The following is a 57,671-nucleotide window of genomic DNA, read 5'->3' as shown; positions in this document are numbered from 1 at the left end:
CACGTCCTTTACCCGTAAGATCGCTGAGGTCATAGGCTTTGATGAAAACAAAGCCAACACCCTTTTGGAAGCCGACGGCAAACTCTCTGGAGAAGTGGCTGAGCCAATTCTCGGCAAGCAGGCCAAGCTGGATCGCCTGAACGAGCTGACAGAAGAAAAGAACATCGCTCTGGAAGATGCAATCGCAGTCGGTGATGGCGCGAATGATCTTGCTATGATCTGCGCTGCGGGCCTCGGTGTTGCCTTCCACGCGAAGCCAAAGGTCGCGGCTGAGGCACGCGCCATGATCAACCACGGCGATCTGACCGCCCTGCTCTATCTGCAGGGTTACAGCTATGATGAGTTCGTGAAGAACTAAACTTCACCAACCAACAAAAAAGCCGCTCCCAATACGGAAGCGGCTTTTTCCATGTCTTATAAGGGCGTCTTATTCTTCGATACGAACCGCAACGAAGCGAAGCTCACCAGCACCATTGGAAAGCAACAGCAACGCAGAGCGGCGCTTGTCGGCTTTCAGAGCTTCAACCATATCAACAACGTCTTTCGGTGAAGCCACTGGTTCTTGAGCGACCTCAACGATCACGTCACCAGCACGCACCCGCTTGTCTTCGGCAGAGCTGCCCTCAGCCACGCGAGTGATCACCACGCCTTCAATTTCATCGGAAAGAGCGAAGCGTTCACGAAGAGGCTCATCAATCTTGGCAAGAGACAGACCCAGCACAACGGTCTCGTCAGCTTTATCCTTCGGGCTTTCCTGCTCTTCTTCAACCTGTTCAACTTCAGCTACTTCATCAAGACGGCCAAGCGTGACTTCGATCTCAACCTCTTCACCACGGCGAAGAACAGTCAGCGGCACGGTGCTGCCAATTGTGGTGGTCGCAACCATACGCGGCAGATCACGCATCTCAGGCACTTCACGACCATCAAAGGTAAGCACCACATCACCCGGCATGATGCCTGCTTCCTTTGCAGGACCATCTTCAGAAACGCCGGCAATCAACGCACCCTGCGCGTTATCCATGCCAAGGCTCTCGGCAATCTCGTCAGTCACATGCTGAATACGAACGCCCAACCAACCGCGTCGGGTTTCACCAAACTCACGCAGCTGCGCAATCACACGAGTTGCGGTTTCAGCAGGAATAGCAAAGCCAATGCCGATAGACCCACCAGACGGTGAGAAGATCACCGTGTTGATGCCCACAACCTCACCGTCCATGTTGAACAACGGACCACCAGAGTTACCGCGGTTGATCGCAGCATCGGTTTGAATGAAGTTGTCATATGGACCGGAGTTGATATCACGGTTACGCGCTGAAACGATACCAGCCGTCACAGTGCCACCAAGGCCAAACGGGTTACCAATCGCCATCACCCAGTCACCAACACGCAGCACTTCTGAGCTGCCAAATTTGACTGAGTCCAGTGTAGATTGGGGCTCAACCTTCAAGACAGCAAGGTCAGTCTTTTCATCTGAGCCAAGAAGCTCAGCGGAAAGCTTTGTGCCATCATTGAAGTTGACGGTAATCTCATCAGCACCTTCAATCACATGGTTGTTCGTAACAATGATGCCCTCATCACCATCGATCACAAACCCGGAACCAAGCGACTGAACCCGCTGAGGACTTTCACCTTCAGGTTCTTGCCCATTGAAAAACTCTTCAAAAAATTCCTGGAATGGAGATCCTTCCGGAACATCAGGCAACTGAAGAGAACGCTTGGCTTTCACACGCTGCGCAGTGGAAATATTCACCACAGCATCGCCAAGTTCTTCTGCAAGATCCGCCAGAGATTCAGGGCCACGTGCCTGAGCGTTGTTAAAGCTGCCGGTCACTGCCGCAACTCCAAGCACGCTCGCAAAAACAATTGCCTTGATTGATCGTCCAAGCTCAAGGCGAGGGAAAACACCGGCCATAAGCCATCTCCTCAGATTATCAGGTGAGCATACACGCGCCACCAGAACGCATTCTGAAAACAAATATGCCCGCGCTTGGTTAATAAAGCGCGGGCAAAACTAACATTTATTTTTTTACAGCGTCAGGCTGAATTCTCGCAGTTGTATCATTGGCAAATCTGCGTCTAGCCACTCAGCGAACGCACCAACCATACAATCAGAACACCCAACGCCATTGCTGCGACACCACCAAGACGGAGAGACTGATCAGGAATTTCCTGAGCCTTCCGCATGAACTCCTTCAAATGACCCGGGGCAAGAGCGTAGACCACTCCCTCAACAACGAGGACAAGCCCCAGAGCCACAATAAAATCATTCATTACTGGGCAGCACCAGCCGCCGGAGCACTTACATTTCCGCGTGGATCGTTGAAGTAGCGGAAGAAGTCAGAGTCCGGAGACAGGACCAGAGAGGTATCACCCTTCTCCATTGCGGTCCGGTACGCCTGCATAGAGCGATAGAACTCGAAGAAGCCTGGGTCTTTGCCATAAGCTTCAGCGAAGATCTGGTTGGCAGCCGCATCACCATCACCGCGGATCACCTGCGCATCACGCTCAGCTTCCGCAACAATAACGGTCGCATCACGGTCCGCACGGGACTTAATGCGGCGGGACTGCTCTTCACCCTGTGCGCGGATTTCAGTCGCTTCACGCTGACGCTCGGTCTGCATGCGGCGGAAAATCGCCTGGGAGTTCGCTTCCGGAAGGTCCGCACGGCGGATCTTCACGTCAATCACGTCCATACCAATCGCAGCAGCACGCTTATCAACGTCCTGACGGATCTGCTCCATCAGGTTGGAACGATCATCACGAACCACCTGCTCCAGAGTTGCGTTACCCAAAACGCCACGCAGACTGGAATCCAGGAACGTAGCCAGACGGGAAGCACCCGCAGGAATGTTGTTCACGGACTGATAGAAGCGGACTGGATCGGAAATCCGGTAACGCGCAAACGCATCAACCAGAAGACGCTTTTTGTCAGCAAGGATTGGCTCGATTGGAGGCATGTTCAGATCAAGGATACGCTTGTCGATGATCAGAACGTTCTGCCAAGGAGCTTTGAACTTGAGGCCCGGAGTTGTCTGAACGCCGCGTACTTCACCAAACTGCAGAACCAATGCCTGCTGTGCTGGGTTCAGGCTAAATGTGGACCAGTAAAGAACCAGCGCAACGATAGCAATTGCAATGCCAAGAAGACCACTTTTCATCAGTTGTTTCCTCCAGCACGCTTGTTCAGCTGGTCAAGCGGCAGGTATGGCACCACGCCATTCTGCTGACCGTTTCCGTCAATGATAATTTTTGGATTTTTACTCAAGACCTCTTCCATTGTCTCAAGATAGAGGCGCTGACGAATAACGTCCGGAGACTTCGCGTATTCCTCATAGATTTTGGTAAAGCGATCAGCCTGACCTTTTGCTTCCGCAACTGTTTTATCACGGTAACCTTGTGCTGCTTCAGAGACGCGAGCAGCAGAACCGCGCGCTTCTGGAACAATCCGGTTTGCATAAGCCTGCGCTTCGTTCTGTACACGTTCCTGGTCAGCACGCGCTGCCTGAACATCACGGAACGCTTCAATAACCTGCGCTGGCGGGTCAACCTTCTGCATCTGAACGTTGGTGATCTGGATACCAGACTTGTAGTTATCCAGCGTCTCCTGCATCAGCTTCTGAACAGCCTGCTGGATCGGTGTACGACTTTCAGTCAGAATCGCATCAATCTGAGAGCTACCTACGACTTCACGCATCGCGCTTTCAGCAACAGCTTTAACGGTGCCTTCCGGGTTTTGAATGTTAAACAGGAATTCCTGAACACCAGTAGGAGTGTTCTGAATGACCCACTGAACCTTGAAGTCAACATCAACGATGTTTTCGTCACCGGTCAGCATCAGGCTTTCTTCTGGCACATCGCGTGTAGAAACCGCGCTGCGACCGGAGAACTGCTGCAGACCAATTGTGGTCTCGCGAACACCTTGTACGTTTGGTGTTTCGACAGAACCGATCGGATACGGCCAGTTGTAGTTCAGACCTGGACCGGTCTGGCCCACGACCTTACCGAACACCATAGGAACGCCCACATAACCTTCGTCAACGCGATAAAGGCCAGTAGCCATCCAAATCAAAACAGCAACGAGGATCGCGAACAGAACACCTTTAAAGCCAAGGCCACCGCCATCACCTGGAAGAACAGTCTTCAGATGATCCTGGCCACGCTTTAAAATTTCCTCGAAATCAGGTGGGTTACCGCCGTTGTTACCGCCGCCACGCTGTGGGCCGCCGCCACCGCCCCAAGGGCCACCACCGCCCTTGTTGCCGCCGGAGTTCCCCCAAGGGCCGCCGTTATTGCCGCCACCTCCGCTTTGATTGCTCCAAGGCATAGAGAGATCCCTTTACTAGGTATGCTGCCGGACAAACCGACAAATAAATGAGAGTTGGACTAAGCCAACTATTACTTGATTAGGGTTATAGGCAAGTTACCAGCGCCTTTCAACGAATGCAGATAAGCCAAAAGGCTGCACTTTATGGAAAAACACCCAAACCCCACAGAAACCGGACATTATTGAAGAAGATAAGCCTTCTTTCGCGCGTTTCAACCGACGCTCAAAAGCTCACCTACAAATTTCAGCTGTAAGAATTAAAGGCATATTCTGGCAAATTCTTGCTGTTTTGCTCAACAAAACGTAAACCACGCCAAGACACAGCAGAAACGTGCAGGTTCACACATCCTCAGCTTTCAGGCGGCTGCCTTAAACGCATGTCCACATGCGGAATGCCATCTTCCGGATAAATCTCGGAAATCGCAAAGAAACCGCACTGGCCATAAAAATCCTGAAGGTAGGCTTGAGCCTGCAGCTCAACGCGGGCGTCATCATTGGTGGCGGCGCAATAAGAAAGCGCTGCATCCATCAGTTTCCGAGCAATGCCCTGCCTCGTGCTTCCTTGGCAACAATCACACGGCCAATCTTGAACACATCGCCATCTTCGTATTTCAGGAGGATACGCAACGCTCCGATGATCTCGCCTGCATCATTCAGCACCAACACATGCTTAGCGACCGGATCCAGCCCATCAACGTCGGGATAAGCACATTCCTGTTCAACAATGAACACATCACACCGAAGCTTCAGCAGCGAGTACAGCTGTTCAAGACTGAACTCGTTGAAGTCTTTAAGCTCAAGAAACTGGGACATTCCACCTCAAAATTCCGCAGCTTACTCCCACGGAGCAAGCCTCAAACCCTCTGTTATGTTGGTCTTCAGCGTTCATTTTGCAAGGGAATTGCTGCCAAAAACTAATCTTTAGGCAGATTTCACACGCAGAAACAGAAGGAAAGACCGCACGTACTGATCCCCTTAACCTCTCGTTAATGAATAGCGGCGGGGATGCGTATGCGGGCAATGAAGCCAAAATACCTGATGAACAGCTTGCAGCGCAGATTTCTGCCGTCCTCCGCCTACCAGTCAGAATGGGATGAGGAAACAGTACCAAGCTGGTTCCACCATGAGCTCTCAGACCTGCATCACCAAAAACGCGAAAAACAAGCCAAGCTCCACATGACCCTGCCAGCTTCCTGCGCGCAAGCTCTGCAAACTCATGGCATCTGGATCAAGCACAACGCGTTACCCAGAGAGTTCTTTCGCAGATTGAAGTTCGAGGCGTTCGATTACTTCGTAGGGCAAAGAGATCGCAACAAGCGTCTCCTATCCAACTGGCACAACGCGCAAAGCTTCACACTTCCACTCAACTACACCCATCTGCTGAGGCAACCATTCCTGCAATCAGCGATCACCGACGAGTTAATCCCTCCACCCCTGCAATATGCGGCAGGGCGAAAAGGCAAACCCATGTATCAGCTGGAGGCGATGGCTCAGTGCGCACCAGCCTTCCGTTTTGAAACGGATGGCAACAGCACGCCACCATTTGAGATTGAGCATGATGCACGTGCACCGGGCGCAACAGCGCTACTGTTTCTGGAAACCATCACACCGGAAGATGGCGCGCTATTCTATATCCCCGGCTCTCACCGTATGACGGAGCAGCGCATCTTCTGGGAATACCAGCGGCACATATATCTTGCGGAGATCGATGAGGAAGAAGAGTCGCCCATCACAGGGCTCAGTGACTTGCAGGAGCTGGACCTGCCACCACTCCTACCGCTCAATGTTCAGGCAAACACATTGCTGATCTGGGATAGAACAGGTTTCCATGGGCGTTTGCCAAGCACCAACAACTCTCAAAACGCCCACACTGCACACCGGTTAGCTTTACGTGCTGATCTCTCGACCAAATCCTCAGCCCGCGGCAACTAATCAGAGGCGACGGCGGTAGATTTCCAGGGAGGAATCCGCAGAGTCTTTTTCTCCACGATCAAACGGCGTCCGCTCCGCAAGTTCCCACTCATCCTCATGGATCTCAGGAAACTTGGTGTCACCATCCGGTTGAGCATGGATACGCGTGATGTAGAGCGTCGAGGCCTTCGGCATGGCTTCTTTATAGATCTGCCCACCACCAACAATCATGATTTCATCGACATCATCATTCTCGCAATATCATTGGCCAGAGTAAGCGCATCCCCAAGGCTACTCACCACTTCAACACCGTCATAGGCGTAATTCGGATCACGCGTAATCACGATGTTTTTGCGGTTTGGCAGAGGTTTGCCAAGCGTCGTGCAAATGCTCTCAAACGTACGCCGCCCCATAATGACTGGCTTGCCTGTCGTCGTCTTGCGAAAGAATTTCAGATCGGTAGAAACAGACCATGGCATGTCGTTGTTTGCGCCAATCACACCATTTTCAGCAACAGCTGAAATCATCGAAATTTGCTTCATCCTATCCTCAATCGGCAAGAGACATGGGGCAGTCGAGAGACGAGAGCATGGCTGCTCTCATCCAAACCAGTTCAAGACAGCAGAACGAGCCTACGGCCTCACATTCCAACTAAGCATTAACGGCTTGCCATCGTCTGTAACATCGAACACACCATAGGCAGCTGTCTTCAGTTTCAGGTCAGCACCAGCGCCACCATCAGCCAAAGCTTTCAGCGCAAAACGCGCGATGCCATTGCTGGTGGTCACCAAAAGGGTTTTGCCCGGATACTTCTTTGGTGCATTAGAGAAGAACTCCTGCCAACGGCCAATCACCGCTGGTGGATCAATATGCCAACCATTCGGCGGCACACCTTCTTCTTCCCACGCACGAAGAGCTTCCTCACCAATGCGGGCGCATACCTCTTCCTCAGGCTTGTTTTCATCAAGCCCGTAGTCGATCTCCACCAAAAACGGCAGAACCTTGAGGTCAACTTCTTCAGCCTGTGTTTTAAGTGCAATCTGAGCGGTTTGCTTGGTGCGCTGAAGCGGCGAGCAAAAGGCCATATCAAAGGAAACACCAAGCTCAGCAAAGTGCTCTGACAGCTTTTCAGCCTGCTCCAGACCAGAAACACTCAGAGGCAGATCCGTACGGCCACCAACACGCGTGACAACATCACCTTTGTCAAAGGTGTTGCCGTGTCTGAGAATGTAAATACGCGTCACAGGCCAGTCTCCAAATGATCAAACGGGTCACCAAACTTCGCAATCAATTGCGCTGCAAGCTCAGCATCACTTGGCGTATCCACACCAGACATGGAAAGCTTCGGCGGCTGAACTTCTTCCGCATGAACAACCATACCGTTTTCTAGGAAGCGAAGCTGTTCCAGCCCTTCCATCTGCTCGTAATAGCCAAGGCCCAACTTGTTGAAACGCTCAAGCGCATCCACGCGGTAGCCATAAAGCCCGATGTGACGGAACACCGGTGAAAGCTTACCCGTTTCACGCAGTTTCTCTTCCTTGCGGATGGCAGGCAGGATGTTTTTGGAGAACCACAGAGCAGTGCCGTCATCCTTACGCACACAAGTCGTGCCGGAAAAAGGATGAGCCTTCTTGTGCTCACGCAGCACATCAAGCCCTTCCCAATCAAGCCGAATAACCGGTGTAAACACATCCGCATCAGGCCGCGCTTCCGCTGCTTGATGAGCGCTGCCACATGTGCCGGCGGCGTAAATGGCGCATCCCCCTGCAGGTTCAGCACAAACCCAGGATGCGTGCCAAACGCTTTGGACGCAGCCAGCGCACGGTCAGTCCCGGACGGATGCTCAGGATCGGTCATCACAAACGGCGCACCAATATGGCGGCAATGTTCAGCAACCTCTTCATGGTCAACAGCAACTACGTAATCAGAGTTGGTTTGCTTGGCGGCCACCCGGGCAACCTGCACAACACGCTCCAGCAAGCTACGCCCACTGATAGGATGCAGTGGCTTGCGAGGAAAACGAGTTGAGCCAATGCGCGCTGGAACGCAAATAAGGGTTCGCATGGGAACTCCTTTTGAAAGTCAAAGACAACTAAACCGCAACAACACCCTTGATGTGTGGATGCGGGTCATAACCTTCCAGAGCAAAGTCTTCATAGCGGAACGCGAAGATATCCTTAACTGCTGGATTGAGACGCATGACAGGCAAAGCCCGCGGCTCCCGTGAGAGCTGCAGTTCAGCCTGTTCCATGTGATTGAGATAAAGATGAGCATCCCCCAGCGTGTGCACGAAATCGCCCGGCTCCAGATCACAGACCTGAGCAATCATCATGGTCAACAGCGCATAAGACGCGATGTTGAACGGAACACCAAGGAACACATCGGCTGAACGCTGATAAAGCTGGCAGGAGAGCTTGCCGTTTGCCACATAGAACTGGAACAGCGAATGACAGGGCGGCAGCGCCATCTCGTCAACAAGAGCTGGGTTCCAGGCTGATACGATCAGGCGGCGACTGTCGGGATTGGTTTTGATCTGCTGCACCACATTCGCGATCTGGTCAATCGAGCCACCATCCGGTTTAGGCCAGGAGCGCCACTGATAGCCGTAAACCGGCCCCAGGTCGCCATTCTCATCCGCCCATTCATCCCAGATGCGTACCTTGTTGTCTTTAAGGTACTTGATGTTGGTATCACCCGCCAAAAACCACAGCAGTTCATGAATGATGGATCTCAGATGCAGCTTCTTGGTCGTAACAACCGGAAAGCCTTCGGACAGATCAAACCGCATCTGATGACCAAAGACTGATTTTGTGCCTGTACCCGTGCGATCTTCCTTGACCACACCTTCATCCATGATGCGGCGCATCAGCTCTAGATATTGCTGCACGAAGGGTCATCTCCTGTTCTACGATTCGGCTCGCGCACAGTATAGCCAATCTCCTGAAAAACGCCTCTGTGCCATCTTGCAGGAGCGGTCTTACCCCAAGCTTCCGTCGATAAAAAGACCATGAAAACGCCAAGAGATCATCTGCTTCCGACAAATCCCTGCAAATGCGTCATTTACAAATCTTCAGTGACGCTACTTGTTCAAATTGCCCTGTGAATATGCCGCTTTGTCAACAGCTTCTCTTAGTCTTGCGCCAACAACCATGAGCTTTTGCACTTCCATTTGGCAGTGCGTGCACCTATATTCCCCCTGCCAGTTCGCTGGCTACGGCAATAAATTGCGAGCGCAATAAACCATTCGGACCCGGGGGCGGTACCCGGCGCCTCCACCAAAGCCCGTTGTACTCCAGCGGTCTTCGGGGGGGCGAAATAGGATCGACGAGGGCGTAAAGGCTTTGCTTTTGCTCGGCATGGTACCACCGTTATCGGACCAAAATGATAGTTGCAAATGACAACTACGCTATGGACAACGCTGTAGCTGCGTAATGCGGTTCCGGTAGTCCACTAAGTCCTGTTGGTTAGCACCTTCAGGCGGGGTTCGGGGGCACCTGGCAACAGAAGCCTCCACTTTAGTGTTAAAAGGCTCTTTCCTTATTCTACGCCGATTCAGGGTATAGAAATAAAAGACAGGCCTTTTTGTCGCCTCTACGCTATAGTTAGGCCGAATAAGAACGCAAAGGATGAGCGGTGCCGAGCATGGCTGAAGATTTAATCCGCTATGACATCATCATTCAGGACGCGCTGAGAAGCGCAGTTCGAAAGATATTGGTTGAGGTCAACCGGGCAGGACTTCCCGGAGAGCACCATTTTTACATTGCCTTTGAAACCACGGCCCCTGGCGTCAAGATTTCAAACCGCTTGAAGGAACGCTACCCGAAAGAAATGACGATCGTGCTGCAGCACCAGTTCTGGGATCTGCAGATCACTGAGCACGCTTTCGAGGTTGGCCTGTCCTTTGGTGGTGTTCCGGAGCATCTTTATGTTCCGTTCTCTGCAATCAAAGGTTTCTTCGACCCATCCGTCCAGTTCGCTCTTGAGTTTGAGCCGGGCAAAACCGGGGAAGAACTGCCTGCAGAATTCCGCATCGCAGAACGTGATCTGACTCCGTTGAAGAGTTCCACGCACGTCTTGAAACTGCTGTTGAGCAGGCTGAAGAGGAAGAAGCCAAAACCGCTTCCGCAGCCGAAGACACAGCTGGCGATGCTGAAGAAGACAAAGAAAAATCTGAAGCTGACGAAACTTCTACAGAAGAAAGCGGCAGTGCTCAGGTTGTTTCCTTGGATGCATTCCGCAAAAAGAGCTAATCGCTCCGATCAAGAAAAGGGCGGTCGGCTCATCAACCCAACGTATGGATGATTGAATGAGCGCGACCGTTATTAATCTGCGTCAGGCCCGTAAGCAAAAGGCCAGAGACACAAAAGCCCAGTCCGCAGCTGAAAATCGCCGGAAGTTCGGGCGCACCAAAGCCGAAAAATCTCAGGAAGAAGCTGAAGCCACCTTGGAGACCAAGCGCTTTGAGGGCCACAAGCTCACGTCCATCTCCTCCCGCAAAGACGAAGACTGAGGCACCCATGAGCCTCAAGAAACGCTCCATAACCCTGCACGGCCACAGAACCAGCATTACGCTGGAGCCTGAGTTTTGGTCAGGTCTGGAGGATCTTGCGCGCAGTCAGGGAAAGAACATCACGGCGACCATCGCTGGCATCGATGATGAAAGAAATCCTGAGAACAATCTCTCAAGCTGTATCCGCGTTGCCGTGCTCAAACACTTTCAAAACCAACTGATCAGTTAACCTGCAGCAACCGCCCACCCGGCAGCTCAATAAACTTCGGCGTTCCACGCTCATCGGTAGGCAGGTCCGGAAGCGGACCACGCAGCACCTGATTATCATTTCCAGCTTCCAACACACCAAGGTTCTTCGGCGCACCAGACTGAATGATCGGCCCAAGCAAATCAACCTCCCCTGCTGGCACAGTCGCCTCATTCACACCACCAATGGTCACTGGAGCTTCCAGAGCAGGTAAGCTGGACTTGGCACGCGGTTTGGGAGGATCAACGATGGAAACAGAGGGGCTATTGGGCTTTTTTTCAGCAGCGTCTCCATCAAGCACAGACCGGATACGCGCACTAAAATCCTGAACAGAGCTCTTCTTGGCTTCCTCTGCACGCGCTTGCTCAGCTGCTTTTGCTTCTGCCGCAGCCTTGGCCTCAGCAGCACGTTGAGCCTCTTCTGCACGGTTTACAGCAGCCAGAGCTTCCGCTTTGCGGGCTTCTTCCTCTGCAGCCAACTGAGCCGCACGTGCTTCAGCTTCCCGTGCAGCCTGGGCCTGACGTTCACGCTCAGCAGCAGCTTCCGCTTCCGCAGCTTGACGGGCCTTCTCTTCTTCAGCTGCTTTAGCCTTGCGCGCTGCTTCCTCTTCCTGCTTTTTCTTCAGCTCATCAAGCATGCGCTCTTGCTCGGCAATCTTGCGCTGCTCTTCCTCAATGCGTTTCACATTCAGCTCAATCGCACGCAGGTTGAGATATGAAAGCAATGGACCCGTATCCAGCTTGCGCGCAGGATTTTCCAGCGGCCCGGAATAAAGGATCGCCACCTGAGGCTCAGCCCCGGCAACCTTCTGCGCTTCATCACGGGTCTTCATGGAAACATCACCAGTCAGCGCCCATTTCTCAAGATCAATCAGCGCAGAACCAAACAACGTGGTGCCAGCCGTATCAACAGAGATGTTGCGCGCACGGATGCGTCCACTTGCAATACCCAGTGAGCCATCAACGCGGTTGAACTTCACAGAACCCGCATCCAGATGATCAGCAAACGCACTCTGAATAGCAGCCTCATCCAGCTCCATCCCCGCATCCGCTGCCTTGATCACCAGATCAAAGGCTGCCGGATTAACACGGCGGATTTCACCATTGGTCACGCTGAACGTACCGCCACCGGAGAGACCAGAAACAAGACCTGAGATCGTACGGCCACTGCCCTCGAACTCAGCAATGGCTTGCAGCTTGCCAGTCGCCAGCGCACGGCCCTCATCGGTCCAGGCCAGCTCTTCAAAGTCCGCATCATCCAGACGGAACCGGCCAGAAAGCGTTGCTTGCCCCTGATCCCGCTGCAAATCAAACGTGCCGGAAAACTCACCACCAGCAAACCGGCCCTTGCCTTCATTGATGGAAAGCAGATCAGAGCGCAAACGCAGCTGACCGCTAGCAGCATCCAGCCGGAACTCATCACTGAACAGCGCCCGATCACTGGTCACATCAAGTGTCAGATCCACACCATCTGCAAGGCTCTGCCCCAGCGCCTGCGAAGACCAGATGGAATCCTCCTGAAGAACACCTGCCCAAACATTGGAGCCCAGCAGCAGCTCACTCAGGCTGCGCATATCAAGCTCGGAAAGCTCCAGCTTACCAGAGGCCTTCAGCGGACCATTCTTTTCAAGGGTGCCTTCAAGATCACCTTTCAGATCCATATTCGCGAGCTGACCTTTCAGCTCGGAAAGCGTGAAATCACGTCCCCGGCCCTCAACCTGAGCCGTCAGGTTTGCTTTCAGCGGGCCAGAGTAAATCGGATACACCTTGCCAAACGCCAGACCATAATCTGCCAGATCATCAGACTGCAGCGCCACATTGGCAGACCAGACAGCTGCGGAACGGCTCGGCACACGAACAGTGCCATCAGACAGGATCTTCATACCGACAAGATCACTGGAGAACCCAAAGGCCAACTGGTCACGCGGGCTACCGGAAAGGGAAAGACGAACCTCACCCGGCTGAAGCTGAGTAATCGGGATTGCCTCAAAGCCAAGCTGGCGCAGCACTTTCACGCCGTCTTTGCCACCAAGGGTCATCTCTGCATAAAGATCACCCTCAGCAAAATCATCAATACGCCCTTCAAAAGTACCGTTCAGATCCAGATCACTGACGCCAACCTCACCGAACAGGTTCAGCGACATATCCGTGCGCCCCTTCTCTGCATAAGCGGAAAGCTCAGCCTTCAGGTTGGCAGGAGCAAGATCAGGAGCTGCCGTCTTCAGGCGCTCAATCAATGGATGCTCAGGCGCATACTCTTCCAGCACAGCCACTGCACCGCTTAAGGAAGACGCTGTCAGCGTGCCTTTGATGTTCCCCTGAGGCGTGGTGCTCAGGTCATCAATGCGACCCTTCATGTCGATGTAGGCACCCGCAAAGTCGCGGATTTTCAGCTGCTCGATGGAAAGCGCATCCCGGCTCAGGCTTGCACTCACGGCCATGCTCTTGGCTTTCACGCCGCTGGCAACCAGCTCATCTGCGTAAAGCCGTATGGACATATCAACCGCGCTCGGCTTGATCTTTTTGCCCGTAAACGCTTCCACATAGCGCAGGATCTCATCCAGATTGACACGGTCACTGTCCATATCAACGGTGATCAGCGGACTACGGTCGAGTGGATGCTCAAAGGAGATCAAACCAACACTGCGCACATCACCCGCATCAATCCGCAAGTCAGGAAGACGCAGAGCACCGGAGCCAGCTTCAACACGGCCTTTCAATGCAACAGGAGACAGACGCTTGGATGCATCTTTGCGCTCACCCAGCCACCAATGGGCCAGCTGGTGTGGCTGACGAGAGGAGATCTCCCAATCACCCTGATACCCAGCGGAGTTGCGCAGATCCAAATAACCGCTGGTTTTGAACTGGCTACGGCCCGGTAACTCACCGGAAAGCTCATCAATCTTCCAGCCAGTACCGGTGGATTCAAGCAGCGTGCTCAGATTGGAAACAACAGAACCACCTGCCACAACAACCGGAATAGTCAGATCCATCTGGCCTTTCACATCCAGCAGCGGCAAAGAGCTCAAGCCACCAGCCAGACGAGCCATAACAGCCTCAGAAGGCACCAGCGGACGCTGCGGACCACCGCCAATCATGCGGTCCAGATCCACCTGCTTGAACTGCGCAACAGCCTGAAACTCAGGCTCAGGGCCAAAGCTGTAAACACCACCACCTTCAGCGGTAATCGGACGATCTTCAGAACCAAGACGCAGCGTACTTTCAGTCAGCTCCAGTCGCTCACCATCCAGATTGAACTTACTCTTACCGGCCCACTCCAGATCATCAGAGCCTTCGCTGGTAACCGATTGAACCTCAGCATCGCCGTAATAGGACACAACACCATCTTGGTGTCTCAGGAAACCATCAGTCGAGAACTGTGCAGCAACATTGGCAGGAGAAACCTGGGTTTTAACGCGGATCTGACCATTACGTTCCAGACGTCCACTGCCGATCTTCAACGTGTAAGGCACGCCTTCATAAAGCATTGCCCCTTCCGCTTTGAACGGGCCCTGCAAGCCACCGGCATAAAGCTCCAGATTTGCATTGCCTGCACGGCGTACTTCACCGGTGCGCGCATCAGTCAGCACGATAGAGCCGTTACGAACGCTCACATCTTCAAGAATAAGCGAGGTTGGGTCGATTTCGGAGATAACGGAACGGCGGCTAGTGGTTTGCAGCACATCGAGGCGGCCACCCTCATCAAGAGAAAGGTTGAGCTCTGGCTCATTGAGCTTCATCTCAGTCACATGCACTTCGCCACGTAACAGCGAGGGAAGCTCAATGCGGCCTTCAAACCCTTTGATGGTCATCAACGGGTCTTCGACAGCGCCAACACGCACGTCAGAAAGCTTCACATAAGGGGCAGGCAGCAGCTGAACGTCAGTTTCTCCGAGGATCGTAACCTGATGCCCCAGAATTTTCTCACCATAGCTTTCAAACAGGGAACGATAAGCTGACCAATCGATGACCAAAGGGCCAACAAGCGCGATGACCAGCGCCAAGATCAAAGTCCCACCAACGGTGATGTAAACCGAATTCAACGTTAAGCTCCTTTACCCACTTCGAACCGCGCACCTTACCGCGCTGTTCGCCTATGAGCCGCATGCAAACACTTGTTTATCTAAGTGAATTACAGCAGGAACAAGACGACAGCAACGACTTAAGGCAATGTTTATGAATGGAACGAAGCAAGTGCGTATTTATGGCACTTCTTTACTCGGCATCTAAGGCAACGATCTTGCCCGGATTCATGATATTCAGCGGGTCAAGACTACGCTTTACCGCCGCCATCACAGCAACCCCAGCACCATGCTCCTTTGGCAGATACTTCATCTTGCCCTGCCCCACACCATGCTCACCAGTACAGGTTCCGCCCATCTCAATGGCACGATAATTCAGGCGCTCAACAAAGGCTTCTGACTTGGCTATGTCTTCCGGATCATTCAAATCCGTCAGCACAAGCACATGGAAGTTTCCATCACCAACATGGCCAACTATCGGACCAATCAGGCCATTTTCTTCGATGTCATCGTGTGTAGCAGTCACACAGTCAGCCAGACGAGAGATCGGCACGCACACGTCAGTTGAAAGGCCAGTCCGTTCTGGAGCCAGCCCCAGCCCTGCCCAATAGGCATCGTGACGAGCCGCCCAAAGCTTGTTGCGCTCTTCAGGATCAGTTGCCCATTCAAACTTTTTCAGGGAGTTTTCAGCAGCAATCTCACCAAATCGCTCTGCCTGTTCCCGAACCCCGGCATCAGAGCCGTGGAATTCCACAAGCAGCAATGGTGATTCTGGCAGATCAAGCTTCGAATAAGCATTGACTGATTTGACAGTCAGCGTGTCCAAAAGCTCAATACGGGCAATCGGAATGCCGTATTGTACGGCTTCGATCACCGTGTTGCAGCAATCCGCAATGCTGTCGAACGAGGCAATTCCACCTGAAATCGCTTCAGGTATTCCCTTCAGCTTCAGGGTGATCTCAGTGATCACCCCAAGCGTCCCTTCAGAGCCGACCATCAGACGGGTCAGGTCATAACCCGCAGAGGATTTCTTGGCGCGGCTGCCGGTCTTCACAATGGTCCCGTCGGGCATGACAACAGTCAGCGCCAGAACCATATCCTTCATGGTGCCATAAAGAACCGCATTTGTGCCTGAGGCACGCGTTGCTGTCATGCCTCCAATCGTGGCATCTGCTCCCGGATCAATCGGAAAGAACAAGCCGGTATCACGAAGATAAGCGTTGAGCTGCTTGCGCGTCACACCCGGCTGCACCACACAGTCCAGATCCTCAGGATGAACGGCTACAACCTCATTCATCTGGGAAAGGTCCAGCGAGATACCGCCGCCCGGTGCGTTCAGATGCCCCTCCAGAGAAGACCCGCTGCCAAATGGAATGATTGGCACACGTAGCTCTGCACATAGCTTTACAATCTCAGAGACTTCTTCTGTCGAGTGGGCAAAAACAACAGCATCCGGCGGCTGGTTCGGCAGCCAGGACGTCGTATGCCCATGCTGCTCCCGCAAACTCATGGAAGTCTGGCAGCGGTCTCCAAACCGTTCAGTGAGGGTCGCGATCGCTTTGTCGATCCCCTCTGCATTGCGTGTCACCTCAAGCTGCATCCCTGTCAAAGACATGGCAGACCTCCCTCATATTCCAGATGCTTCCCCCAGAAAGCGCTCATGCAAGCGTATAGTCGAAACCCGAAGCCACGACTCGGCATTTATTGGAATTATAGTATTCTGCATGGTCGTCATTATTGAGCTTTTGGCAAGGCAGAACCCGCCCTTACGTAGCGGTCTCTGGAGGCGCCTTAAGTGTTTCTCAGTGCTTATCGAAAATAATGAGCCGAATTTCGAAGATCTGAGCATATCCTGATTGGCGTTTCCCGGGGAATCTCGTTAAAGACAGTGCCAATCGTTCATTGTCTTATCGCTTAATCTAGTATGCATAACCAAGCTAACCCGCTGAAAATCGCAATGCGTATAGCCTATAAATGGGTCGAACCAAATTTACGTTTGTTTTTGTCATCGCGGCTTCCGCTTGTCTGGTTCCTCGCACTCATCATCGGGGCCGCAGTGGGTGGTTCAGCTATCCTGTTCCGTATCGGCATCGGATTGATCCAGTGGACTTGGCTCGGCACAGCTTCAGAGCGCATGATCAGCGCTGCCAACGCACAGCCTTGGTATGTGATTGTTCTGGCCCCGGTCATCGGCGGCGCCATCGTTGGCTTGCTGTTGCAAACCATTCAGAAGAAACAACGCGCAGGCGGTGTGGCAGATGTGATTGAAGCGCGCGCCCACGGCGGTACTGGCCTCCCCTTCTGGCCCGGCATTAGCTCTGCGCTTATCACCGTCATCTCTCTTGGCAGTGGCGCCAGCGCAGGTCGTGAAGGTCCTATGGTGCATTTGGGCGCGACCCTCGGCACCTCCGTCTTTTCCAGACTGAACTTGCCCGATTCAACAATGCGTATTCTGCTGGCAGCAGGTGTCGCCAGCGCAGTCTCAGCCAGCTTTAATGCACCGATTGCAGGCGTTCTGTTCGCGCATGAAGTGATCCTCGGCCACTACGCCATGTCAGCCTTCGTGCCAATCGTGCTGTCTTCTGCCATGGGAACCCTGGTCTCCCGCCTCTATTTTGGCGATGTGGCTGCTTTTATCCTGCCGCATTATCAGATCAACACCTACTGGGAGTTTCCGGCCTTCGTTCTTCTCGGCATCATCTGTGCGATTGTGGCCATCACCTTCCAGTTTGCTCTGATCGGGTCCGACTGGGTCGCCCGAAACGTCAAAATGCCAATCTGGCTGCGTCCTGTTGTTGGCGGTGTGCTTGTCGGCTCGATCGCTGTCTTCTATCCGGAAGTCATCGGTGTCGGCTATGAAGCAACGGATGGCGCGCTTAACTCAGAATTGTCGCTCACTTTGATGCTGTCGCTGCTGGTTGCTAAAACAGCTGCAACGGCCATCACCCTCGCCTCCCGCTTCGGCGGCGGCATCTTCTCACCCTCTCTTTATCTGGGCGCCATGACCGGTGGCGCCTTTGGCTTGATTGCTGCAAACCATCTGCCAGAGATGGCCTCCAGTCACGGTCTTTACGCCATCCTCGGCATGGGTGCAGTGGCCGCCGCAGTGCTGGGAGCACCGATCTCAACCACAATGATCGTGTTCGAGCTGACAGGCGGTTACGAGCTTTCCATCGCGCTGCTGATCTCAGTCTCCATCGCCACCGGCCTCAATCAGGCAATCCATGGACGCTCCTACTTCCACTGGCAGCTAGAGATGCGCGGCGTCATGCTGCAAGACGGGGCCCACAAGTGGCTCGTCCGCATCGTGCACGTGGAAGATTTCGCGGACCCTCCACGCCCGGACACCGACACCACCTTCGATCCAGAGACAGAAGAACCATTCCTCGCACCGCTGGATACGCTGGAGAAAGCCCTCAAGGCCTTCGATGATGCCGGCAAGGCCACGCTGCCTGTCATAGACCCGAAAAACCCGACGCAAGTCATTGGCTATGCAAGCCACGTGAAGGCGCTGCGCTACTTCAACTCCGCCCTCATTCAGGCGAATGTTGAGGAGCACCGCTAGCCAAACCCCAGATAATCTCCATTGACCCATCCGAAAAAAACAGCAATCTCGTTCAAGACATCATTGTCTTCGCTGGGTAATTTGGGTCTATGAAACCGGTCACTCAAAAAGCTGCATTGGAAGCAACTCCGCTCAATACGGGAGAAAACGCTCAGTTCTGGAGCGCTCCCAACTTTGACGGACTGGAATGTCTTGCGGCAAGTTTCAGAACCCACGTCTACGAACCCCACACCCATGACACCTTCGTTGTTGGCGGAATTCTTCAGGGCTGTCAGTGCTATTGGCAGCGCGGCGAGCAGATATTTGCAGGCCCCGGAGATCTGGTGTTCGTGAACCCGTTCGAGCTACACGACGGCATACCAGAAGGTTATGGCTACACCTACCGGATGACCTACCCGAGCATTTCCTTGCTGCAGAAGATCGCCGAAGACCTGACAGACAAGCCCCAAAGCGGAACACCATACTTCCCGGAGGCTTGTGTCCATGACCCTGAGCTCTGTCAGGAGTTCATCACAGCTCACAAGTCCATACAGAACCGCTCTATAGGTCTGGAAGCCGAAGAGCCGCTCTATATGATCTTCGCCAAGATGCTCGCCAAATACGGCAGCTTCCGCGAAAGCGACATGAACTCCAAAGATCCGGTCGCGGTAAGAAGAGCACGTGAGTATCTGGAAGAAAGCTTCATGGGCAACGTGCATCTGGATGATCTGGTGAACATCTCAGGCCGCTCCAAATATCACCTCATCCGCTCCTTCAAGAAAGCCACGGGCCAGACCCCACATGCTTATCTGACAGACGTCCGCGTACGCAATGCAAGACGCCTGCTCGTTCGTGGCACTTCTCCAAGCGAGACAGCCTCACTTTGCGGCTTTGCGGATCAGGCCCACCTGACACGCCAGTTCAAATCCCGCGTCGGCACCACTCCGGCAGCCTTCCAGCGGTCCGTGATTTCCATTTAATATCCGCGACATACCACCAATTGGTAGTAGAAGCGCAATTTCGTTCAAGACGGCTCCGACCGCTCTGCCTTAAAAACACTCCATGCTTTTAGGAGGGTTTTGTGAAAAGCAACCAAAACAAATCAGCGGTCAACGCTGGCCCCAATGAATTTTTGCTCGGTGTCACCACGTTCTTCCCACTGGTGTTCGCCGCAACGCCCATCGGCCTGTTGTTTGGTGCTCTCGCAGCACAAAAAGGAATGTCTCCTTTGGAAGTGCTGCTGATGGGTTCCTTCGTGTTCGCAGGCGGCTCCCAGTTCCTCGCGCTGGATCTGTGGGCAGACCCGCTGCCGTGGCTCACCATTGCCTTCTCAACGTTCCTGATCAACCTACGCCACGTACTCATGAGTGCCTCTCTGGCCCCAAAACTGGGTCACTGGACAACCCTGCAACGATATCTCGGCTTCTTCATACTGGCCGACGAGGTCTGGGCCCTGTCTGAGCAGCGCGCCATGAAGCAGCACACAACCTTCAGCTTCTACTTAGGAGTGGGCTTGACCCTGTTCATCACATGGCAGGTGGCCACAGTCGCAGGAAGTCTGATCGGCGCAGTCATGGGCGATCCATCCCGCTACGGTCTGGATTTCGCATTCACCGCCCTCTTCATCTGTCTGGTTATGGGTTTCTGGCAAGGCCGGAAAACCGGTGTGGTACTCGCCGCCAGTGGATTGGCCGCCGTGCTCACACATAAGTTCGTGCCGGGCGCCTGGTACATAATCGCGGGCGCAATTGTAGGCGTCATTGCAGCTGCCATTCAATATGACGACAATCCAAACGGGCTTAAGAACTCTGCGGAGGCGTTACAATCATGACCTCAGAAATCTTCGCAGTTGATCCGCTCGTCCTCTTCACCATTCTGGTTATGGCAGCAGGAACCTACCTGACCCGCATTGCAGGACTGGTGCTGACAAAGTTCGTCACCTTCTCCGGCAGAACAGAAGCAGCGCTACAGGCTGTTCCTCCTGCAATCCTCATGTCTGTCGTAGCCCCAACTGCCTTCGCAACCGGCATTGCTGAAACCGCAGCGACCGCCATCACCGCTGTCGCAGCTCTACGCTTCCCCATGCTGGCAGCCATGACAATCGGTGTTGTCAGTGTCGTGGTCTTAAGAATGGCACTTGCTGTCATCTAAACAAAAAACCCCGCTCCGTGAAGCGGGGTTTTCTTTATCTCATGACAAAGCTGATCATGATCAGGAGACCGGACGGGTCGCCTCTTCCAGCCATGCCTTGGTCTCATCATCAAGCAGTGGGCCAACCAGCTCACGCACACGTGCGTGGTAAGCGTTCAGCCAATTCAGCTCAAACTCAGAGAGAAGCTTGGTGTCCACCATGCGCAGATCAATCGGCGCCAGTGTCAACGGCTCAAAGCCAAGCATCTTCTGGTCACCACCTTCAATGGCTGCAGCAGGTGTCACCAGCTCAAGATTCTCAATGCGGATGCCATACTCATCTGCACGGTAATAACCCGGCTCATTGGAAAGGATCATGCCCGGCTTCAGCACAATGCTGTTCGGGGCCTTTGCAATCCGCTGCGGACCTTCATGCACACCCAGATAAGAACCAACGCCATGGCCAGTGCCGTGGTCAAAATCGAGACCCTGCTTCCAGAGATCAATACGCGCCAGCGTATCCAGCTGAGAACCTGTTGTTCCAACCGGGAAGCGGGCTGTCGCAATCGCTATGTGCCCTTTCAGAACAAGCGTGAAATGCTTGCACTGCTCAGCGGTCACAGCTCCAACAGCCAACGTACGGGTGATATCGGTCGTGCCGTCTTCGTACTGCGCACCGGAGTCAATCAGGTAGACACTGTTCAGCTCAATCGGCAAGTTGCTGTCATAGCTCACACGGTAGTGACAAATCGCTCCGTGAGGACCAGCAGCAGAGATAGTGTCAAAGGAGATGTCTTTCAGAGCGCCCGTCTCGCGGCGGAACTCCTCAAGCTTCTCAGCAACAACAACCTCAGTCAGGCCACCAAGCGGCGCGGTCTTCTCAAACCATGCAAGGAAGCGTGCATACGCAACACCATCACGCAGATGAGCCGCTTTGGTGCCTTCAATCTCAGCCTGATTTTTGATCGCTTTCGGCAGCAGGGTTGGTTCCTGCCCCTCTACGACATGACCGCCATTGTCAGCAACCGCATCATAAAGCGCCTGACCAGCAAGTCCGGTATCAATCAGAACCCGCTTGCCATCCGTTCCAAGCGCCTTCAGTGCTGGAGCAAGTCCGCCCGGCTCATCGATATCAGCCAGAGAGCTTAGCTCATCACGCACTTCATTGGAAAGCTTGCGCCCATCAATGAACAGGGATGGCTTGCCCTTGGTCGGCACCAGAGCGAAAGACAGCGGCAACGGCGTATGCATCACATCGCTACCGCGAATGTTCAGCAACCATGCAATGGAGTCCGGCTGGGTCAGAAGCGCAGTGTCAGCTTCCTTCTCAGCAATCAGCTCGCCAATACGCTTGATCTTGTCTGCAGCGCTTTCACCTGCAAATTGCATGGGATGCATGTTGACCGCACCAAGCGGTGCTGCTGGACGGTCATTCCAGACCGCATCCACTGGATTGCCATCAACAGCAACCAGTTCAGCACCAGCCTTTTTACAAGCCGCTTTCAGGGAGCGTACCTGACGAACAGGATGCAGCATCGGGTCATAACCGATCTTCTGACCTTCCTGTGCATTCTCACGCAGCCAGTCAGTCAGCGGTTCATCAATCAGATGACGATAAGCAAACGCCTCCTCATCCACCTGATCCCGCACCTGAATGGTGTAGCGACCATCAATAAAGATCGCAGCCTTGTCACTGAGCACGCCAGCAATGCCGGCAGACCCGGTAAAGCCGGTCAGCCATTCAAGACGGCAATCACTGTCAGGCACATACTCGCCCTGGTGTGCATCTGCACGCGGCACCAAAAAGCCATCAAGCCCGCGAGAGGCCAGCTCTTCCCGCAGAGCGGCCAACCGAACCGGCCCGCGAGATTTATCATTTACTGTGTCAAAGCTCTGAAACATGCCGGAAGGCTAATGCTGATCGCGACGCAACTCAACCACACAAACAAGCCTCCTCAGAGGATTTTATGCTCTCATAAGAAGCCAAAAGGATACAGAAGTACACAATCCATGCCGTATACGCAGATCTGCTATGTACTCCATGCAAATTCAGATCATGACAATCCCAAGACATGCAAAAAATGCATAAGTGTCATGCGAAACTATCTCTTTTTTTACAAACTAAAATAATGGATAAGTCCTCTCGTCGACGGGGCGCTTCCCTCCCAAAGCAAACCGGCGGATCACACCTCCTCCCAATGTGATGCGCACGACACCAATGGCCGGCAGCCATCAGCAGCTGATAAAGCGCTAGAAATGCCACTCATATAGCTAGATACCTCCTCCCAATATCTAGCAAGCTAAGCAAATTCCTCCCAGTTGCTTGGCACACAAAAAAACCTTTGCTTCCCCGGCAACCTCCTCCCAATTTGCCGGATCAGGAAGCAAAGGTTTTTTGTTTTCTGCAACCCAACAATCAGACATCAAAAAACCCTCTAAGCAGAAGCAAAGAGGGTTTTGAATTATTCACAGTGCAAATGAGCTTATGGCGCCCAGTTGCCCTTAGCAAAAGTCAGGGTCAGCCAACCATCAATCTCACGGCGATGCACCAGCTTCAGGCCCTGCTGGCCGTAAGCGGAAATAATCCGCGGGCCGTGCTCTATGCGCAATCCGGAAAGGACCAGCGTGGACTTGTGCGCAAGGTGATTGCACAGCTTGGCAGACATCTGCACCAATGGCTTTGCAAGGATGTTGGCAACAACCAGATCAAACGGTCCAAACTCGTTGAAGCGACGATCTTCCACACCAGCGCCTGTAAAGGCTTTGAACAGGGGACCAACATTGTTCTTGCGCGCATTGTCAATCGCAGCTTCAATCGCGATCGGATCAATATCCGTTGCCAGAACCTCAGAACCGGTCAGCTTTGCAAGAGCAATACCCAGAACACCGGTGCCGGTACCCAGATCAAGCATGCGATGGTACTTGTGGCGCTTCAGCAGACGCTGCAGTTCCAGCAGGCAACCTTCGGTCGTACCATGGTGACCCGTGCCAAATGCCTGCGCCGCTTCAATTTCGATACCAATATCAGACTTGTTGACCGCATCACGATCATGCGCACCATGCACAATAACGCGATCCGCACGAACCGGCTTCAAACCTTCAAGAGACTTGGCAACCCAGTTGATATCCGGCAGCGCTTCAACTTCAGCCGAAGTTGGGATAACGCCACCTTCGAACTGATCAAACAGGCGCATTTCTACCAGATTGATCGCGTCATCAATCGTGGACTCCAGCACCAGCACCTCAGCTGTCCAGATGGTTCCATCAGTGGAGCTTTCAAAAACAGCAACCGGAAAACCATCATCTTCAAAGCGGGCCTCCATAATATCGGAGAGTGCCTTTGCTTCAGCTTCAGGCGCCGGAATGCGAACCCGGATCGTGTCCATGCAAAAACCCTTAGTTACGATGAGCTATCAAAACTCAAACAATATCTTTGCATAGGCGTATAGAATGCACCGCGCCGAAAAGCCAGAGCTCACGAGGCTTTCTCGCGTTCTGCCGCATATTCACTGGGAACAAGGCTAAGTATTGTTGAACCCGAAGCCACCGTCGCAGGCACGGAGCTGTTCATGGGGCGCAGCTTCTTCGTCGGCTCAATCAGCATCAGCACAATTGCTTTTTCGGGTAGAGCTTCCTGAAACGCATCCCAGCCATAGGTATCGGTCAACTCACTGGCCTTGATAAACCAGCCCTCGCGGATTTTCGTTTCAAGGTCGTTGTAGCTGTGCTCCGGCGTTAGGAACGGGCGTCCACCAAGCGTTACGACACGGCGAAACTTCTCTTTCTCACTCTGCTCTTCTGACGGCGCAAACTGATAGACCTCCCCTCGCCCCATGAGCGGCCCGAAGTTCGTGGTCACCAACGCGTTGTAATCATCATTGTCAGTCACAGCGAGCAAAACACTATAATTCTCAAGCGGCAGTTCGTTCTCAACCTCTTCAGAAAGAACCTCGCATAATGGTTCGCCAACCCCGCATTCCGGGAAAGCCGCAGCTTACCCCAGTTGCGATCAACGGTAAGCGAATTGATATCCAGCGTCTTCAGCTTGGTCGCCAGCGCAACGCTGAACCGGCTTGCCCCAACAATCAGCAGCCCCGGCCCCGAATGACTGGAAAGCCCCAGCCAACGAGCAAACGGCCCAAGCGTAAACCCGTGGGCAAACACAGTGGCAACCACCACCGCAAACGACAGCACCGCCAACCGCTCACCATCCGGAGCGCCATGTTCCACCAGCGAGCGTGCAAACAGGCCAGACACCGCTACTGCCACAATACCGCGCGGCGCGATCCAGCCCACCAGCAAACGCTCCTTCCAGCTTAAGTGTGCACCAATCGTGCCAACCCAAACGGAAATAGGCCGGATCACAAACAGCAGAACCAGAACAAATGCCAGATCCTCCAGCCCAAACTCAGCCAGACTGCCCAGCTGAACAGAAGCCGTCAAAACGATGAAGACAGAAGACACCAGAATAATCGTCACCGCTTCCTTGAACCGCTTCAACTCCTCAAGGCTGGCAAGGCGCGAGTTGCCGAGCACCAACCCCAGAACAGTCACGGTCAGCAAGCCGGATTCCTCAAGCACCAGATCAGAAAGCGCATAAGCGCCCATCACACTGACAAAGATCAGAGGAACTTTCAGGAATTCGGGAACCCGGCCACCAACAAACAGCCAGATCAACCCACGCCCCAGCGCCCAGCCACCAACACCACCAATCAGCAACCCAGCCACCGCTCGCACCGCAAGAACCCAGAAGCCGTGATCGCCGTGGTAAACCAGATAGCCTTCAAACATGAACACCGCGAGCAGCGCGCCAAGAGGATCAGCGAGGATAGCTTCCCAGCGCAGCAGCGAACTCACCCGGCGTTCCAGCCGGGCTTGACGCAGAAGTGGGATGATGACGGTCGGGCCAGTTACGATCAGGATGGCGGCAAACACAAGAGCCGAGGGCCAACTTAGTTCAGCTATATAATGAGCATTGAGCGCGCCCAATAAGAACGCAATAAACGCACCCAGCAACACAAGTCGCCAAACGGCCTTCTCTACACCGCCAATACGTTGAAAATTAAGGGAAAGCCCGCCCTCAAACAGAATAACTGCAACGCCGAGCGCAACAGTTGGACGCAATAAATCACCAAATAACGCATTTGGGTTGAGAACGCCGGTTGCAGGACCAATCAGAAAGCCCGCAACAAGCAGCAGGACAATAGCAGGAAGCGACCATCGCCAGGCAAGCCACTGGGCGCCAACACCTGCCACACCAATCATCGCAAGCGCGATAACCACACTGTCCATTGCCACCTCCCAACACAACTTAGAAGAGAGATAGCACAAATTACCCTAAAGGTAAGTAACGCTTGAGTTGCAGGTTATGCCCGCTCGACAAAGCTATCGAGCACTTTCTTTTGGCCGGCTTTTTCAAAGTCGACAGTGAGCTTATTCCCCTCAATGTCACTGATGGAGCCGTACCCAAATTTCATATGGAAGATGCGCTCACCAATAGCAAAATCACTGCCAACCTCAGTAACGCTTTTGGCCACTAGCTCACCTTCAATGGTCATCGGACCGGCCTTTTTGGCACGTCGAGTTTGGTTGCCACCATGCATCCGGCCATACTGCTGACCAGAGGCCTGCGCCTTGCGGGCGCGTTGCCAGCCTGGAGTGGAGTACTTGCTCTGGAACGGGTCGCTGTTGTCAAACCGGCTGGCACCATAACCACCGCCAGCGCTGTTCAGACCATAGCCACCATAGGAGCTGGAGGCCTCAACAACCTCAACACTGTCCGCGGGTAATTCATCCAGAAAACGGGAAGGAATACAGGATTGCCAGGACCCATGGATACGGCGGTTGGAGGTGAACCACACCTTCACACGCTTACGGCCACGGGTAAGACCCACATACGCAAGGCGCCGCTCTTCTTCCAGACCAGCCTGTCCAGTCTCATCCAATGCCCGCTGGTTCGGGAATACGCCCTCTTCCCAGCCCGGTAGGAAAACCGTATCAAACTCAAGGCCTTTCGCGGAGTGCAGGGTCATGATGGAGACCGCATCCTCTTCCACATCGCTGTCCTTATCCATCACCAGCGAGATATGCTCAAGGAAGCCAGCCATGCTCTCGAACTCTTCCATGGAGCGGATAAGTTCTTTCAGGTTGTCCAGACGTCCCGGTGCTTCTGCGGAACGGTCTTGACGCCACATCTGGGTATAACCGCTCTCATCAAGGATAATTTCCGCAAGCTCCGTATGGCTCATGGTCTCAACCTGATTGCGCCAGTTCTCAAACATGCCAAGAACATCAGCCAAAGCAGCACGCGCTTTCGGGCGCAACTCATTGGTCTGCACCAGCTCTCCCGCTGCAATCATCAACGGAATAGCCCGCTCCCGCGCATAGGCATGCACAATCTTCAGAGTGGCCTCACCAAGCCCCCGTTTCGGCGTGTTCACAATACGCTCGAACGCCAGATCATCAGAAGGCTGCATCACACAGCGGAAGTAGGCCAGCGCATCACGGATTTCCATGCGCTCGTAAAAGCGCGGACCACCAATCACGCGGTAGTTCAGACCAAGCGTTACAAAACGGTCTTCAAACTCTCGCATCTGGAATGATGCTCGCACCAGAATGGCCATCTCATTCAGCGAATGGCCATGGTTCTGCAGCGCTTCAATCTCATCACCGATGGAGCGCGCTTCCTCCTGAGAGTCCCAGGCAGAGGCGACCTGCACCTTATCTTCATCCTCAGATCCCATCTGATCCGTGAAGAGGGTCTTACCCAGACGCCCCTGATTGTGGGCAATCAGATGAGAGGCAGCAGACAGAATGTGGCTGGTCGAGCGGTAGTTCCGCTCCAGACGAACCACGGTCGCGCCCGGGAAATCCTGCTCAAATCTCAGGATGTTATCAACTTCAGCACCACGCCAGCCATAGATCGACTGGTCATCGTCACCCACACAGGCAACGTTGGAGTTGCCCTGTGCCAGCAGACGCAGCCACATGTACTGCGCGATGTTGGTGTCCTGATACTCGTCCACCAGCATATAGCGGAAACGGCTCTGGAAGCTCTTCAGAACATCATCATGCTCTTTGAAAATGGTGATGCAGTGCAGCAGCAAATCACCAAAATCACAGGCATTCAGAATGGAGAGCCGTTCCTGATAAGTCTGGTAGAGCTTGCGCCCCAAACCATTCGCAAAGGCCTGCGCTTCACCAGCAGAAATCTGTTCCGGTGTCAGCCCGCGGTTCTTCCAGCTGTCCAGCAATCCGGCAAAAGTCTTTGCCGTCCAACGCTTTTCATCCAGACCTTCCGCCTGAATGATCTGCTTGATCAGGCGAACCTGATCATCCGTATCCAGAATGGAGAAGGAGGACTTCAAACCAACCAGCTCGGCATGACGGCGCAGGATCTTCACACAGATCGCGTGGAACGTGCCAAGCCAAGCCATGCCTTCCACGTTTTCGCCAATGTAAGCGCCAATGCGCTCCTTCATCTCTCGAGCCGCTTTGTTGGTGAAGGTCACTGCAAGGATCTGCCCCGGAGTGGCATGCCCTGTCGCCAGAATATGGGCAATGCGCGTTGTCAGAACGCGCGTCTTACCCGTACCTGCGCCAGCAAGCACCAGCACCGGACCGTTGATCGTCTCAACAGCAAGGCGCTGTTCCGCATTCAATCCTTCCATATAGGCAGGCATGGTCGTTTGCCGTGCTGCCATGGCCCTCGCTGCTATACCACCTGCCTTGGGCTGTGGTGCAGCCAGAGGATCAGCAGGGTTGGAAGGCATTCCGCGATGTAGTGGGCCAGAAGAATTTGCCATTGAGCTCGTTGGATCCTTTGAACGCATACCCCTCTCAAATCAGAGGGAGAATCTCCAATAGTTCACGAAGAACAATATAGCAACAACATTGAAGAAGCGAGGCATCAGCAAAGAGATACACATCGTTTTGCGCATCAGCACATCTTCGCCCAGTAACTCTTGGGTGAAACTTGCTTTGCTCTGTGGTGTTTTATCAAGCCAGATCCCGGATACTTGAAAAATCAAGTGCTGGCTTAGCGATTTAAAGAGGAAGACTGCGTATATCTGGATCTGAAATTTCCAGAACTAATCAATGGGACGAACTTCACTTTCAAACCATAAAAACCACTGTAACAACCTGAAAGAAAAACAATGAAGACTGGTAAGTTACACCTGACGCGCAGAAACGCTCTCCTTGGCATGTCCGGCTCACTCATAGCCGCCCCTGCTCTGGTCTCCTCCGCTTTGGCCGACAATCACGGTTCTACCGACTACACCAACAAAACCCTCACTATCAGCCCCTTCTCATTAGCCATCAGCGAGATGGCGACCATGAAGGCCAGCAACCCGCTGGTGCGCCAGTTTGCAGAGTTGGAGCGCGAGGAACAGGCCGCTGTCTCCATGGTCATCGAGTCCACAGGTGCCACTCCACCGCCGCGCCCAACCGCTCTGGAAGACATCTACAAGAAGCTGGAGGCCGCGTCTGGCGATGACTTTGACCGCCTCTACATCTCGACTGAAATCACAGGCCATGAGGACTTGCTGGCGGTTCAAACACCGGAAGCAGGTAAAAAGCCCGTGAACGTGGATGTGGCAACAGCAACCATTCTGGTCGCCTTCATCCATACTCATCTGCCATGCTGGCAGAGATCCGCAAACAGATCGGCTAGGTAACTCATTGCGATACATGAAGAAACGCTGGCAAAGGCAAACCGATTTGCTGGCGTTTCCGTTCATTTCCACCTGTAAGAGCCGATCACATCTTCAAATTTGGCTCAATTGCACGCCTCTCCCGACAGATCTCGATAAGATTTTCTGCTCACTCTCATTCCATCGCAACTGGAATGGAGCTTGAGATATGCCGAAGGTCATTTGCAAATATAAGAACTACGACGAGTTCTATAAAAACCGCACAAGCATCTGGGCTGAGATCAGACGCCGGATGGATATTCATGCGGCAGATACTGCAAGCTTCGACAAACTCATCTTCCAGGGAAAGGCTGCCATCCGGCTGACCTACGACAACCATGTCGAGGATGCGCCAGAGATGAAGAAAGCCCGATCCAACATTGCAGCGCTGGAAAAAGAGAAATCCAGAACCTACCGCTTCGTGCAGGGCCTGAAGTCTCTGGAAGACGAAATCTCCGCCAAACATAAGATGTTACGCGTGTTGGAAAGCCAGTTGCAGCAAAAGGAAATCGATCCGAAAACCGATCCCAACTATCGCGATACGGCCAAGGAACTCAAAAAGCTAATCAAGGCCCAGCCTGCGGTTAAGAAGAAAATCCAGGAATACGACAAAGCACTCAAAGCTTTAGAGCAGGCTGAAGCAAATTATGACCCGCTGAAAAAGCAGGTTGAGAAAACAATCCCGATGAGTGTTCAGACGGACGGGAAAAACATGATGCTCTACATCGGCGGACGTGCCGAAGCATCTGTCCGCCTCAGAGCAACACTGGCGCAGAAGTAGGCTCTGCCGCAAGCCTACTAATGCAGCGAGAGGAGCCGAACAGCTCCCTCGCTTTTTTACTGATCGCCAACCAGCTCGAACCAGTCATCCTCGGAGATGACATCAATGCCAAGGCTCTGCGCCTTGGTGAGCTTGGATCCAGCCTTTGGACCAGCAATCACAAGATCGGTTTTCTTAGAAACAGAACCAGAAACCTTAGCTCCCAAGCTCTCCGCCCGCGCCTTGGCCTCATCACGGCTCATGCGCTCCAAACTACCTGTAAACACAAGCGTTTTGCCAGCAACAGGGCTGCCAGACGTATCAGCTAGAACCACATCAAGCGGTGTGATCTGCTCCATCAAAGCGGCCAGAGCAGTCAGGTTGTGCTCCTCTGCAAAGAATTCCACCAGAGCATTGGCAACCGTACCGCCGATCCCGTCAATATCATTGAGCTCGCGGTAAGCTTCTGAGGTCGTATCCGTTGCCGCGATCATCGCGTCATAGAAGCCCTGCCACGAAGAGTAGGCCCGCGCCAAAAGCTTGGCGTTGCCTTCGCCCACATGGCGGATTCCCAGGCCGAAGATCACGCGATTGAGTTCGATTTGGCGTTTACTATCAATCGCTTCGAATAACTTTCGTGCAGAGACCGCACCAAACCCTTCACGAGAACGCAGCTTATTGAGGGAAACCTTGTCCCGTTCTGCCATGGTAAAGATGTCCGCTGGTGTGCGGATACCACCTTTATCCATGTCATACTCGTAGAAGGCTTCCACCTGCTTCTCGCCCAAGCCTTCAATGTCAAAGGCATTGCGGGAGACGAAGTGCTTCAGCTTTTCGACGGCCTGCGCAGGACATATCAATCCACCAGTACACCGACGTACAGCATCGACCTTCCCGGAGTTTGGATTAGTTTCTCTAATCGCATGCGAGTTACACACCGGACACTCAGTTGGAAACTCGAACGGCTGCACATCTTCAGCCCGTTTGCTCAGGTCCACGTCCACGATCTGTGGGATAACATCACCCGCACGCTGGATGATCACCGTATCGCCAACGCGTAAGTCCTTGCCATCACGAATGGATTCCCCATCCTGACCGATGCCTTTGATGTAATCTTCGTTATGCAGTGTTGCATTGGAGACCACCACACCGCCGACTGTAACAGGCTCCAGTTTTGCAACTGGGGTCAAAGCACCGGTGCGGCCCACCTGAATTTCGATGGCATTGAGGGTAGTAAATGCACGCTCCGCCGGGAATTTGTGTGCAATCGCCCAGCGCGGAGAACGGGAAACAAAGCCCAAACGGCCTTGCAGATCGAGCCGGTCCACCTTGTAAACCACACCATCAATATCATAGCCAAGGCCGGAACGATCCTCCTCGATGCCATGATAAACTTTCAGCAGTTCCTCGACAGTCTCACAGCGCTTCATCAGCGGGTTGATTTGGAAGCCCCACGCACCGAACATCTCCACCATGCCCATCTGCGTATCAGCCGGAACCTCACTCATATCGCCCCAGGCATAGGCGAAGAACTTGAGCGGACGGGTCTTGGTGATTTCCGGGTTCAGCTGGCGCAAAGAACCAGCCGCCGCGTTACGCGGGTTGGCAAACACCTTGCCGCCATTGGCTTCCATACGCGCATTCAGGGCCGCAAAATCCGCATGGCTCATGTAAACTTCGCCGCGTACCTCAACCACATCCGGCACGCCAGCAGGCAGCTCCTGCGGAATATCCTGAATGGTCAGCGCGTTAGCCGTCACATTCTCGCCCGTTGCACCATCACCGCGGGTCGCTGCATAAACCAGCTTGCCACTCTCGTAGCGCAGAGAAAGGGAGAGCCCATCAATCTTCGGCTCAGCCGTAACAGCCAGCGCGCCCATCAGCGGATCGTACTTTAAGAAACGGCGCACCTTGCCAATAAAGTCCTGCACATCCTCATCGGAAAACGCATTGTCCAGCGAGAGCATCGGCACGGCATGAGTGATTTTGCCAAAGCCTTCAGCAACAGCACCACCCACCCGGTTGCTAGGGCTATCTGCACGCACCAGCTCAGGAAACTTGGCTTCCAGAGCCTCGTTGCGGCGACGTAGTCCATCATAGGTAGCGTCATCAACAATCGGCGCATCTTGGGTATGGTAGGCTTCATCATATTCAGCAATCAGCCTTGCCAGCCGCTCCAGCTCCAGCGCAGCTTCTTCTGCATTCAGCGCTTCAATGTCTTTTTGAGAGGTATCAGCAAGGCTCACCGGTCTACCCACCTGTTTAATCATCAATTAGGGGGATTATTCATATCGCCACCGGGAATAACAAACCACCCGGTACTGGGGAGTTTAGACAGGATTTAACGAGCTCAGGAGGCACATAGACACTCTCCCTGTTATATTTCAAAGGGTTAGCCTCGTTTTGCGTTCTTTTGCGCTGGTTTGCGTTAATCTGCGTTTTTTGGGGTGAAACCTGCGTTGCTATGTTTTTCGCAGCTCAGGCTCAGGTGGTCCCGAGCCCCTCATCGCTTTCACGCTCCTCAGCAAAGGAGTTATCCCCCTCCTGCTCATCCTCAGGTACACTCATTTGTGTCTCGGCTGTGCTCATCATCCGCACAATCACAACAACCAGCGCCAGTGCCGTAAAGATCGGCCCAACCGGGAAGCCATGTGCCGCTAGAGCTATGTTGACGATCGGCAGCAGATAAACCGCAAACAGAAGCAGCGGCGCCACATAAGGGGAGTCCGCATCATCATCAAACAGGCCAGTCCGGGTGGCATACAAATAGAGCGCCGGAGAAAGCACCGCATAATCCCAAAGGAACAGGAACGGCGTTGCCAGCAACACACACAGGGTCACAGCAAGGTTACGCGCCACCGGCTCCCGCTCCCGCATGAACAGCCAGAACGTCACCACAAACGCCATAACCGTGAACGGCAACTGCACCAGATACCCAGCTGTTGCTGAGAACCCAAGAGACCGCATCGCACCAAACGCAGACGGGATCAGATAAAGGAAGCTGCCCTCACCCTGATCCATAACAGTTGCCAGCAAGGATGGAACGGTTTCCAGATAGATCCACCACAGACCGGAGCCGAAGAACACAGCAGACGCATCCACCAGAAACGCCACCGTCGCAACACACGCACACAGCGCAATGATGCTGCGATGGGCAATCAAAATAATCGGGATCAGCATGAACAGCTCAGGCTTGATGGACACACACCCAAGCAACACACCAGCCAAAGCCGGATGCCGGTTCATCAATCGCAGCCCGCCATAAAGAAACCCACCTGCCAGCATGCCAAACTGGCCGTAAAACAGGTTCACGAGTGTAGCCGGAGCAAAGATGAAGAACGTGAACGCCCGAATAGGCGCCTTGCGACTGAACGCAACTGCAAATGAAAGCAGACCACCCATACCCATCCAGAGGCTATAGGCTTGCAGATAAGTCAGGCCGGATAACGGGACCAGAAACACCAGCAGGCTCGGCGGATGCACCCAGCGTAAAAGCCGGAACCGCCAACCACATTGCGCTGAACCTCATCATAGAACCAGCCAAAGTCATAAAGCTGCGCCGCCTGCCCGGCGACGGCCATGCGAGAGGCCAACAGGAACTGATAGAAGTCTCCCCCCACCCTGCGCAAATCGAATCCATCAAGACCCATCACCGATCCAAACAAATAGATCGGATAAACCACTGCAATCAGCAGCAGTGCGATGAAAAAATAGATCTGCAAGCGGGCGAACGAGATAAACATCTACCGGCCTCCATCTATGCGCCACCCCTAAATTGCTTTCAGTTTTCAGAAAGGGCTCTGCGCAAACACAAACTCTTGGTTGCCAGAGAGTTTAAAAGATACCAAGTTAATTATTTGAATACGCTACGTAATTTAAGAATCTTTTAGGAAAGTGAAACAGCGTTTGCGGCGGAAGGATGAATAAATCTACGTATTTCAGAAGTATCTAAAATTTAACAAGTCATTACCTGCAACTTATTGGATAAAGATATCACCAGATAATTCATTAAGAAATTTGACTGAAATGTGTCACGAGCCTACTAAGCCCCCACGTAATTATGGGGTATACGGAATTGAAAACTTATCTAGTAGCTGGCGTTGTTGCATCCAGCGTTCTTCTCGCAGGTTGCGGCACAGTTGTTCGCGGTACAACTGAAGACATCAAGATCTACGTGGAGCCTGAGCACGCGAAGATCACGTCAACAACAGCTCACACTTGCGTTGGTCCATGTGTCATCAACGTACCACGCAAAAAAGAGTTCACGCTCACAGCATCTGCACCTGGTTACCAGACACAGGTCATCGATGTTGAGACCCGCGTAAGCGGCAAGGGCGCAGCTGGCATGGCTGGTAACGTCTTGCTTGGTGGCGTAATCGGCGTCGGCGTTGATGCGGCAACCGGTGCAACTCTGGACCACTATCCAAACCCGGTTAACTTCATTCTCAAGCGCGGTAAAGGCTCCCGTAAGCTGACCCCTGCTGAAATTAAAATGATGAACAAGGCAGAAGCCCCAACATCATAAGCTCGCAGTATTCGGTTGGGGGTATGGATCTGTGAAGTACCCCCTACCACTGAGGCAGCTGCCCCGCCCTTCTCAAAGCAGCTCCCCTATTACTCAGGCATTGACCTGAGTATCTTCCTTTCCAATACTCAGGCACATGACTGAGTGTTCTGTTTCCCTTGATAATCTCTTCCATGCGCTGGCCGATCCAACCCGTCGGGCGGTCATTGAGCAGTTGAGCCATGGCACGGCCTCTGTCAGTGAGTTGGCACAGCATCACGACATGGCTCTGCAATCCTTCTCGCAGCATCTCAAAGTGCTGGAAGACTGTGGTCTCGTGAGCACGCGCAAGGTGGGCCGTGTCCGCACCTGCGAAATCTCAGCGGATAATCTGGCCAAAGCTGAAGACTGGATCAGTCAGCAGAAGAAAGTCTGGCACGAAACCTTCAGCCGCCTTGATGACTATCTGAGCGACCTCCAGAACGGGGAGACACAGGAATGAGCGATACAGATTTTGAGTTACATCTAGTGAGAGAGTTCGACGCCCCTGTGGAGTTGCTGTTCCAGATGTGGGCTGATCCAGACCACATGAAGCATTGGGGATGCCCGGAAGGTTTTCAGATCACCGAGATCAGGATGGACTTCAGAGAAGGCGGCGCATGGTCAACCAACATGACTGGGCTAGACGGCACCACCTACCGCATGCGTGGTAAGTACCTCAAGATCGATACCCCACGTCTGATCAGCAACACCAGCCAATGGATAGATGAGCGCGGCAACGCCTCCGACCCAACCACAATCACCATGTTCTTCGAGAGTCTGGCAAACAATCGCTCTCGTCTCATCGTGCATGAAGCAAGGTTCCCTACCTCTGCCTTCAAAGCAAGCAATGAGGAAGGCTGGAAAAGCTCACTGGAAAGTTTGGCCAGCTATCTCGCCACCAGACAAGACATCCCAGAATAGTTCTTTCTGCCGCAAACCATATCCAGACCTCTATCAATCGGGGCAGAAACCACTCTTGTCTTGATTTTCAAGGGCATCTGAGGAACCTTAGCGCTGCAATCAGGAGTTCCTATGGTCGCCCTTCCAGAAGCAGAGCGTGTGCCGCTTATTGAGGCCTGCAACATCTCAGTCAGCAAGCAAGGTCGCCAGCTGTTTCATCACTACTCTTTCACACTCTATGAAGGGGACAAACTGTGCCTCAGCGCGCCCTCAGGCCGCGGCAAAACCGTTCTGCTGCGTATTCTGGCAGGGCTGGATAAGCCAGACAGCGGTCAGCTGCTCTTCAAAGGTAGAGCCTTCACGTCAGGAGGCCGGGCAGACCTGTACAAACACCTCAACTGGTTGCCACAACGTGTCAGCCTGCTGGAAGACACCATTCGCGGCGCCCTCCTCGCTCCATTTGAGCTGCACGCAAACCAGAGGCACAAGCCAACCGACGCCACAATGCTTGAGGCTCTCTCTAAAGCAGGCCTGCCAAACAGTGCGCTGGATCAGGCCACCACCAGCCTTTCCGGCGGAGAACGCCAACGCCTCACCCTCGCTCGTGCTTTACTGTTGGAACGCCCACTCTGGATCACAGATGAGCCAACCGCTGCGCTCGACAAAGCCCATGCCCTCGCCTGCGCCAAACTGCTTTTGGAACAAGCCGAAACCTTGCTCGTCGTGACCCATGACGCTCACCTGCAAGGCGAGATAGATCGGGTCATCACGCTTCCCGAACCGGATCAAACCAACGCAGAGGAGCGCTCACAATGACCTCAACTGTTGCTTGGAGTGATCTGGCGTTTTTCTATTTTATTGCGGTGATCCCGCTGTCTCTGCTCTGGTCCATGGGCCTCAAAGACCTCTCAAGAGATCTGGCTATTTCCATCGTTCGCATGAGCATCCAGTTGCTGGTCATCGGCTTCTACCTGCAAACCGTCTTTGATCTGGACAATCTCGCCCTCAACATCCTCTGGCTGGTCGCCATGGCGCTGATTGCCGCCATCACCTCGGCAGGGCGAGCCGAGATGCCACGGCTCAAGTCTGCCGTACCGCTCACCTCAGCCATTCTCATCGCCATGCTCCCAGTACTGCTGATGTTCATCGTCGTGCTCAGCCGCCCGGTGCCATGGTACTCCGCGCAGATCACCATTCCCATCGCCGGCATGCTGCTCGGCAACGCACTGGGTTCACTCGTCATCGCCCTGCGCCGCTTCAACTTAAGAACACCCGAAGATCGGGAGCATATCGAGCTACTCACCACCATGGGCGCTACCAAGCTGGAAGCCCGCCGCACACTCGTCAAAGCTTCCCTGCGCGCTGCCGCCTCCCCCGTCATCGCCAGCATGGCAACACTGGGATTGGTCTCCCTGCCCGGCATGATGACAGGTCAGATCCTCGGCGGCTTCAATCCAATCGAAGCCGTCCAGTACCAGATCGCCATCATGCTCGGCATATCCGCCTCCCAAACCCTCTCCATCATCCTAGCCCTCCGCTTCACCATCTACATGGAAGCCGAGTATGAGTGAGGTGGAGGCTTAGTCACGCAGCAATAAAGGAACATTGCTGCGTGAGCTTTGGGCTTTACGCCGCTGCCAACTCGGTTCTGCGGCGATACCCCTTTTTCAGGCCGCTGCCATAAATCATCACGGCCGGATACACGAGAGCTCTGGAAACAAAGGTGCGGACTTTCCCGGCAAGTTCTGGTGAGCCAACACCAAGCACCGGATTAGGTTCGTACTCCAGAACACTCTGCTCAATATAGCGGGCAACATCATCACCATACGTGTCTTTCAAGTACATGATGGCAGCTCATAAGCTCCCATAACCGGTCCGGCTGTATAGAATTTGCCATCGACGACAACCACTTCCTTAGTGCTCGGGATCGCATCCGCCAAACGCAATAGGTTGACCATATGAAAGTTCGTCACAGCGTGCCGGCCCTTCAGCAGCCCCGTTGACCCAAGCATGAGAGCACCTTCGCAAACCGCTATCATCGAGGCGCCCTGCTTTTCCTGCTGCAGCAGAAAGTCTTGCGCACCTACATCCTTACTCAGGTTTGGATGGACTGCCCCGATGACAACCACATCCACCGGTGGGCACTCTTCAAAAGTGGTGTCTGCATAGAGTTCTGGTCCCAGGATACCTTGGCATTTGCCTTTTTCCTTCCAGACGTAAAAGATCTCGGAACCAGGTATTGAGCCCAGAACATCAATCGATCCTGAGACATCTGGTACATACAGGTCCGGAGGAGTTAGAACAGCCACTTTCAAAGGCTTGATACCCTGCAAGGTGTCTTGCAGCGCAGTGTCAGACCCCAAGTTGGAGTAGAGTGGCTTAGGGTCGTACTCAATCGTCAACTCGAAAATGCTGGTAACAGCATCACCTGTCAGTTTTCTCATGACTTTGAAGCAGATTCCACCATTCCGGTTGAAGGCCCGGATGTATAGAACTTGCCATCCACCACAGATTCACCGCGGTCAACCACCTCTGCACCAAACTGCGCCAGCTTCTCAAGGTTGGCGCGATCTGCCGTCACCTGTTTCCCAGCCAGCACTCCTGCCTTTGCCAGTGCAACAACACCATTGGACGCGGCAATCACATGGTGCGCAGACTGCACCTGAGATCGGATAAAATCGATGTAGCGAGCATCTTCCAGCTGCTCATCAGGAACCTCACCTACCACCAGCACATCAAGTGGCGGGCAGCTGTCATACGTGCAGTTGGCTCGGATCGAAAAACCGTAGCCTCCGACAACCAGCTCCTCCTGATCTGCGATGTAGTAACACTTGTGTCGCGGGGGAGCTCCAATGATCCCTTGTGTCAGAATGACATCCGTCTGCCGAAAGCCTGGCGCCAGAAGAAATCCAATTGAAACTTTGCTGAATGGAAACATAATCTGCCCTTTCCATTACCCTTGGAACCAGAATGTGCCAAAGTTCTTAGGGCTCTCAGCCTAATCGTTCCACCTGCTGGAAGGTCAACAATCCCCACAGCCTCACGTGTACGTAACTCCCTGGAATCTCTGAAAATATTTTCATAAGTAATTCCACGAATATTTGCGCAGCAGCGCTTCTACCGCAAAATGCTGGATGCACGCGTGAAGTTGGCAAACGACGAGTAAGAAGGAAGAGATCTAGAAGAACTCATCCAGGGTCGTGAAGAAGGTCGCGCGTTTCTTATCGAACTGCTCGATCCCGTAACACTTCAGAAAGTGCTCTACTGCTGCATCATCATGATTGTAGCGAATACTGCGCACGGCCAATGCCAGATCCTGATAGCGATCTGCCAGCCCCACGCGACTGCAATCCAGATACCCTGAGAAATCGCCTGCAGTCGCCATAAAGTTTGGCAAGCAGGCATCTCCATGACAAAGCACTTTCTCATGACCCTCCGGAATGTTGGCAGTCAAATAAGAAAAGAGCTTTTGAGCAGGCTCACCCTGCCATTCAGGATCAAAGTCATCTTCGTTCACCAACCCCGCTTTCATGCGTGCTTCCGCTTCACGTAAGCCACGCTCAACCGTGTGATCGTAAGGACAACCTTCCCAATCGAGACTATGCAGATGACGAAGCGCGTCCGCGAGGATCTCCACCTGCTGGAGCGGTAGCAACTCTGGATCAGAAACCAGATCCGTTCCACTCAGTGCGGTCAATAGCAGCCATTGTCGACCTTCATACTGCTCAAACCACTGCACTTCAGGGCACAGTACTCCACCCTCAGTCAACCACTCCAACCGCTTCGCTTCATCACCAAGCTCGGCAAACGGACTATCCTGCTCAACTTTAAGAACAAGTTTGAGCTCACCATTCTGGGTAAGCATGAAGATATCGGAGGCTGAACGGCCCATACTGTCTTTATGCCAGTCGTAGGAGCGCAGCCTGCTTTGAATTTCAGTTGGGAAATTTAAATTATGCATCAGATAAATAGCTCAATCAGTCAATGCTGACCAAGCTATCCCAGATCCGATAGCTATACCAGCTCTTCCTGGCCCATCAGGCGTTTTGCGGCGGCGCGGGCTTCTTCGGTGATGGTGGAACCGGCCAGCATGCGGGCGATTTCCTCGTGGCGGTCTTCCTGCGCAATCTCGGTCACGCGGGTTGCCACACGGTCTTTCTCCACCTCATCCTTGCGGATCAGGAAGTGACCGTTTGCGCGCGCAGCCACCTGCGGCGCGTGAGTGACCGTCAGCACCTGCACACTGTTGGCTAGACGCGCCAGACGCACACCAATCGCCTCAGCAACAGCACCGCCAACACCTGTGTCGATCTCATCGAACACCAGCGTCGGAGAAGAACCTTTGTCCGCCAGTGAAACCTTCAGCGCCAGCAGGAAGCGGGAAAGTTCACCACCGGACGCCACCTTGAACATAGGCCCCGGACGAGTGCCCGGGTTGGTCTGCGCCCAGAACTCAACAGTGTCGATACCGGAAGAGCCACGCTGCTCTTCATCGCTCTCAATGTCTATGATAAACCGCGCCCGTTCCAGCTTGAGAGCCGGAAGCTCTGCATGGACCGCATCTTCAAGCGCCTTGGCCGTTTTCTGACGCCTCTTTGAAAGCGCAGCGGCCAGTTTGTCATAGGTCTGCTTGGCAGCTTCTACAGCGCTCTCAAGCGCCTGCAGTTTCTCTTCACCTGCGTCCAGATCAGAAAGGTCACCTTCCATCTGTTCACGCAGTTTGCCCAGCTCATCCGGCTGAACGGAATACTTCCGGGCCGCCGCCCGCAATGCGAACAGACGCTCTTCAGTCTGCTCCAGCTCCTGCGGGTCAAAATCCGTATCACGCAGCGCCTGCTCCAGACCGCTCCGCGCTTCTTCCAGCTGATCCAGAGATCCGCCAATCGCTTCAACCACACTGGTCAGATAGTTCGGCGCCAGATCCACCTTGCGCTCAAGACGGCGCAGCAGACTGGAAAGCTCAGGGATTGGAGAGGCAGGACCATCCAGCGCCTCATACCCTTCGCGCAGATCACCGGCGATCTTCTCCACCTGCATCATGTCCTGACGACGCAAAGCGAGCTCGTTCTCTTCCCCTTCTTTCGGATCCAGCGTGCTCAGCTCATCCGCACTGGAGCGCAAGTAATCCGCCTCACGGCGCGCTTCCTCTATGCGGGCAACATGGTCCTTCAGGGTCTTCTCAGCTTTGCGAACTGCCTTCGCACTCTCCGCAACCTTGGCAGCGTCCGCTTCCAGTCCACCAAAGCTGTCCAGCAGCTGGCGATGGCTTTCAGGATCAATCAACGCACGGTCATCATGCTGACCATGAACCTCAACCAGCAGCGCTCCGATCTGCCGCAACAGGCCAGCGCTCACAGGCGAGTCATTCACAAACGCACGGGTACGACCATCCGACGCCTGCACGCGGCGTAAGATGATGTCGGCGTCATGTTCCAGATCATTTTCCTGAAGAAGAGTGCGCAAAGGATGCGCCATTGGAACGTCAAAAACCGCAGTCACCTGACCGCGGTCTTCACCATGCCGAACCAGTCCGGCATCTCCTCGCCCACCAAGGGCGAGGCTCAAACTGTCAAGAAGAATAGACTTACCTGCGCCGGTCTCACCCGTCAGAACACTCATTCCATCGCTGAAATGCAGGTCCAGCTTGTCAATGAGAACGATATCCCGAATAGAAAGCGATGCCAGCATGGTAGTCTACGTCACCCCGATTCCTTTAAAAGGCTTAGAGGATCTTCATATTCCCAAATGCGCGGCTAAGCCAGCTACCTTTGTTCTCACGAGGCTCAAGACCACCCTTTTTCAAAAGAGAATAGGCATCTTGGTACCACTGGCTCTGCGGGAAGTTGTGTCCAAGCACCGCTGCAGCTGTCTGAGCTTCGTTGGTCACGCCCAGAGCGTAGTAGCTTTCAGTCAGGCGATACAGCGCTTCTTCAACGTGACGAGTGGTCTGGTAGTTGGTCACAACAACCTTAAAGCGGTTGATGGACGCCAGGTAGTTACGGCGCGCCAGATAGTAACGGCCAACTTCCATTTCCTTACCAGCCAGCTGGTCTTCCGTTGCGCGGATACGCTGACGAGCCTGCTTGGTGTATTCAGAGTCTGGATAACGCTGCACAACTTCACGCATGGCATCCAGCGCCTTGGCTGTCACAGCCTGGTCGCGGCCCACGTCAGGGATCTGACGGAAGTAGGATTCACCAATAATGAAGAGCGCATATGCTGAATCCTTGTTACCAGGATAAAGCGTAGTAAAGCGTTCCGCAGCAGCAACCGCTTCAGGATACTTACCCATCTTGAAGTTCAGGTAAGCAATGTTGATGAGCGATTTACGTGCGAATTCGGAGTAAGGATAGACGCGATCAAGTTCATAGAACTTCTTCGCAGCACCACTGATATCGCCAGAAGCACGCAGAGCAAGAGCTTCGTTGAACATCACTTCCGCAGGCGTATCATCCAGCGCAAGGTCGTCAACATCATCCTTGGTGGCACAGCCCGCAACAACGAGCGCCAACGCCAAAGAGGCATATCTAATCACTCTTTTGAGGCGATCGGCCCCCAAAGCATTCCCGGCAGCATCTGAACGCAGCAATGTCTCCGACTCCTATCGTGTTGGGATTCGGGTAAAATCCCTCCCAAGTTCACGCTTCTATCTCAATGTTTGGATAACGTCACGTAGTACCACAGCATTTGCCTCGAATTTATGTCGGAATAGAGGCAAAAACCGTTGAATAACTATTTTTGCCTTAGGAGACCTCAGGACCAAATGCAGCAGCCTGCAGCCCACCAATGAGCTCTGCATGGCCTTTTTCGCGTGCATAACGCTCTTCCAGAGCGACGTCCGCCTCAACAATTTCAAAGGCATCAGGGTTCTTGAACAGCTCCACGAGGATGCAGTGATTCATGCGGTGACCGCCTTTATAAGAACGGTACTCACCCAGAATAGGCAGACCAGCCAGAGCCAGATCACCAATTGCATCAAGGCTTTTGTGACGTACAAATTCGTCAGTCCAGCGAGTGCCTTCAGGGTTCAGAACGCGATCACCGTCCAGAGCGACGGAGTTCTCAAGAGAAGACCCCATAGCGAAGCCAAGCTTCCAGAGTTTCTCAACGTCCTGCACGCTACCAAAGGTACGGGCGCGGGAGATCTCATCACGGAAGAACTCAGGTGTCAGATCAAACTTAAGCTGCTGACGACCGATCTTTGCGTGATCGAAATCGATGGTGATGTCAAAGCGTGTGCCGTCAAACGGGTTGAGTTCACACCACTGATCACCGGAAACGTAACGGACTTTTTCTTTAACGCGGATGTAACGACGCTTTGCGCTCAGCGTTTTCAGGCCAACGCGGTCAATAGCTTCAACGAATGCTTCGGAGCTACCATCCATGATTGGCATCTCAGGTCCGTCAATGTAAGCGGTCACATTATCAATGCCCATACCGCGCAGAGCAGCCATCAGGTGCTCAACGGTAGAGATGCCGCTGTCATGAGGATCACCGAGTACGGTGCACAAAGAGGTTGCAGTTACTTCTTTCCAGCTTGCTTCCGTCTCAACATACCCATCTTTGGTGCTGCGATGAAAAACAATACCGGAGTTTGCGTCTGCAGGGTGAAGGGTAATGGAAGCTGGACCGCCAGAGTGAACCCCAATTCCGTTCAAGGTTACACTGTCTGCAAGCGTTGTCTGTTTTTCGACACGCATTCCCATAATGTTCCAGCCTTTATCATTCCGCTCTAGGTACATACGAGACCTCATGAGCCACTACTTTCGAATACCCCCACCGGGTTGGCTGGAACATAGCCCCTGGGGCTTACCAAATAAAATAAAGCTTTATTACGGTTTGTAACGTCCTGAAAATTTTAGGTACATTTACCGACAATTTCGCTTAAAAACGCAAAGCAGCAATCCGGAAATCTCCGAATTGCTGCTCGAGAGGCGCGAGTTCTGTTGATAATCAGGTGGCTTGGCGGCGCAAGAACGCCGGGATTTCCAACTGATCGTCTTCCATCATCTGAGAGCGTGCTGCCGCAGGGCGTCCGCCAGCGTCCAGATTCCCGGTTGCACCGTGATTCTGAGGCTCGGCTGGACGAGGCGCTGCTGGCTGGCGTGGAGCCTCAGCGAACGCGTCTGTCTGCACTGGCTCATGGTGTTCCATGTGCTCATCTTCACGGCGGCCAAGACCACCAGTCAGACGGCGCAGGAGACCCATTGGGCGGCGCTCTTCTTCCATGTGATGCTCTTCGTGCTCTTCAACCGATGGAGCCATAGTGGCTGGTGCTGGCTGAGGAGCAGCAGAAACCGGCTGTGGAGCTGGTGCTGCTGGAGCTTCCTGCTGAGGAGTACGTGCGCGAATTTCGCGCTGCGCAATCGGCGGGAAGTCTTCCACACGTGGCATACGTGACTGCGGCTCAGCTTTCTGAGCAACAGGTGGAATAAATGGTTCAGGGATGGTTGTTGGTTCTTCAACCACCTGAGTTGGCTCTTCAAGAGCATCATATTCCTGCACTGGCTCGTAGCGACGGGCCTGATAAGGAGCAATCTCAACTTCAGGGTCTGTTACAGCTGCAACAGGCTCAACTTCCATATGTGCGTCAACTGCGGCTGAGCCCATCGCGCGCATCGCACGAACTGGAGTCGGTGCAGGAGCTACTTCTACCGGCGCAGCTACCGCTGGACTGGGCGTAGACGTAGTAGCGCTCTGGAGTCGCTCTGTGAGTTCAGCCATACGAACCTCTGCAGGAGAGATATCTTCGCGCATTTCCTTGTCGATGCCAGTAGCAACAACAGAAACGCGGATAATACCGTCCAGAGACTCGTCGAAGGTTGCACCAAGAATGATGTTCGCTTCTGGGTCCACTTCCTCGCGGATGCGGGTCGCAGCTTCGTCAACTTCAAACAGGGTCAGGTCGTTACCACCAGTAATGGAGATAAGCAGACCACGAGCACCCTTCATGGAAGTCTCATCCAGCAGCGGGTTCGCAATCGCAGCTTCAGCCGCCTGAATTGCGCGCTTCTCGCCCGAAGCTTCACCGGTACCCATCATCGCTTTACCCATGCCGCGCATAATGGAGCGCACATCAGCAAAGTCGAGGTTGATGAGACCTTCTTTAACCATCAGGTCAGTGACGTTCGCAACACCGGAGTACAGCACCTGGTCAGCCATGGAGAAGGCATCAGCAAAGGTGGTCTGTGCATTGGCAATGCGGAACAGGTTCTGGTTTGGAATAACGATAAGAGTGTCAACATTGCGCTGGAGCTCTTCAATGCCGGCTTCAGCAACGCGCATACGACGGGACCCTTCAAACTGGAAAGGTTTGGTAACCACACCTACCGTCAGTATACCCTGCTCACGCGCAGCACGAGCAACAACTGGCGCAGCACCGGTACCGGTGCCGCCGCCCATACCCGCGGTGATGAACACCATGTGCGAGCCGGACAGATGATCGTTGATCTCGTCAATAACTTCTTCAGCAGCAGCTGCACCAACTTCAGGCTGGGAACCAGCGCCCAGACCTTCGGTAACAGCAACACCCATCTGAATCACGCGCTCTGCCTGGCAAAGAGCAAGCGCCTGCGCATCTGTGTTAGCAACAACGAAGTCGCAGCCTTGCAGACCGCTGGTGACCATGTTGTTTACGGCGTTTCCGCCACCGCCGCCAACACCGAATACGGTGATCCTGGGCTTCAATTCCTGAATATCAGGCATTTTCAGGTTGATTGTCATATTAACCTCGCGACCCTAATAACATGCCCGAACCGGGCATGTCGTTCTTCCTCTCGTGCGTCCGCCGCATCTGGCGAAACTCGTGATAGTGGGGGTTATGCGCTTCCCCACTAGAAACTTTCTCTAATCCACTGCCCAACCCGAGCCAGATAGCTCCCGCGGCCCGTAAGACCCCGGCGTTGGTGACGTGGTTCGAATTGCTCGATCTGTGCCACCTGCGGATAAATCAGCAGGCCCACAGCTGCCGAGAATGCCGGACCCTTGGCTTCCTCTGGCAAACCGGAGATACCCAGCGGACGACCCAGACGCACACTGCGTCCAAGAATGCGTCGTGCGGTTTCAGAAAGACCAGTCAGCTGACTGCCCCCACCTGTCAGCACAACACGCTTGCCCACTCGGCCTGCGAAACCGGAAGCGACAATCCGGTCACGCACCATCTCCAATATTTCTTCAACGCGCGGGCGAATAACCCGCGTCAGCATCGCTCGTGGAATCTGCGTTGGCAGATCACCATCGTATCCACGGGCGGCACCTGAATAAAATCACGGTCGTCCACCACACTTGGCAGGGCCGAACCATGCAAAACCTTCAAACGCTCTGCAGCTTCCATCCGTGTGGAGAGCGCGCGCGCCACGTCCATGGTGACGTGATTACCGCCAACAGCCAGCGCATCCAGATGCACCATCTGACCGTCAACAAAAATAGAAAGCGTGGTGGTCCCACCACCCATATCGATGCAGGCGACACCCAGCTCGGTCTCATCTTCCACCAACGTGGAAAGACCCGCCGCATATGGCGTTGCCACCAGCGACTCCACCTGCAGGTGACCGCGCTCAATACAAAGCTCCAGATTACGCACGGGCGGCACTTCAGCAGAAACCACCTGCATATCCACGCCCAGCTTGCGGCCCATCATGCCACGCGGATCGCGAATACCGCGGTTGCCATCCAGCCCGTAGGAGATCGGCAGCGCATGCATCACCGCCCGCCCTTCGGTCGCTGTATGGGTAGAGCCGGCAGCCAACACACGCTGAATATCGGCTTCCGTAACACCTTCAGTTCCAAGCGGCACAGTGGCGGAGAAGATCTCACTCTGCAGACGACCACAGCTCACTGTCACCAGCAGGGTTTCAACCATCACACCGGCCATACGCTCAGCCTGATCCACCGCACGGCGGATCGCCTGCTCGGCCTGATCCATGTCCACCACAACGCCGGACTTCATGCCCGCAGACGCCTGATAGCCGTAACCCAGCACTTCAACACCGTGGGTACGGCCCGGCATCAGGTCTTCCTCATCACCAGGCACCAGTTTCGCGATAATGCAGCACACTTTCGTGGAGCCGACGTCCAGCACAGAAACCACAACAGATCTGCGGCTTGGCAAAGGCCGCATGCGCGGCAAGAAGATCACGTTCTTATTCGAACTCATGTGTCCCTCCCAGTGCTGGAGGGAGTGCCTCGTTGCTCAATGGTGGTCTGACGGCGAATGGCAGCATCATCGGAAAGACGCACCACCACACGATCCTGCAAACGCAGATCAACCGCGACGATATCGCGGGAGAGCAAACCACCCTGATCATCGAGCTTCTTCAGCTCAGCCAATGCATCACCCACATCAAATTCAGGCAGACGCACCGTAATTCCGTTTTCCATGGCCAGATCCCAGCGGCGTTCGGAGCGCAGCTTCGCAGCGCGCACACGAGCACGAATGCCCGGGAACTTATCCAGCTCGCTCATGATCTCACCTGCACGCAGCTGCGCACCGTGATTGACCACGCGAAGCAAGTTCGCATAACGGCCATCGACCTCATCGGTGATGACCTCGCCCTTCTTGGTGATGACGGAGGTAATGTTGCCCCGCTGCCAGAGCGCATAAGGCTCCTGCTCTTTGATCATCACACGCAGCGTGCCCGGATAGAACTTCTGAATCGACGCATTGCGGATCCAGGCAATGCCTTCCAGACGCTCTTTCGCTTCGCTGGCGTTAAACAGCATCAGAGAAGGACGTTCATGAAGTTCCAGCGCTTCCAGCACCTGAAATTCGGTGACGCGCTGCAAACCTTCCATTTTGATCTCGTTAACGGCAAAACCGGCGGCGGATGTAACTGATTCGCTCACTTCACGGGCGTGTCCGCCAAGGGTAATTCCGTATCCGGCAGACAAAGCAAGGAAGCCAATGGCGCTCGCAGTTGGAGCCCACGACGGGATAAGAGCAAAAAATCCAGTGACCCCCCAAGCGGGTCTCTGGTGCAAACGCGACACGCCACGACTTCTGAAGCGATAGCTCCAGACGCCTGTGCGTTCCCGCAATGCATCAAATTTTGCCTTTATCTTCCGCAACTTGCGTCCTCCACGATCCAACTCACCAACTCTTGGAAATCATGTCCGGCGTGCGCCGCGATTTCCGGTAGCAGTGATGTTGGCGTCATGCCGGGTTGAGTGTTCACCTCAAGACAGATCAGTTCTCCTAGGCCACCGGGTCCTTCGTTAAAACGGAAGTCGGCGCGTGTAACGCCGCGACACCCCAGAGCCTGATGTGCCTTGAGACTTGATTTTTGTATTTCTTGGTAAACAGATGGTAAAATTTCCGCAGGAAGTATGTGTTGTGAACCGCCTGGGACGTATTTTGCATCATAATCGTAGTAAGCGTGCCCCAGCGGTACAATTTCTAGTACCCCTAACGCCACATCACCCATTACCGCACACGTCAACTCGCGGCCTGGGATGTAGCGCTCGACCATAAGCAACTCACCATACTCCCAATCATCGCGGGTCAATTCCTGCGGTGGGTACTCCTGCCCTTCCTTCACGATCAACACGCCGAAGGAAGACCCTTCATTGATTGGCTTGATCACATAAGGCGGTTCCATCACATGACGGCGCGCAGCGTCAGCGCGGCTCACCACGAGAGAATTCGCAACTGGCACGCCAGCCGCCTTCATCACGGCCTTCGCCTTTTCCTTGTGCATGGCAAGCGCAGAGGACATCACACCAGAGTGGGTGTAAGGAATATCGAGCACCTCAAGGATACCCTGAATGGCCCCATCTTCCCCAAACGGACCATGCAACGCATTGAAAGCCACATCCGGCTTCAGGTCCTGAAGAACAGCAGAGATGTTGCGGTCAACATCCACACGGGTCACCTGATAACCAGCAGCTTCCAACGCATCCGCACAGTCTTTGCCTGAAGACAGAGAAACAGGGCGCTCAGCAACCCATCCACCCATCAAAACTGCAACATGCTTGGTCATCACAAAACCCAATCCTGATTAAAACGCCTAAAACAACACGTGAACGGAGTTAGTCCGCCTTACCCAAAAACGGCTCAATCGCCGCTCCGTCCACAAACGCCCCTAGGCGCTTGATTTCCCATTCCAGACGCGTCCCGGTCTTTGCCAGAGCTTCAGACCGCACGGTCTCGCCAAGCATTTCCAAATCGTGAGCGGTAGCGTCTGCAACGTTCAACATAAAGTTGCAGTGTAATTCCGACATTTTTGCGCCGCCGATCTGCAATCCACGACATCCAGCTGCATCAACCACCTTCCAGGCACTGTTGCCCTCAGGGTTTTTGAAAGTGGAACCGCCGGTTTTCTCGCGGATCGGCTGTGCTTTCTCACGATGCGCAACAACCTCAGCCATTTCTGCGCGGATCTCGTCTTCGCTCTGCGCAAAACCTTCAAACACCGCACTGGTAAAAATCAGGTCCTTGGAGGCTGAAGAATGGCGGTAGGCATAGCCCATTTCCTCATTGGAAAGAGTGAGGATTTCGCCTGATCTTGTCACCGCGTTAACGTTAACAACCCGGTCCTTTGTCTCGGTACCGTGAGCCCCTGCATTCATGCGCAGCGCACCGCCAACAGCACCCGGAATACCGGTGTAGAATGCAAAGCCACCTGTGCCGGTTTTCGCAGCTTCTTCCGCCAGCTTCTTGTCAGGAACAGACGCCCCTACCCGCAGCTTATGGCCACCCAGATACTCAACCTGACCAAACCCACGGATCGGCAGACGAATAACAACGCCCTCAATGCCACCATCACGCACCAGCAGGTTGGACCCCAGCCCAACCACAGTCACAGGCACATCTTCAGGCAGCGCTTTCATGAACACGGCCAGATCAGCTTCATCCGCAGGCTGGAACATCAACTGCGCAGGCCCACCAACGCGGAACCACGTCACAGCAGAGAGCAGCTGGTTCGGGATCAGACGACCGCGAATGTCTTCGACAGCATCACCCAACAGTGGCAGCAGATCAGGATAGCTTAGGCTCGCGCTCATACAGTCTCTCCTTTTGGGGAGAGTGCTTCCAGTTCAACCGGCAGCTTGTAAGCCCACTGGGTGATATTACCTGCACCAAGGCAGATCACCAGATCACCCGGCTCAGCCAGCTCCGCTATCTTGCCAGCCAGCTCATCCGGGCCAGCAATGCTGTGAACCGAACGGTGACCGCCAGCACGCAGACCAGAAATAAGATCCGGCTGATCCGCGCCTTCAATCGGTTGCTCGCCCGCTGCAAACACAGGCGTAATCACCACTTTGTCCGCATCGTTGAAGCAAGCGCAGAAATCTTCAAACAGGCTCTGCAAACGGGTGAAACGGTGCGGCTGCATCACAGCAATCACTTTACCCTCAGCAGCTTCACGCGCTGCATGCAGAACAGACTTAATCTCAACAGGGTGGTGCGCGTAGTCATCAAAGAACTCAACGCCATTCCACGAGCCAGTATGCGTAAAGCGACGCTTCACACCACCAAAGCTCGCCAGACCCTTGCGGATATTCTCACCAGAGATGCCCAGAGAATGCGCCAGCGCAATTGCAGCTGTCGCATTGGAAACGTTGTGCAGACCCGGCATTGGCAACACCAGATCCTTCAGCTCAATCACCTTGTCTCCACGGCGATCATGAATGCTCACGGTGAAGATGGACTTGCCGCCCTTGGTGGAAACATCCGTAAAGCGAACATCAGCCTGCGGGTTGGTGCCGTAGGTGATGATGCGACGGTCTTCAATCTGTCCCACAAGGCTCTGCACCTCAGGGTGATCCAGACACATAACCGCGAAACCGTAGAACGGCACGTTCTCAACAAACTGGGCAAACGCTGCACGAACCCCATCAAAATCACCGTAGTGATCAAGGTGCTCAGGGTCGATGTTGGTCACAACAGCAATATCGGCAGGAAGCTTGACGAATGTCCCGTCGGACTCGTCCGCCTCAACCACCATCCAGTCCCCTTCACCCATGCGGGCGTTGGTGCCGTATGCGTTGATGATACCGCCATTGATAACAGTCGGGTCCATATGGCCAGCATCCAGCAGCGCCGCAACCATGGAGGTTGTCGTCGTCTTGCCGTGCGTACCGCCAATGGCAATCGCCTGCTTAAAGCGCATCAGCTCTGCTAGCATTTCAGCGCGGCGCACAACAGGCATGTTGTTTTCACGCGCAGCCTTCAGCTCAACATTGCTGCCTTTAATCGCAGAAGAGATCACGCAAACATCAGCACCTTCAAGGTTCTCAGCAGCATGACCCACCATCACCTTGATGCCCTTTTCACGCAAACGCAGAACGTTCGCATTCTCGGACATGTCAGAGCCCTGCACACGATAACCAAGATTATGCAGAACCTCTGCAATACCGCTCATTCCGATGCCGCCGATACCGACGAAGTGTACTCCCCCAATGTCTACTGGCATTTTCATGAGGTAATCTCTTTCTGTTCAGTTGCTGGTGCAGCACCAACAAGTGTTTCGGTCAGATCCGCAAGGCGCTGTACAGCTTCCGGCGCGCCCTGCGCCTGTGCTGCCTGTGCTGCCTGTGCAAGACGGCCCGGATTATCCATGAGTTCTTTCAGCTCACGGGCCAGTCGTTTCGGATCAAGTTCTTTTTGTGGGATCGGCCATGCGCCACCTGCCTCAGCAAGCACATTCGCATTCAGGCCCTGATCATTATCAAGGGCACCTGGAAGAGGTACCAAAATAGAAGGGCGCCCAATCGCTGCCAGCTCACAAACTGTACCAGCACCGGAACGACTGATAACCAGATGCGCTGCCGCAATGCGCTCAGGCAAATCTGTAAAGAAGGAGGCCACCTGCGCTGCAACACCCATCTCGCGATAGGAAGCTTCAAGGCCTTCCAGATCTTCAGGTCGGGCCTGCTGCACAATCACCAGCCGCTCGCGATCTTCTGGCGCCATCTGTTTCAGCGCTTCCGGCAGAACCTGAGAAAACACGCGCGCGCCCTGAGAGCCACCAAACACCAGCAGATGGAACGCTCCACCTTCTTCCGGCGCATTGTAGGTCTGACCACACACAGCAATCACATTGTCACGCAGAGGATTGCCCGTCATGGTTGCCTTGGCAGCCAGATCAGCAGGCAGTGTTTTAAGCGGAAAACTGGTCGCAACAGCACTTGCCCCTTTGGCAAGCATACGGTTCGCCCGGCCCATCACCGCATTGGCTTCATGCAGAATGGATGGAATACCTAATAGGCGCCCCGCAAACATAGGCGGAAATGTCGGATACCCGCCAAAGCCAACAATCGCAGCAGGCTTGGCCGCGCGGATTGCTTTCATCGCCTGCAAAGTACCCAGACCAAGCTTGATCGCAGTCTTTGCAAGAGAGATCGGGTTCTTGCCGCGAATGGTATCACTCTTGACTAGATGCACCTTGTCCGCCGGAAACGCACTACCATACTTGTCAGCACGGCTATCTGTGATCAGCTCAACACCATACCCACGGCGCGTCAGCTCACTGGCCAGCGCTTGCGCAGGAAACAGGTGACCACCCGTTCCTCCAGCAGTGAGCATAATCTTCGGCTTCATTTCACTCTCCGACACAAACAAAACTCTCTAAGCGTGCTGCAAAGGTGCAGCGCGGGTAACAGTGATAATCGGGTTCTTACGCGGCTGCGGTCGCTTCCGCGTCAACGCCAGCACAAACCCCATCGTCAGGGAAATCGCCATAAGGGAAGACACACCGGACGAAATCAGTGGAAGTGTCATGCCCTTGGATGGCATAAGGTTCAGGTTCACAGCCATGTTGATGCAGCTTTGCAGGCCAAACATCACGATCAGACCGGAAGAGGCCAGACGGCCAAACGGATCCTGATCCTGCATCGCCATGTAAAGGCCGCGCAGCACAACAAACGCAAACACAGTCACAAGCACCACACACACGATGATGCCGTATTCTTCTGCCGCAACAGCAAAGATAAAGTCCGTATGACTATCAGGCAGAATACGCTTCACGGTGCCTTCACCCACACCTCGACCAAGCCAACCGCCCGCAATGAAGGAGTCGATTGCTTTATCAATCTGGTAGGTGTCACCGGAAGCAGGATCAAGGAAGCGCATGATACGCCCGCGCACGTGCGGCAGATAAGTAAAGCCAGCCGCCACGCCAAGAATGCCCATGACGCCAAGCGGCACAATCGCCAGCCACGACAACCCATTCAGGAAGAACAACGCAAACAGCACGATCGTCAACAGCATGGTCTGACCAAAGTCAGGCTGCGCGATCAGCATAGCCGCCACAATCCCGAACAGGATAATGGAGATCAGCTGCCCCGGCACATCCTGCGCCTTGCGTCCTTCAGAAAGCAGAAACGCCACGATCACAACAAGCGCTGGCTTGATAAACTCAGAGGGCTGAATGGAAACACCAAACAGGCTCACCCAGCGCCGCGCACCTTTAATGTCCGTCCCGAAGAACAGCGTCCCCAGCAACAATACAAGCATGCCACAGAACACCAGCAAAGCCACCCGTCGCACATAGCGCGGAGACAACGCCGAAACGCCCAGCATCAACGCAGCACTTGGAACAAGGAAGATGGCCTGCTTCTTCACAAAGTAGAAGCTCTCAAGCCCGATACGTTCAGCAACAGGAGGGCTGGCCGCAAGTGATAACACCAGACCGGACACCATCAGCGTGAAGACGCCGACCAGCATGTAGCGGTCAATCGTCCAAAGCCATTCTGCAAACGCACTGCGATCCGTACGTGAAACCATCAGCGTGCCCCCTCACCATTCAGCATTTGGGCAGCAGCAACAGCTGCGCTCTCAAATGCATCCCCGCGAACTTCGAAGCTCTTGAACTGGTCAAAGGACGCACAAGCCGGAGACAGCAGAACCACTGCCTCTTTGCTCTTGTCACGCGCCGCATCACGCGCTGCCGCTTCAACAGCCATATCCAGACTGCCGAACTTGTGTGCCTCAACTGAGCCGCTTAGTTCCTGCTCAAACTCTTCCGCCGCTTCGCCGATCAGGTACGCTTTAACAATCTTCGGGAAGTAAGCCTTCAGCGATGAAATACCGCCCGCTTTAGGACGGCCACCCGCAATCCAGTAAATCCGGTCAAACGCAGCCAGCGCATGTGCCGCCGCTTCTGCGTTGGTTGCCTTGCTGTCGTTCACAAACAGCACCTTGCCTGCTTCAGCCACCAGCTTCAGCCGGTGCGCAAGACCCGGGAACTTTGCCAGAGCACCGGCAATCTCGTCCAACTCCAGCCCAAGCGCTGCACACACAGCAACCGCTGCCGATGCATTCTGCCCGTTGTGAGAGCCACGCAAAGTGTTGGAAGAAGACAGGTCAGCAACAACCACCTGCTCTTCATCAAAAACTTCAATGACCTTGCCATCTGCGGCGTAAACACCAAACTCAACCGGCTCGTGGCAGGAGATTAGCTCAATCGGCTCACCACTCTCCGCCCGGCGCTGCGCAATGGCTGCGCTAAACTCATCATCCACGCCCACAACAGCCAGACGCGCCGCCTTCACAAGACGTTCCTTGATGGAAGCGTAGTTCTCCATGCTGCCATGCCGGTCCAGATGGTCCGGCGACAGGTTCATCATCACCCCGATGTCGGGAGCAAGGCTTGGAGCAAGATCGATCTGGTAGGAGGAGACCTCAACCACATAGACGCGATCTTCAGAGAAACCTTCAAGGTCCAGCACAGGGCGACCAATATTGCCGCCCATCTGAACATCCATGCCGCATTCTTTAAGGACATGCGAAATCAGCGCAGTGGTCGTGGATTTGCCGTTGGTGCCGGTGATCGCAACAAACGGCGCTTCAGGGCAAACCGCCTCGCGCTCATTTACGAACAGCTCCACATCCCCAATCACCGGAATGCCAGCTTCCTGAGCTCGCACTACACTCCAGTGCGGTGTCGGATGGGTCAGCGGCACACCCGGCGCAACAACCAGCGCTGCATAACGGGTCATGTCCACATCACGCAGATCAATCGCAGCAAGCCCCTGCTCTTCAGCAGCGGCCACACTTGCTTCGTTATCGTCCCAGACATCAACACGAGCCCCGCCAGCCTCAAGCGCGCGCGCAGTCACAAGCCCGGAACCACCGAGCCCGAACAACGCAACTTCTTTGCCTGCCAAATGACGGATAGGGATCATGTGCTCAGCCTCCTAGCGCAGCTTCAGTGTTGCGAGGCCGATCAATGCCAGAACAACAGCAATGATCCAGAAACGAATAACCACCTGGCTCTCGGTCCAACCCAGATGCTCAAAGTGGTGGTGAATTGGCGCCATGCGGAACACACGCTTGCCAGTCAGCTTGAACGAAGCCACCTGCACAATCACGGAGACAGCTTCCAGAACAAACAGACCACCGATGATCGCCAGAACGATCTCATGCTTGGTCGCAACCGCAATCGCACCCAGCATACCGCCCAGAGCAAGAGAACCGGTGTCACCCATAAAGATCGCAGCAGGTGGAGCGTTGAACCACAGGAACCCAAGTCCTGCGCCAATCACGGCACCACACACAACGGCAAGCTCACCAGTGCCAGCCACATGATGGATCTGCAGATAGTTGGAGAACACAGCATTACCGGTGAGATAAGCCACCAGACCAAAAGCGGCAGCAGCAATCATCACAGGCACAATCGCAAGACCATCCAGACCATCAGTCAGGTTCACCGCATTGCCCGCGCCAACAACAACAAAGGCAGCGAATGGATGAAGAACAGACCGAGGTTCAGCGTCAGCTCTTTAAAGAACGGAAAGCCGATGCTGGTGGAAAATGGCTCAGAATCCAGAAGCGTCACCGCAAAAGCAGCAAGACCTGCAATCAGGAACTCCAGACCCAAACGTGCTTTACCACCAAAGCCTTTGTGCGAAGACTTGGTGACTTTCAGATAGTCATCATAAAAACCGATAAGGCCGAACCCAACAGTCACACCCAGAACAATCCAGGTGTAAGGATTGCGAAGGTCAGCCCACAGCAACGTCGCCACAATCATCCCGGAAAGGATCATCAGCCGCCCATGGTTGGCGTGCCTTTTTTGGTCAGCAGATGGCTCTGAGGTCCGTCTTCGCGAATTGGCTGTCCGTGCCCCTGACGCGAACGCAATGCATCAATGATGCGTGGGCCAAACAGGAACACAAACAGCAAAGCAGTCATAATCGCGCCGCCGGTACGGAACGTAATGTATTTAAAAACATTCAGCGCAGACAGGGAAGGATAAACCTCTGAAAGCTCCGCCAGCAAATATAGCATTTAGTCAACCTCAGGACTTACCGGTTGCAGCCGGTTCAGGAAAACGTTTCTTCAAAGCATCCACGAGTGGACCCATACGGGTTCCAAGGGAGCCCTTTACCATCACGATGTCGTTGGGACGCACTTCCGACAGCAGGTCTTTTTCCAGTTTGTCGGAGGTCTCTGAATAGGCGCCTCTGGTCTGTGCAGGCAACCGTTCCCAGAGCACCTTCATGTGAGTACCCACACAATAAACGATGTCGATCTTTGCGCGCTCCAGTTCACGCGCAAGGTCTGCGTGCAGCTTGTCAGAATCTGCACCTAATTCGAGCATATCCCCCAATACGGCGATACGACGGCCATTCTTCTCAACGGGCAATCCAGCCACCAGATTGATGGCTGCGCGCATACTGGCCGGGTTGGCGTTATAGCTCTCATCCACCAGCAGCGCGGTCCCACCATTCACATCCAGTACAGTCTGCGCACCACGGCCTTTCGGCGCGGACATTTCAGCCAGAGCCAGACCCGCAAAGGCAAGGTTCGCACCCAGTTCCATCACACCAGTCAGCACGCCCAGTGAGTTGATCACATGGTGTGCGCCCGGAGCGCCGATTTTGTAGGAGATTTCCTGCCCAAGGATATTGGCATTGAGACAGGAGCAATCAGGATTAGCCGCAACCTTCTTGGCGATGGACTGCGCCCCCGGCTGCATACCAAAGCTGACGATGTTCTTCACACCAGCCACAGCTGCCAGATAACGGAGCAGATCATATTGGCGATTGTCCCGGTTCAAGATCGCCACACCACCCGGTTCAATACCGGTAAAGATCTCAGCCTTCGCACGGGCGATATCTTCAACGGAGTTAAACGCTTCCAGATGCACAGGCTCAACGGTGGTCACAATCGCAACATGCGGGCGAACCATCTTCACCAGCGGCGTAATCTCACCGCGGTGGTTCATACCAATCTCGAAGATACCAAACTCGGTATCTGCGTGCATGCGCGCCAGCGTCAGCGGCACGCCCCAATGATTATTAAAGCTCGCCACAGGCGCATGAGTAATGCCGGATTTGGACAGGCAAAGGCGCAGAGCCTCCTTGGTGCCTGTTTTACCGACGGAGCCAGTCACCGCGATGATCCGTGCCTTTGAACGGGCGCGAGCAGCCACACCAAGGCGCTCCAACGCTTTCAGCACATCATCAACGGCCACATAGCGCCCACCTTCTGGCAGCTCACCAAGCTTTTCACGCGACACAACTGCAACAGAAGCACCAGCTTCAACAGCCGTTCCCGCAAACGCGTGACCGTCAAAGTTTTCACCCTTGATAGCGAAGAAGGCCTCTCCGGGTTGGATCGTTCGGCTATCAATGGAAATTCCGGTTATGTCATCCGCCAGATCACCGTGAACATCCCCATCTACCGCCTCCAGAAAATCGCTGAGCAGCCACAGCGGCCCACGATCTATTTCAGGCAGTTCAATCATTTGCCGCTCATATTCCGACTTAATTTCCGGGTCCAATAGGTTGATGTGGGGGACGATAGTCCACTCAGGCTTGTCTATCGCTGACTTGAGGCGTGGTTTTTCGCTGTTTTTAGCCTCAGAATCCGCGATTTCCGGCGAAGCAGCAGGTTCCTCAGAAGCACCTAGTCCACCAAGGGCGTCTGCACCGTCCTGCTCATCCGGTTGAGTGGACTGCGATACATCCTCGGCAACCTCCGGAGCAACCTCTTCGATACCTTCATCCGCAAGAAATGCATCCGCATCCGCTGTGCTCTCATCATCTTGATCAGATGCAGCTGGAACCTCGGGCTCAACATTCTCTTCGGCTTCGGCTTCGGCTTCGGCTTCGGCTTCGGCTTCGGCTTCGGCTTCGGC

General features: G+C 54.1%; 49 protein-coding genes, 1 other RNA gene and 5 pseudogenes (1 of these 55 running past the window's edge). 17 read left to right on the top strand and 38 right to left on the bottom strand.

Annotation, left to right across the window (positions count from 1 at the left end):
* Positions 1-358 carry the final stretch of a phosphoserine phosphatase SerB gene (gene serB / locus JCM12308_RS01945; RefSeq protein WP_054782705.1) on the top strand. 536 nt of this gene lie to the left of the window's left edge, so 358 of the gene's 894 nt are visible here — the last part of the coding sequence; the start codon falls outside the window, past its left edge; its stop codon occupies positions 356-358.
* A gap of 69 nt (positions 359-427) precedes the next feature.
* Here the strand turns inward: serB and JCM12308_RS01940 are convergent, their stop codons facing one another.
* The 5 genes and pseudogenes from JCM12308_RS01940 to JCM12308_RS32915 all read right to left on the bottom strand — a co-directional run bounded on the left by JCM12308_RS01940 (position 428) and on the right by JCM12308_RS32915 (position 5,137).
* On the bottom strand, positions 428-1,912 hold the full coding sequence (locus JCM12308_RS01940; RefSeq protein ID WP_008547606.1) for a DegQ family serine endoprotease: 1,485 nt from the start codon (positions 1,910-1,912) through the stop codon (positions 428-430).
* Between the two features lie 164 nt (positions 1,913-2,076).
* A complete protein-coding gene (locus JCM12308_RS01935; protein WP_014286578.1) occupies positions 2,077-2,271 on the bottom strand; it encodes a DUF2065 domain-containing protein in 195 nt (64 codons plus the stop codon).
* Positions 2,271-3,158 carry a protease modulator HflC gene (hflC, locus tag JCM12308_RS01930; RefSeq protein WP_008547935.1) on the bottom strand — a complete coding sequence of 296 codons (888 nt, stop codon included), beginning with the start codon at positions 3,156-3,158 and terminating at the stop codon, positions 2,271-2,273. Before hflC ends, JCM12308_RS01935 begins: the two co-directional genes overlap by 1 nt.
* Positions 3,158-4,324, bottom strand: coding sequence for an FtsH protease activity modulator HflK (gene hflK, locus JCM12308_RS01925; protein ID WP_008547520.1), 1,167 nt, complete (start codon positions 4,322-4,324; stop codon positions 3,158-3,160). Before hflK ends, hflC begins: the two co-directional genes overlap by 1 nt.
* A gap of 349 nt (positions 4,325-4,673) precedes the next feature.
* Positions 4,674-5,137 (bottom strand): annotated as a pseudogene (locus JCM12308_RS32915) (GNAT family N-acetyltransferase).
* A 225-nt stretch (positions 5,138-5,362) separates the two neighbouring features.
* Here JCM12308_RS32915 and JCM12308_RS01915 point away from each other — a divergent pair.
* Complete coding sequence (locus JCM12308_RS01915; RefSeq protein ID WP_208978187.1) at positions 5,363-6,256, top strand: phytanoyl-CoA dioxygenase family protein; 894 nt, start codon at positions 5,363-5,365, stop codon at positions 6,254-6,256.
* Here JCM12308_RS01915 and JCM12308_RS32690 read toward each other — a convergent pair.
* From JCM12308_RS32690 to JCM12308_RS01895, 5 genes and pseudogenes are all read right to left on the bottom strand, one after another.
* Positions 6,257-6,777 (bottom strand): annotated as a pseudogene (locus tag JCM12308_RS32690) (dihydrofolate reductase).
* Between the two features lie 90 nt (positions 6,778-6,867).
* Positions 6,868-7,479 carry a histidine phosphatase family protein gene (locus JCM12308_RS01905; RefSeq protein WP_054782703.1) on the bottom strand — a complete coding sequence of 204 codons (612 nt, stop codon included), beginning with the start codon at positions 7,477-7,479 and terminating at the stop codon, positions 6,868-6,870.
* Positions 7,476-7,925, bottom strand: coding sequence for a cytidylyltransferase domain-containing protein (locus JCM12308_RS31225; protein ID WP_244271827.1), 450 nt, complete (start codon positions 7,923-7,925; stop codon positions 7,476-7,478). Before JCM12308_RS31225 ends, JCM12308_RS01905 begins: the two co-directional genes overlap by 4 nt.
* A gap of 77 nt (positions 7,926-8,002) precedes the next feature.
* Positions 8,003-8,299, bottom strand: a pseudogene (locus JCM12308_RS31220) (cytidylyltransferase domain-containing protein); the annotation flags it as partial.
* Positions 8,300-8,327: 28 nt separating this feature from the next.
* Complete coding sequence (locus JCM12308_RS01895) at positions 8,328-9,122, bottom strand: thymidylate synthase (protein ID WP_054782702.1); 795 nt, start codon at positions 9,120-9,122, stop codon at positions 8,328-8,330.
* Between the two features lie 272 nt (positions 9,123-9,394).
* Here JCM12308_RS01895 and ssrA point away from each other — a divergent pair.
* The 4 genes from ssrA (at position 9,395) to JCM12308_RS01880 (ending at position 10,974) form a co-directional block, all read left to right on the top strand.
* Positions 9,395-9,750, top strand: a transfer-messenger RNA (tmRNA) gene (ssrA, locus tag JCM12308_RS27625).
* Between the two features lie 127 nt (positions 9,751-9,877).
* A complete protein-coding gene (locus JCM12308_RS01890) occupies positions 9,878-10,537 on the top strand; it encodes an SspB family protein (RefSeq protein ID WP_208978184.1) in 660 nt (219 codons plus the stop codon).
* Between the two features lie 4 nt (positions 10,538-10,541).
* On the top strand, positions 10,542-10,745 hold the full coding sequence (locus JCM12308_RS01885) for a DUF4169 family protein (protein WP_008548122.1): 204 nt from the start codon (positions 10,542-10,544) through the stop codon (positions 10,743-10,745).
* Between the two features lie 7 nt (positions 10,746-10,752).
* A complete protein-coding gene (locus JCM12308_RS01880) occupies positions 10,753-10,974 on the top strand; it encodes a ribbon-helix-helix domain-containing protein (protein WP_014286587.1) in 222 nt (73 codons plus the stop codon).
* On the opposite strand, the gene JCM12308_RS01875 is transcribed toward JCM12308_RS01880, so the two are convergent.
* Together JCM12308_RS01875 and JCM12308_RS01870 are read right to left on the bottom strand one after the other, a co-directional pair.
* Positions 10,967-15,034, bottom strand: coding sequence for an AsmA family protein (locus JCM12308_RS01875; protein ID WP_054782701.1), 4,068 nt, complete (start codon positions 15,032-15,034; stop codon positions 10,967-10,969). The two genes, JCM12308_RS01880 and JCM12308_RS01875, sit on opposite strands and share 8 nt — an antisense overlap.
* Before the next feature lie 172 nt (positions 15,035-15,206).
* Positions 15,207-16,628, bottom strand: coding sequence for an FAD-binding oxidoreductase (locus JCM12308_RS01870; RefSeq protein ID WP_083416669.1), 1,422 nt, complete (start codon positions 16,626-16,628; stop codon positions 15,207-15,209).
* A gap of 309 nt (positions 16,629-16,937) precedes the next feature.
* Here JCM12308_RS01870 and JCM12308_RS01865 point away from each other — a divergent pair, with 309 nt between their 5' ends.
* The 4 genes from JCM12308_RS01865 (at position 16,938) to JCM12308_RS01850 (ending at position 20,708) form a co-directional block, all read left to right on the top strand.
* Entirely contained in the window at positions 16,938-18,578 is a 1,641-nt protein-coding gene (locus JCM12308_RS01865; RefSeq protein ID WP_054782700.1) for a chloride channel protein, read from the top strand.
* Positions 18,579-18,667: 89 nt separating this feature from the next.
* Positions 18,668-19,537 carry an AraC family transcriptional regulator gene (locus tag JCM12308_RS01860; protein ID WP_054782699.1) on the top strand — a complete coding sequence of 290 codons (870 nt, stop codon included), beginning with the start codon at positions 18,668-18,670 and terminating at the stop codon, positions 19,535-19,537.
* Positions 19,538-19,638: 101 nt separating this feature from the next.
* Positions 19,639-20,388, top strand: coding sequence for an AzlC family ABC transporter permease (locus tag JCM12308_RS01855; RefSeq protein WP_054782698.1), 750 nt, complete (start codon positions 19,639-19,641; stop codon positions 20,386-20,388).
* Positions 20,385-20,708, top strand: a complete 324-nt coding sequence (locus JCM12308_RS01850) for an AzlD family protein (RefSeq protein WP_054782697.1) — start codon at positions 20,385-20,387, stop codon at positions 20,706-20,708. The genes JCM12308_RS01855 and JCM12308_RS01850 overlap by 4 nt, the downstream gene beginning before the upstream one ends.
* A gap of 60 nt (positions 20,709-20,768) precedes the next feature.
* On the opposite strand, the gene JCM12308_RS01845 is transcribed toward JCM12308_RS01850, so the two are convergent.
* The 5 genes from JCM12308_RS01845 to JCM12308_RS01830 form a co-directional block, all read right to left on the bottom strand.
* On the bottom strand, positions 20,769-22,589 hold the full coding sequence (locus JCM12308_RS01845; protein ID WP_054782696.1) for an aminopeptidase P family protein: 1,821 nt from the start codon (positions 22,587-22,589) through the stop codon (positions 20,769-20,771).
* A gap of 581 nt (positions 22,590-23,170) precedes the next feature.
* The gene (locus JCM12308_RS01840) at positions 23,171-24,073 is read right to left on the bottom strand and encodes a 50S ribosomal protein L11 methyltransferase (protein ID WP_054782695.1); all 903 of its coding nucleotides are present in this window, start codon (positions 24,071-24,073) and stop codon (positions 23,171-23,173) included.
* 89 nt (positions 24,074-24,162) lie between these two features.
* The gene (locus JCM12308_RS28800) at positions 24,163-24,576 is read right to left on the bottom strand and encodes a hypothetical protein (RefSeq protein ID WP_208978183.1); all 414 of its coding nucleotides are present in this window, start codon (positions 24,574-24,576) and stop codon (positions 24,163-24,165) included.
* Positions 24,573-25,979 carry a cation:proton antiporter gene (locus JCM12308_RS01835; protein WP_208978182.1) on the bottom strand — a complete coding sequence of 469 codons (1,407 nt, stop codon included), beginning with the start codon at positions 25,977-25,979 and terminating at the stop codon, positions 24,573-24,575. Before JCM12308_RS01835 ends, JCM12308_RS28800 begins: the two co-directional genes overlap by 4 nt.
* 74 nt (positions 25,980-26,053) lie before the next feature.
* Positions 26,054-28,459, bottom strand: a complete 2,406-nt coding sequence (locus JCM12308_RS01830; protein ID WP_054782877.1) for an ATP-dependent helicase — start codon at positions 28,457-28,459, stop codon at positions 26,054-26,056.
* Between the two features lie 384 nt (positions 28,460-28,843).
* Here JCM12308_RS01830 and JCM12308_RS01820 point away from each other — a divergent pair, with 384 nt between their 5' ends.
* Complete coding sequence (locus tag JCM12308_RS01820; RefSeq protein ID WP_208978181.1) at positions 28,844-29,365, top strand: DUF4142 domain-containing protein; 522 nt, start codon at positions 28,844-28,846, stop codon at positions 29,363-29,365.
* 184 nt (positions 29,366-29,549) lie between these two features.
* Entirely contained in the window at positions 29,550-30,161 is a 612-nt protein-coding gene (locus JCM12308_RS01815) for a hypothetical protein (RefSeq protein WP_054782694.1), read from the top strand.
* A 56-nt stretch (positions 30,162-30,217) separates the two neighbouring features.
* Here the strand turns inward: JCM12308_RS01815 and ligA are convergent, their stop codons facing one another.
* From ligA to JCM12308_RS28795, 3 genes are all read right to left on the bottom strand, one after another.
* Complete coding sequence (gene ligA / locus JCM12308_RS01810; RefSeq protein WP_208608808.1) at positions 30,218-32,410, bottom strand: NAD-dependent DNA ligase LigA; 2,193 nt, start codon at positions 32,408-32,410, stop codon at positions 30,218-30,220.
* Between the two features lie 214 nt (positions 32,411-32,624).
* Positions 32,625-33,602 carry a glycosyltransferase family 87 protein gene (locus JCM12308_RS01805; RefSeq protein WP_208978180.1) on the bottom strand — a complete coding sequence of 326 codons (978 nt, stop codon included), beginning with the start codon at positions 33,600-33,602 and terminating at the stop codon, positions 32,625-32,627.
* A complete protein-coding gene (locus JCM12308_RS28795) occupies positions 33,575-33,883 on the bottom strand; it encodes a hypothetical protein (protein WP_208978179.1) in 309 nt (102 codons plus the stop codon). The genes JCM12308_RS01805 and JCM12308_RS28795 overlap by 28 nt, the downstream gene beginning before the upstream one ends.
* 332 nt (positions 33,884-34,215) lie before the next feature.
* On the opposite strand from JCM12308_RS28795, the gene JCM12308_RS01800 reads away from it, so the two are divergent.
* From JCM12308_RS01800 to JCM12308_RS01780, 5 genes are all read left to right on the top strand, one after another.
* Positions 34,216-34,665, top strand: coding sequence for a translation initiation factor 2 (locus tag JCM12308_RS01800; RefSeq protein ID WP_208608807.1), 450 nt, complete (start codon positions 34,216-34,218; stop codon positions 34,663-34,665).
* 136 nt (positions 34,666-34,801) lie between these two features.
* Positions 34,802-35,146, top strand: coding sequence for an ArsR/SmtB family transcription factor (locus JCM12308_RS01795; protein WP_054782692.1), 345 nt, complete (start codon positions 34,802-34,804; stop codon positions 35,144-35,146).
* Positions 35,143-35,607 carry an SRPBCC family protein gene (locus JCM12308_RS01790; RefSeq protein WP_054782691.1) on the top strand — a complete coding sequence of 155 codons (465 nt, stop codon included), beginning with the start codon at positions 35,143-35,145 and terminating at the stop codon, positions 35,605-35,607. The genes JCM12308_RS01795 and JCM12308_RS01790 overlap by 4 nt, the downstream gene beginning before the upstream one ends.
* Positions 35,608-35,718: 111 nt before the next feature.
* Positions 35,719-36,402 (top strand): ABC transporter ATP-binding protein, encoded by a 684-nt coding sequence (locus tag JCM12308_RS01785; protein WP_054782690.1) that lies wholly within the window; start codon positions 35,719-35,721, stop codon positions 36,400-36,402.
* Positions 36,399-37,157: an ABC transporter permease gene (locus JCM12308_RS01780; RefSeq protein WP_054782689.1), complete on the top strand. Its 759-nt coding sequence runs from the start codon at positions 36,399-36,401 to the stop codon at positions 37,155-37,157. The genes JCM12308_RS01785 and JCM12308_RS01780 overlap by 4 nt, the downstream gene beginning before the upstream one ends.
* A 55-nt stretch (positions 37,158-37,212) precedes the next feature.
* Here the strand turns inward: JCM12308_RS01780 and JCM12308_RS01775 are convergent, their stop codons facing one another.
* The 18 genes and pseudogenes from JCM12308_RS01775 to JCM12308_RS01690 all read right to left on the bottom strand — a co-directional run.
* A complete protein-coding gene (locus JCM12308_RS01775) occupies positions 37,213-37,431 on the bottom strand; it encodes a hypothetical protein (RefSeq protein WP_054782688.1) in 219 nt (72 codons plus the stop codon).
* Positions 37,422-38,030, bottom strand: coding sequence for a DJ-1/PfpI family protein (locus JCM12308_RS01770; RefSeq protein WP_054782687.1), 609 nt, complete (start codon positions 38,028-38,030; stop codon positions 37,422-37,424). Before JCM12308_RS01770 ends, JCM12308_RS01775 begins: the two co-directional genes overlap by 10 nt.
* On the bottom strand, positions 38,027-38,524 hold the full coding sequence (locus tag JCM12308_RS01765) for a DJ-1/PfpI family protein (protein ID WP_054782686.1): 498 nt from the start codon (positions 38,522-38,524) through the stop codon (positions 38,027-38,029). Before JCM12308_RS01765 ends, JCM12308_RS01770 begins: the two co-directional genes overlap by 4 nt.
* Before the next feature lie 240 nt (positions 38,525-38,764).
* Positions 38,765-39,547 carry an APH(3') family aminoglycoside O-phosphotransferase gene (locus JCM12308_RS01760; RefSeq protein WP_054782685.1) on the bottom strand — a complete coding sequence of 261 codons (783 nt, stop codon included), beginning with the start codon at positions 39,545-39,547 and terminating at the stop codon, positions 38,765-38,767.
* Positions 39,548-39,600: 53 nt separating this feature from the next.
* Positions 39,601-41,274, bottom strand: a complete 1,674-nt coding sequence (gene recN, locus JCM12308_RS01755) for a DNA repair protein RecN (protein WP_054782684.1) — start codon at positions 41,272-41,274, stop codon at positions 39,601-39,603.
* Between the two features lie 34 nt (positions 41,275-41,308).
* Complete coding sequence (locus JCM12308_RS01750; protein ID WP_054782683.1) at positions 41,309-42,175, bottom strand: outer membrane protein assembly factor BamD; 867 nt, start codon at positions 42,173-42,175, stop codon at positions 41,309-41,311.
* Between the two features lie 154 nt (positions 42,176-42,329).
* Entirely contained in the window at positions 42,330-43,292 is a 963-nt protein-coding gene (lpxC, locus tag JCM12308_RS01745; RefSeq protein ID WP_008548064.1) for a UDP-3-O-acyl-N-acetylglucosamine deacetylase, read from the bottom strand.
* A 247-nt stretch (positions 43,293-43,539) separates the two neighbouring features.
* Positions 43,540-45,309, bottom strand: a complete 1,770-nt coding sequence (ftsZ, locus tag JCM12308_RS01740) for a cell division protein FtsZ (protein ID WP_054782682.1) — start codon at positions 45,307-45,309, stop codon at positions 43,540-43,542.
* Between the two features lie 110 nt (positions 45,310-45,419).
* A pseudogene (ftsA, locus tag JCM12308_RS01735) lies at positions 45,420-46,741 on the bottom strand (cell division protein FtsA).
* Positions 46,738-47,652, bottom strand: coding sequence for a cell division protein FtsQ/DivIB (locus JCM12308_RS01730; RefSeq protein ID WP_208608806.1), 915 nt, complete (start codon positions 47,650-47,652; stop codon positions 46,738-46,740). The pseudogene ftsA and the gene JCM12308_RS01730 overlap by 4 nt, the downstream one beginning before the upstream one ends.
* Positions 47,640-48,563, bottom strand: coding sequence for a D-alanine--D-alanine ligase (locus JCM12308_RS01725; protein WP_054782681.1), 924 nt, complete (start codon positions 48,561-48,563; stop codon positions 47,640-47,642). Before JCM12308_RS01725 ends, JCM12308_RS01730 begins: the two co-directional genes overlap by 13 nt.
* Before the next feature lie 49 nt (positions 48,564-48,612).
* Positions 48,613-49,587, bottom strand: a complete 975-nt coding sequence (murB, locus tag JCM12308_RS01720) for a UDP-N-acetylmuramate dehydrogenase (protein WP_054782680.1) — start codon at positions 49,585-49,587, stop codon at positions 48,613-48,615.
* Positions 49,584-51,005: a UDP-N-acetylmuramate--L-alanine ligase gene (gene murC / locus JCM12308_RS01715; RefSeq protein WP_054782679.1), complete on the bottom strand. Its 1,422-nt coding sequence runs from the start codon at positions 51,003-51,005 to the stop codon at positions 49,584-49,586. Before murC ends, murB begins: the two co-directional genes overlap by 4 nt.
* A complete protein-coding gene (gene murG, locus JCM12308_RS01710; protein ID WP_054782678.1) occupies positions 51,002-52,126 on the bottom strand; it encodes an undecaprenyldiphospho-muramoylpentapeptide beta-N-acetylglucosaminyltransferase in 1,125 nt (374 codons plus the stop codon). Before murG ends, murC begins: the two co-directional genes overlap by 4 nt.
* 27 nt (positions 52,127-52,153) lie before the next feature.
* On the bottom strand, positions 52,154-53,311 hold the full coding sequence (locus JCM12308_RS01705; RefSeq protein ID WP_054782677.1) for an FtsW/RodA/SpoVE family cell cycle protein: 1,158 nt from the start codon (positions 53,309-53,311) through the stop codon (positions 52,154-52,156).
* Positions 53,311-54,711: a UDP-N-acetylmuramoyl-L-alanine--D-glutamate ligase gene (murD, locus tag JCM12308_RS01700; protein WP_054782676.1), complete on the bottom strand. Its 1,401-nt coding sequence runs from the start codon at positions 54,709-54,711 to the stop codon at positions 53,311-53,313. The genes JCM12308_RS01705 and murD overlap by 1 nt, the downstream gene beginning before the upstream one ends.
* 12 nt (positions 54,712-54,723) lie before the next feature.
* Positions 54,724-55,816, bottom strand: a pseudogene (gene mraY, locus JCM12308_RS01695) (phospho-N-acetylmuramoyl-pentapeptide-transferase).
* 10 nt (positions 55,817-55,826) lie between these two features.
* Positions 55,827-57,671, bottom strand: a 1,845-nt coding sequence (locus JCM12308_RS01690) for a UDP-N-acetylmuramoylalanyl-D-glutamyl-2,6-diaminopimelate--D-alanyl-D-alanine ligase (protein ID WP_244271812.1), incomplete at its 5' end; no start/stop codon positions are given.

This window comes from Pseudovibrio denitrificans JCM 12308, assembly GCF_001310815.1.
Taxonomy (GTDB): Bacteria; Pseudomonadota; Alphaproteobacteria; order Rhizobiales; family Stappiaceae; genus Pseudovibrio; species Pseudovibrio denitrificans.
Note: the sequence above shows the minus strand (reverse complement) of the source record. Positions and strands in the feature narration are given on the sequence as shown.

Bases quoted from the DNA above. Each gene is read 5' to 3' on its own strand.
- JCM12308_RS01940 (WP_008547606.1), bottom strand. From the start codon at position 1,912: ATGGCCGGTGTTTTCCCTCGCCTTGAGCTTGGACGATCAATCAAGGCA.
- JCM12308_RS01935 (WP_014286578.1), bottom strand. From the start codon at position 2,271: ATGAATGATTTTATTGTGGCTCTGGGGCTTGTCCTCGTTGTTGAGGGA.
- hflC (WP_008547935.1), bottom strand. From the start codon at position 3,158: ATGAAAAGTGGTCTTCTTGGCATTGCAATTGCTATCGTTGCGCTGGTT.
- hflK (WP_008547520.1), bottom strand. From the start codon at position 4,324: ATGCCTTGGAGCAATCAAAGCGGAGGTGGCGGCAATAACGGCGGCCCT.
- JCM12308_RS01915 (WP_208978187.1), top strand. From the start codon at position 5,363: ATGAACAGCTTGCAGCGCAGATTTCTGCCGTCCTCCGCCTACCAGTCA.
- JCM12308_RS01890 (WP_208978184.1), top strand. From the start codon at position 9,878: ATGGCTGAAGATTTAATCCGCTATGACATCATCATTCAGGACGCGCTG.
- JCM12308_RS01885 (WP_008548122.1), top strand. From the start codon at position 10,542: ATGAGCGCGACCGTTATTAATCTGCGTCAGGCCCGTAAGCAAAAGGCC.
- JCM12308_RS01880 (WP_014286587.1), top strand. From the start codon at position 10,753: ATGAGCCTCAAGAAACGCTCCATAACCCTGCACGGCCACAGAACCAGC.
- JCM12308_RS01870 (WP_083416669.1), bottom strand. From the start codon at position 16,628: ATGTCTTTGACAGGGATGCAGCTTGAGGTGACACGCAATGCAGAGGGG.
- JCM12308_RS01865 (WP_054782700.1), top strand. From the start codon at position 16,938: ATGCATAACCAAGCTAACCCGCTGAAAATCGCAATGCGTATAGCCTAT.
- JCM12308_RS01860 (WP_054782699.1), top strand. From the start codon at position 18,668: ATGAAACCGGTCACTCAAAAAGCTGCATTGGAAGCAACTCCGCTCAAT.
- JCM12308_RS01850 (WP_054782697.1), top strand. From the start codon at position 20,385: ATGACCTCAGAAATCTTCGCAGTTGATCCGCTCGTCCTCTTCACCATT.
- JCM12308_RS01845 (WP_054782696.1), bottom strand. From the start codon at position 22,589: ATGTTTCAGAGCTTTGACACAGTAAATGATAAATCTCGCGGGCCGGTT.
- JCM12308_RS01840 (WP_054782695.1), bottom strand. From the start codon at position 24,073: ATGGACACGATCCGGGTTCGCATTCCGGCGCCTGAAGCTGAAGCAAAG.
- JCM12308_RS01835 (WP_208978182.1), bottom strand. From the start codon at position 25,979: ATGGACAGTGTGGTTATCGCGCTTGCGATGATTGGTGTGGCAGGTGTT.
- JCM12308_RS01830 (WP_054782877.1), bottom strand. From the start codon at position 28,459: ATGCCTTCCAACCCTGCTGATCCTCTGGCTGCACCACAGCCCAAGGCA.
- JCM12308_RS01820 (WP_208978181.1), top strand. From the start codon at position 28,844: ATGAAGACTGGTAAGTTACACCTGACGCGCAGAAACGCTCTCCTTGGC.
- JCM12308_RS01815 (WP_054782694.1), top strand. From the start codon at position 29,550: ATGCCGAAGGTCATTTGCAAATATAAGAACTACGACGAGTTCTATAAA.
- ligA (WP_208608808.1), bottom strand. From the start codon at position 32,410: ATGATTAAACAGGTGGGTAGACCGGTGAGCCTTGCTGATACCTCTCAA.
- JCM12308_RS28795 (WP_208978179.1), bottom strand. From the start codon at position 33,883: ATGTTTATCTCGTTCGCCCGCTTGCAGATCTATTTTTTCATCGCACTG.
- JCM12308_RS01795 (WP_054782692.1), top strand. From the start codon at position 34,802: ATGACTGAGTGTTCTGTTTCCCTTGATAATCTCTTCCATGCGCTGGCC.
- JCM12308_RS01790 (WP_054782691.1), top strand. From the start codon at position 35,143: ATGAGCGATACAGATTTTGAGTTACATCTAGTGAGAGAGTTCGACGCC.
- JCM12308_RS01785 (WP_054782690.1), top strand. From the start codon at position 35,719: ATGGTCGCCCTTCCAGAAGCAGAGCGTGTGCCGCTTATTGAGGCCTGC.
- JCM12308_RS01780 (WP_054782689.1), top strand. From the start codon at position 36,399: ATGACCTCAACTGTTGCTTGGAGTGATCTGGCGTTTTTCTATTTTATT.
- JCM12308_RS01775 (WP_054782688.1), bottom strand. From the start codon at position 37,431: ATGTACTTGAAAGACACGTATGGTGATGATGTTGCCCGCTATATTGAG.
- JCM12308_RS01770 (WP_054782687.1), bottom strand. From the start codon at position 38,030: ATGAGAAAACTGACAGGTGATGCTGTTACCAGCATTTTCGAGTTGACG.
- JCM12308_RS01765 (WP_054782686.1), bottom strand. From the start codon at position 38,524: ATGTTTCCATTCAGCAAAGTTTCAATTGGATTTCTTCTGGCGCCAGGC.
- JCM12308_RS01760 (WP_054782685.1), bottom strand. From the start codon at position 39,547: ATGCATAATTTAAATTTCCCAACTGAAATTCAAAGCAGGCTGCGCTCC.
- recN (WP_054782684.1), bottom strand. From the start codon at position 41,274: ATGCTGGCATCGCTTTCTATTCGGGATATCGTTCTCATTGACAAGCTG.
- lpxC (WP_008548064.1), bottom strand. From the start codon at position 43,292: ATGGGAATGCGTGTCGAAAAACAGACAACGCTTGCAGACAGTGTAACC.
- ftsZ (WP_054782682.1), bottom strand. From the start codon at position 45,309: ATGACAATCAACCTGAAAATGCCTGATATTCAGGAATTGAAGCCCAGG.
- JCM12308_RS01725 (WP_054782681.1), bottom strand. From the start codon at position 48,563: ATGACCAAGCATGTTGCAGTTTTGATGGGTGGATGGGTTGCTGAGCGC.
- murB (WP_054782680.1), bottom strand. From the start codon at position 49,587: ATGAGCGCGAGCCTAAGCTATCCTGATCTGCTGCCACTGTTGGGTGAT.
- murC (WP_054782679.1), bottom strand. From the start codon at position 51,005: ATGAAAATGCCAGTAGACATTGGGGGAGTACACTTCGTCGGTATCGGC.
- murG (WP_054782678.1), bottom strand. From the start codon at position 52,126: ATGAAGCCGAAGATTATGCTCACTGCTGGAGGAACGGGTGGTCACCTG.
- JCM12308_RS01705 (WP_054782677.1), bottom strand. From the start codon at position 53,311: ATGGTTTCACGTACGGATCGCAGTGCGTTTGCAGAATGGCTTTGGACG.
- murD (WP_054782676.1), bottom strand. From the start codon at position 54,711: ATGATCCCTATCCGTCATTTGGCAGGCAAAGAAGTTGCGTTGTTCGGG.